The organism is Actinophytocola sp., from assembly GCF_036378875.1.
In the GTDB taxonomy this organism is placed as follows: domain Bacteria; phylum Actinomycetota; class Actinomycetes; order Mycobacteriales; family Pseudonocardiaceae; genus Actinophytocola.
Genome location: NZ_DASUVO010000165.1, coordinates 1 through 56,529, shown reverse-complemented (window position 1 = coordinate 56,529; position 56,529 = coordinate 1). Strand labels below are relative to the sequence as shown.

The following is a 56,529-nucleotide window of genomic DNA, read 5'->3' as shown; positions in this document are numbered from 1 at the left end:
CCAGCAGGTCGACGATCGTCGGCTGGTCCGCCAAGCGCACGGTCCCGGTCGGTACCTCGGCCATGGCGGCGTCGAGGGTCGACGCGTCCAGGTCCCGCAGCTCACCGCGACCGAACAGTGCTCCACTCGCCGCGACCACCTGCTCGGTCGCGTGCGAACCGTGCACAAGGGTGGTGAACTCGGAGGCCAGCCGACGCTGGGCGGCCCGTAGATGCGGGCGTTCCGTCGTGTCCTTCTCGAGCGCGTCGATCTCCTCGCGCGACAGGAACGTGAACATCCGCAGGTACCGCAGGACGTCGGCGTCCCCGACGTTCACGAAGTACTGGTACCAGGCGTACGGCGAGGTCAGCGCGGGGTCGAGCCAGATGTTCCCGCCGCCGGTCGACTTGCCGAACTTGCGTCCCTCGGCGTCGGTGACCAGCGGGGCGGTGAGCGCGTGCGCGGATCCGCCGTCGACCTTCCGGATGAGGTCGACCCCGCCGATGATGTTGCCCCACTGGTCGGAGCCGCCGACCTGCAACAGGCAGCCGTGCTTCCGGAACAGCTGCAGGTAGTCGAATGACTGCAGGAGTAGGTAGCTGAACTCGGTGTAGGACATGCCGTCGCCGTCGAGCCGCCGCTTGACCGTCTCACGCGCGAGCATGACGTTGATCGAGAAGTGCTTGCCGACGTCGCGGAGGAACTCCAGCACCGGCATGCCGGCGGTCCAGTCGAGATTGTTGGCCACGACGGCGCCCGTCGGTGAGTCGTCGAAGTCGACGAACCGCTCAAGCTGGCCGCGGATCCGCTGGGTCCACTCGGCGATGATGTCCAGGGACTGGAGCGTGCGTTCCCCTGTGTCGCGGGGGTCGCCCACCATGCCGGTCGCACCTCCGGCCAGCACGATCGGCCGGTGGCCGGCGCGCTGGAAGCGGCGCAGCAGGAGCAGGGGCACGAGGTTCCCGGCGTGCAGGCTCGGCGCGGTCGGGTCGAACCCGGCGTACAGCGTCAGGGGGCCCGCGTCGAGGTCCTTCCGCAGTGCGTCGAGGTCGGTGGACTGCGCGATCAGCCCGCGCCAGGTCAGCTCGTCGAGGATGTGCTCCGTCACGGTCGTCGATTCTCCCGCATCGGTCGGTGACCAGTCGCGGGAGTATCAGCCGCGGCGCTTGCCGCCCCGCCGGTAGACGCTCACCGCGGGCGAGCCGTCGAGCCAGAACCGCCACGGGACGTCCATCGCGACCGCGACCCCGACTCGTGGCCCGGCCACGACCGACTCCGTGGGCGCCGGTTCGCCCGCCAGCAACCGGACCGGTGACGCGGGATCGGTCAGGTCGACGCCGTTGTGCTCGCGTTCCAGCCCCAGAACGGACGTGAGCCGGGCGGGGCCCTTGGCCAGTTCGGTGTTGCTGCGGGAGGCGGGACGACGCGACCGCGCCTCCTCCAGGCCGCCGATCACCTCGCCCGCACGCAGCAGCACCGCACCCGGCACACCGTCGGTGAGGGAGACCACGTTCGCACAGAAGTGCATGCCGTAGACGAAGTAGACGTACAGGTGCCCGGCCGGCCCGAACATCACCTCGTTGCGGGGTGTCTTGCCGCGGTAGCAGTGCGAGGCGGGGTCGTCGCCGCCGCGGTAGGCCTCCACCTCGACCAGCCGCACCCGCACGTCGCCGGCTTCGATCACACAGCCGAGCAGCAGTTTGGCCGCGTCGACGGGATCGACCGCCAGTTCCTCCCTGGTGAGCTGCCGATCGAGCGGCACGGAGACGGACATGTGTTCGACCCTATACGGGCAGCGATTCTCGCCGCTCGGCACGCACCGCGGGCAGGTACAGGGGCGCGGCCAGCGCGAGCACGACCGCTCCCACCACGATGGCGAAGCTGGTCGAGACGCCGGACGCGAGTGCCGTCAAAGCGATCAAGCCGAGGGAACCGGCCGGCTGCGCCACCATCGAGTTCAGCGACAACACGGTCGTCCGGTGCTCTCCGGTCACCTCCCGGTGCAGGAGCGTGTCGTGTACCGGGTTGGCGGCGCCGTGCACCAGGTAGCAGGCCAGATAGCCGACGAGGGCGCCTACCGGGCCGGCGAGCAACCCCATGCCGACGACGGTGACGCCGTGCAGCACCCGGAGCAGGACCGCCGTGACACCGACGCCCCACCGGGCCGTGAGCAGGGGGACCAGCGCGGCGCCCAGAGCCGACACCAGCCACGCGGCGGAACTGGCCGGACCGGTGAGCTCGGCCGCCTTCTCCGGGCCACCGACAAGTTCCGACAGGCGAACCGGGAGCAGCTTCTCGAACGTGATCATGCCGAATCCCCAGCACAGCTCGACGCCGAGCAGGCAGAGCAGGATCGGGGACCGGCGGACCACCCGCGCGCCACCCGCGATCACCCGTGGCACCTGTCGTATCGACGCCGTCAGCGTTCCCCTGGGGCGTGTCGGTTCGGTGACGAGGACCGCCAGTACCGCGAGGCCGATGAGTTGCACGACGAGACCAAGCAGCACCGGCAGCACGAGCGCGGGAATGCCGGGAATCCGGACCCACGCGACGATGCCGCTCGAGGCAAGCGCGGCCGCACCGATCGAGAGGCTGAGGACCGTGTCGCCCGTGCTGAGCCCACGCTCCAGCTTCGCGGACGGGTCGGCGGCCAGGGTCGCGTCCACGTACCAGGCTTGGAGTGGTCCGCTGTCGAGCGCCCGGTAGACCCCCTGCAGCAGGTAGACGACCGCGAACATCGCGAACGTGTCGGCGAACGCCAACAGTGTCAGTGACACGGCCGACACCGCGGCGGACAGCACGAGCACCGGTCGTCTGCCCCACGAGTCGGACAACCCGCCGGTCGGCAGCTCGAGCAGGAGAACCACGAAGCCCTGCACGGACGCGGCGAGCCCCACCTGCGCCAGGGTCAGCCCGCGGTCGAGCGGCAGGAGCACAAGGACCGGGAATCCGAGACCGACCGGGAACCACCGCAACGCCAGGAGCAGCAGGTAGCGGAACCGCGCCTGCCGGGCGGTCACGGCCGGTCGTCGAGGTCGATGGGCATCGAGTTCAGCTGGACCGACACCCGCCGGGCGCCGGGTCGCGGCTCGTCACCGAATCGCTCCTTGAACCGGAGCATCACCGATTCGAGCTCGGTCATCAGCTCGTCCAGTTCCTCGGCGGTGGCAGTGATGAGGGCGTCGGAGGCGCGTGCGGCGTCCCGCCACGCGAGGGGCCAGTGCGGCCGTTCGTCCTCCCAGCGGGCCACCTTCTCGGCGAAGTAGCTCTGGTAGTGCTGACGCAGCCAGCCGGAGGCCGCCATGGCGTCGGGGTCGTCGACCAGCTCGGTGTCCGACCAGCCGTGCGACTCCTGCGCCGGCGCCCAGAACCGTTGTTTGCCGGTGCCCTCCCCGGTCTCGACGACGAGGTTGACCTCGGCGAGTTTGCGCAGGTGGTAGCTGGTGGCGCCGGTATTCGTGTGGAGTCGCTCAGCGAGCTGGGTGGCGGTGGCGGCGCCGTTCACCCGCAGCTCGCTGAGCAGCCGCGCCCGGAGTGGGTGGGCGAGCACACGGATGGCGCGGCTGTCCAGCTGAATGTGATCCATGCATGCACAATAACTGTGCACACAAGTTATGCACAACTATTGTGCAAACCAGATCCGCAGGTCGGCGAGCACGTGGTCCACCATCGCACGCTGTTCGGCGACCCGTGTCGGGGCCGTGCCGCCGTACGCGTCGCGGGACGCGACCGAGCCTTCGACGGTCAGCACGTCCCGAACCTCCGGCGACAGCGCCGGGTGCACGCCGGCTAGTTCCTCGTCGGTCAGATCCTCCAGACCCACGCCGCGGGACTCGGCGACCCGCACGCACTCCCCCGCCGCCTCGTGCGCGACGCGGAACGGGACGCCCTGGCGCACCAGCCACTCGGCGATGTCCGTGGCGAGGGTGAAGCCTGCCGGCGCCAGCTCCGCCAGGCGGTCGGTGTCGAACGTCAGCGTGCGCAGCATGCCGGCGATCGCGGGAAGCAGCAGCGTCAGCTGCTCGACCGAGTCGAACAGCGGCTCCTTGTCCTCCTGGAGGTCGCGGTTGTAGGCGAGCGGCTGGGCCTTGAGCACCGCGAGCAGCCCGGTCAGGTTACCGATCAGACGGCCGGCCTTGCCGCGGGTCAGCTCCGCGACGTCCGGGTTCTTCTTCTGCGGCATGATCGACGAACCGGTCGCCCACGCGTCGTCGAGCTTCGCGTAGCCGAACTCCGCGGTCGTCCAGATGATCACCTCCTCGGCGATCCTGGACAGGTTCACCCCCAGCATGGCCAGGCAGAACGCCATCTCGGCTGCGAAGTCACGGGACGCGACGCCGTCGATGGAGTTCGCGGAGGCCGCGTCGAAGCCCAGCTCCTTGGCCACCGCCTCCGGGTCGAGGCCCAGCGACGAGCCGGCAAGGGCGCCCGAGCCGTACGGGGACACCGCGGTACGCCGGTCCCAGTCCCGCAGCCGGTCGATGTCTCGCAGCAGCGCCTGGACGTGCGCCAGGAGATGGTGGGCCAGCAGCACGGGCTGGGCGTGCTGGAGGTGGGTGCGGCCCGGCATGACCGCGGTCGGGTGCTGGTCCACCTGGTGGAGCAGTGCCTCGACGACGTGGGTCACGCCGAGCGCGATGCCGCGGGCTGAGTCCCGAAGGAACATCCGGAACAGCGTGGCCACCTGGTCGTTGCGTGACCGGCCGGCCCGGAGCTTGCCGCCGAGCTCCGGGCCGGCACGTTCGATGAGCCCTCGTTCGAGGGCGGTGTGCACGTCCTCGTCCGACGGGGCAGGCGTGAACTCGCCGGAGGCCACTTCGGCGGACAGCTGGTCCAGCGCGGCGAGCATGCCGGCGAGCTCGCCGTCGGTCAGCAGCTTCGCGTTGTGCAGGACGTGGGCGTGCGCTCGCGAGCCCGCGATGTCGTACTGCGCGAGCTTCCAGTCGAAGTGGGTGGACAGGGACAGCGCCGCCATCGCATCGGCGGGCCCTGCCGAGAACCGGCCACCCCACAGTGCCTCAGCCATGCTGGTCCCGCTTCGCGGCGATCTTCGACGGCAGGCCCCACAGCTGGACGAAGCCCTTGGCGAGCGACTGGTCGAACGTGTCGCCCTCGTCGTAGGTGGCCAGGTTGAAGTCGTACAGGGACGCCTCGCTGCGCCGCCCGTTCACGACCGCGCGGCCGCCGTGCAGCACCATCCGGATGTCACCGGAGACGTGCTCCTGCGAGTTCACGATGAACGCGTCCAGTGCGTCCTTGAGCGGCGAGAACCACAGGCCGTCGTACACCAGCTCGCCCCAGCGCTGCTCGACCTGCCGCTTGTACCTGGCCAGGTCGCGCTCAACCGTGACGGCCTCCAGTTCCTGGTGCGCGGTGATCAGCGCGATCGCGCCGGGCGCCTCGTACACCTCGCGGCTCTTGATGCCGACGAGGCGGTCCTCGACCATGTCCAGGCGGCCGACGCCCTGGGCGCCCGCGCGGCGGTTGAGTTGCTGGATGGCCTGCAGGACGGTGACGGTCTCGCCGTCGATGGCCACCGGGACGCCCTTGTCGAAGGTTATGACGACCTCATCCGCGTCGCGTGGCTCGGCCGGGTTGTCGGTGTAGGAATAGACGTCCTCGATCGGCGCGTGCCAGATGTCCTCGAGGAAGCCGGTCTCGACCGCGCGGCCCCACACGTTCTGGTCGACCGAGTACGGCGACGACTTCGACTGGTCGATCGGCAGGTTGCGGTCCTGCGCCCAGGCGATGGCCTTCTCGCGGGTCCATGCGAAGTCGCGGACCGGGGCGATCACCTTGAGGTCGGGCGCGAGCGCGCCGATGCCGACCTCGAAGCGGACCTGGTCGTTGCCCTTGCCGGTGCAGCCGTGCGAGACGGTGGTTGCGCCGTGCGACTTCGCGGCCGTCACGAGGTGCTTGACGATCACCGGCCGGGACAGCGCGGAGACCAGCGGGTAGCGGTCCATGTAGAGCGCGTTGGCCTGCAGCGCGGGCAGGCAGTACTGCTCGGCGAACTCGTCCCGCGCGTCGACGACGAGCGCGTCGACCGCGCCGCACTCGAGAGCCCGTTTGCGAATGGTGTCGAGGTCCTCGCCGCCCTGTCCGACGTCCACGGCGACCGCCACCACCTCGGCGCCCGTCTCCTCGGCGATCCAGCCGATCGCCACGGACGTGTCCAGACCGCCCGAGTAGGCGAGGACGATCCGCTCTGTCATTCGGTTTCTCCTTCTAGGTTCGTTCGCGCCGCGAGGGCGGTGAAGCGTTCGGCGAGGTCCTTGCCGGACAGTGGCTCCCTGGCGATCACCATCACCGTGTCGTCGCCGGCGATGGTGCCGACGACCTCGTGCAGGGCGGCCCGGTCGATCGCGCTGGCCAGGAACTGCGCGGCGCCGGGCGGGGTACGGAGGACGGTCAGGTTCGCGGAGAAGTCGGCCGCCACGAGCAGTTCGGCCAGCAGCCGCGACAGTCGGGACGTGCCGCCCTGCACACCACGCACCGGGGAGCCGTCCTCGGGGATCACGTAGACCGCGGCGCCACCGTCCACGCCCCGCAGCTTGACCGCGCCCAGTTCGTCGAGGTCCCGGGAGAGGGTCGCCTGGGTGACGTCTATACCTTCTCCAGCAAGGAGTTTGGCCAACTCCGTCTGGCTGCGGATGCCCATGGACGCGACCAACTCGACGATCCTCGCCTGGCGGGCAACCCGGGTAGCCGCGGTCATTGTTGGATTACCCAGGCGAGCAGGGCCTTCTGCGCGTGCAGGCGGTTCTCCGCCTCGTCCCACACCGCGCTCATCGGGCCGTCGAGCACCTCGTCGGTGATCTCCCAGCCGCGATGCGCTGGCAGGCAGTGCAGCACGATCGCGTTCTCGTTCGCCCTGGCCAACAGCTCGGCGTTGACCTGGTAGGGCCGGAACGGGGCCACCCGGTCCTTGCCGTCGTTCTCCTGGCCCATGGACGTCCAGGTGTCGGTGACCAGCACGTCGGAACCGTCGACGGCGCCGTTCGGTTCGGTCAGGACGGTCACGCTGCCACCGGTGTCCGCCGCCCGCTTCTTGGCGTCGAGCAGCACGTCCGGGTGTGGGGCGAAGTTCTCCGGGTGTGCGATGCGGACGTGCAGTCCGGCGGTGACACCGCCCAGCAGCAGCGAGTGGGCCATGTTGTTGGCGCCATCACCGAGGTAGGTGAGCGTGAGGCCGGCGAGCCTGCCGTGCCGTTCACGGATGGTCTGCAGGTCGGCGAGCACCTGGCAGGGGTGGAACTCGTCGGTCAGCGCGTTGATCACCGGGCCGCGGGACACCGAGGCCATCGCCACGATGCGGGCCTGCGCGTAGGTCCGCCACACGACCGCGTCGACGTAGCGGGACAGCACGCGCGAGGTGTCCTCGATGGTCTCCTCACGCCCGAGTTGCATTGTGCGACCGTCCACGACGATCGCCTGACCGCCGAGCTGGGCGATGCCGACCTCGAACGACAGCCGGGTGCGGGTGGAGTTCTTCTCGAAGATCGTCGCGAGGGACTTGCCGGTGAGCGGGGTGAAGCCGTGCGGGTCGGCCTTCATCTCGTCGGCCAGGTCGAGGACGGCGAGCTGCTCGTCGGGGGTCAGGTCGTCGTCACGCAGGAAGTGCCTCGGCATGGTCACGCCTCCTGTGCCTGGTCGAGGACGTCGGGTAGGACGTCGAGGAAACCGTGGACCTGGTCGGTGTCGAGGATCAACGGCGGCATGAGCCGGAGCGAGTCCTTCTGCACGTTGTTGACCAGGTAGCCGGCGGCCTGGGCGGCCTGCGCGGCGGCGCCGGAGACGGGCTTGGCGAGCCCGATGCCCAGCAGCAGGCCGCTCCCCCGGACCTCGGTGACCAGCGGGTGGTCGAGTGCCTCGACGCCGGCCGCGATCTCCTTGCCGATCGCGGCGGCGTGCTCGACCAGACCGTCGGCGGCGATGGTGCGGAGGACCGCGAGGCCGGCCGCGCAGCAGACGGGGTTGCCGCCGAACGTCGTGCCGTGGTGGCCGGGTTTCATCAGCTCGCCGACCGGGCCGACGCCGATGCAGGCACCCAGCGGTAGGCCACCGCCGAGGCCCTTCGCGAGGGTGATGACGTCCGGGGTGATGCCGGCCTGCTGGAACGCGAACCACGTGCCGACGCGGCCGAGGCCGGTCTGCACCTCGTCGAGGACCAGCAGCGCGCCGTGCTCGCTCGTGAGCTGTCTGGCTTTCTGCAGGTAGCCGGCGGGTGCCGGGTGCACGCCACCCTCGCCGAGCACCGGCTCGATGATCACGGCGGCGGTGTGCTCGTCGACGGCTGCCTCCAGGGCCGCCGGGTCGCCGAAGGGAACGTGTTCGACGTCCGGCAGCAGCGGCGCGAACGGTTCCCGCTTCGGCGGCTGTCCGGTCAGCGTGAGCGCGCCCATCGTGCGGCCGTGGAAGGCGCCGTCGCAGGCCACGAGCTTGGTGCGGCCGGTGAGACGGGACAGCTTGAGCGCCGCCTCGACGGCCTCGGCACCAGAGTTGCAGAAAAGGACCTTCGCCTGGCCGGTCAGCCCGGCGATGTCGAGCAGCTCGTCGGCCAGGGCGACGGTCGGCTGGTTGACGTACAGGTTGGACGTGTGGGCGAGGGTCTGGATCTGCTCGGTCACCGCCTGGACGACGGCCGGGTGGGCGTGACCGAGCGCGTTGACCGCGATGCCGCCGACCAGGTCGAGGTAGCGGTTGCCGTCGGCGTCCCACACATACGCGCCCTCACCGCGCACGAGCGTGAGCTTGGGGGTGCCGTAGTTGTCCATGAGGGACGACTGCCAGCGCGTCTGGCCGTCGGTGTTGGAGCTGATCATTGTGTCTCCTCGGGGAGGACCATGGTGCCGACGCCGCTGCCGGTGAAGACCTCCAGCAGCACGGAGTGCGCGAGCCTGCCGTCGATCACGTGGGCGCGGGGCACGCCGCCGCGCACGGCCGCGAGACACGCCTCCATCTTCGGGATCATGCCGCTGGCCAGGCCGGGCAACATCTTCTCCAGCTCGTTGGCGTGGACCTGGTTGAGCAGCGAGTCCTTGTTCGGCCAGTCCGCGTACAGGCCCTCGACATCGGTGAGCATCACGAGCTTCTCGGCGTTCAGCGCGACCGCGATGGCGGCGGCCGCGGTGTCCGCGTTCACGTTGTGCGCCAAGCCGTCCACGTCCGGCGCGACGGTCGACACGACCGGGATGCGGCCGGCGTTGATGATGTCGACCACCGCCTCCGGGTTGACCGCGATCACGTCGCCGACCAGGCCGAGGTCGACCTCCTCGCCGTCCACCGTTGCCGTTCTGCGCTGTGCGGTCAGCAGGTGCGCGTCCTCGCCGGAGATCGCGACCGCGTACGGGCCGTGAGCGTTGATCAGCGCGACGAGCTCGCGGCTGACCTGACCGGTGAGCACCATCCGCACCACGTCCATGGTCTCGGGTGTGGTGACCCGCAGGCCCGCCTTGAACTCACCGGGGATGCCGAGCCGGTTGAGCATGGCGGTGATCTGCGGGCCGCCGCCGTGCACGACGACCGGGTGCAGACCGGCGAGCTTGAGGAACACCATGTCCTGCGCGAACGCGGCCTTCAACTCGTCGTCGACCATCGCGTTGCCGCCGTACTTCACGACGACCGTCGCGCCGTGGAACCGTTGCAGCCACGGCAAAGCCTCGATCAGGACGGCGGCCTTCTCCGTCGCCTGGGGGATGGTCATGACGAGTACGCGCTGTTCTCTTCGACGTAGCCGTGCGACAGGTCGGTGGTGAGCACGGTCGCCGTGCCCTGGCCGGCGTGCAGGTCGATCTCGACCGTGATGTCGCGGCCGGACAGGTCGGCCTTGCCGCGGTCCTCGCCGAGGCTGCCGTTCACGCAGACCGGGATGCCGTTGATCGTGATGTCCAGCTTGCCGCCGTCGAACTCGGTCGGCGCGTTGCCGACCGCCATCGCGACACGGCCCCAGTTGGGGTCGGAGCCGAAGAAGGCGGTCTTGCACAGGTTGTCCTGCGCGACGACCTTGGCGGCGGCGTGCGCCTCGGCGTCGGTGGCCGCGCCGGTCACCGTGATGGTGACGTGCTTGGTGACGCCCTCCGCGTCGGCCTGCAGCTGTTTGACGAGGTCGTGGCAGATCTCGGTCAGCTTCTGGGTGAACTCCGCCACCGTGGGGGTCACGCCGGACGCGCCTGAGCACAGGAGCAGGAGGGTGTCGTTGGTCGAGGTGCCGCCGTCGACGTCGAGGGAGTTGAAGGTGGCGTCGACCGCCTGCCGCAGTGCCTTGTCGAGGTCGGGCTGGTCGAGCACGGCGTCGGTGGTGAGGACCGACAGCATCGTGGCCATGTTGGGGGCGCACATGCCGGCGCCCTTGGCGAAGCCGCCGATGGTCCAGCCGTCGCCGCTGACCTGCGCCTGCTTGGGCACCGTGTCGGTGGTCATGACCCCCTCGGCGGCGTCACGTCCCGCCTCCGGGGTCGCGGCGAGCTGCTCGGCGGCTTTCGTGACACCGGCCTTGAGCTTGTCCATCGGCAGCCGGGCGCCGATCAGGCCGGTCGAGCACACGGCGACGTCGATCGCGCCGATGCCCAGGGTCTCGGCGACGTGCTCGGCGGTGGCATGCGTGTCCTGGAAGCCTTCCGGGCCGGTGCAGGCGTTCGCGCCACCGGAGTTGAGTACGACGGCCTTCGCGCGACCGGTGCTCAGCACCTGCTGGGACCACAGGACGGGCGCGGCCTTCACCTTGTTGCGGGTGAACACACCGGCCGCCGCGTCGAGCGGGCCGTCGTTGACCACGAGGGTCAGGTCCTTGGCGCCACTCTCCTTGATCCCGGCGGCCAGGCCCGCGGCCCGGAAACCCTTGGGCGCGTTGATTGTCATGATGCCGCCTCCGCGGGAAAAAGTACGTCGGCGGTCACGGAGCAACCCCCACAGTGGTCAGGCCGGTCGTCTCCGGCAGGCCGAGTGCGATGTTCATGGACTGGACGGCCGCGCCAGCGGTGCCCTTGGTGAGGTTGTCGAGGGCGGCGACCACGACGAGGCGGCCGGCGTCGGCGTCGACCGTGGCGCGGAGCTGGACGGCGTTGGAGCCGAGCGTGGCCGCGGTGGTGGGCCAGGCGTGCTCGAGGACGTGGACGAACGGCTCGTCGGCGTAGGCCTTGCGGTAGACCTCGTCGGCGTCCATGTCGTTCTTGATGGGCGCGGAGGCCGTGGTGAGGATGCCGCGGGACATGGGCGCGAGCACCGGGGTGAACGAGACCGCGACCTTGGCGCCGGCCACCCGCGAGAGGTTCTGCGTGATCTCGGGGGTGTGGCGGTGCTCCCCGCCGACCCCGTACGCGCTGGCCGAACCCATGACCTCGGAGCCGAGGAGGTGCGGCTTGAGCGACTTGCCGGCGCCTGAGGTGCCGCTCACCGAGACGATCACGACGTCGGGCTCGATCATGCCGGCCTGGAGGGCTGGGGCGAGCGCGAGGGAGGCGCCGGTCGGGTAGCAGCCGGGGACCGCGATCCGCTTGGCGTTCACGAGTTTCTCGCGGTTGCCGGGCAGCTCGGGCATGCCGTAGGGCCAGGTGCCCGCGTGTTCGCCGCCGTACCAGCGGGTCCAGTCGTTCTCGTCGGCCAGGCGGTGGTCGGCGCCGCAGTCGATGACGAGCGTGTCGTCGCCCAGCTGGGCCGCGATGTCCGCGGAGTGACCGTGCGGGAGGGCGAGGAAGACGACGTCGTGGCCGGCGAGGTGCTCCGCCGTGGTGTCGGTGAGGACGCGGTCAGCGAGCGGGAGAAGGTGGGGCTGATGGGCGCTCAGGGGCGTGCCCGCGTTGCCACCCGCGGTCAGCACGCCGATTTCGACGTCCGGGTGGCCGAGAAGCAGCCTGAGCAGCTCACCGCCGGCGTACCCACTGGCTCCGGCAACCGCGATACTGATCGTCACGTGGATAATTATGCATGACCCTGCAAACTCACTCAACCGAGTTATAGGTGATGCTGATGACGTGACTCATCAAGACGAGGTCGTGATCGAGCGCTGGACTCCCTCCGCTGACCCGGGGCTTGCCGCGTTGCTGACGGCCTACCACCTGCGGACGGAAGCCGAGAAGGGTGTGACTGTCGCGAGCGTGGACGACCTACCAGCTCGCTACCGGGCGGAAGTCCTGGACCCGCGGTCCGCGTTCGCCGACGATCTCGTGCTGGTGGCGGTGAGCGGGAACGCCGTGGTGGGCTGCCTGGTGGTGACGGGCACTGCCGGTTTGGAGTTCAAGAGGCTCTGGACCGACCCGGCGTTCCGGGGTCGAGGCGTGGCATCCGGCCTGGTCACCGCCGCGCTCGCCCATGGCGCGGAAACCGGCGCGGGCACCGTGCGGCTGTCGGTGTGGGCATGGCGGACGGGGGCCGTCGCTCTGTACGAACGCCTCGGCTTCGCCGTCACCGAGACCTGGGACGAGCGGGAGCACATGGTGTGCATGGAGCGTGCGGTGTGAGACGGGCGCCCCCGTGGCGGGGGCGCCCGTGATCATCAACGTGGGATCGAGACCGCCAGCTCGCCACGCGCGGTGGCGCCGGACGCGGTCGCCGAGCGCTGGTCAGCCGTCGCGCCAGCGGGGACCGGCTGCGGAACCGGGTCGCACTGGACGTCCGAACGGTTGCCCGACTTGCGTGCCGGCAACGCACCCGTCTTCAGGTAGTTGACGATGAGGCTGTCGGTGCACTCCACACCGGACAGGGATCCCGAGTGGGTGGTGCCGTTCACGCCTTCGATCAGGACCGAGTTCGGGAACAGCTTGCGGACCTCGAGCGCCCCCGAGTACGGCGTCGCCGAGTCGAACGTCTCGTTGATCAGCAACGCGCTCGCGACCCTGCGGCCGTTGACCTGCACCGGCCTCTCGGCACTCGCCGGCCAGTACACGCACGGCGCGTTGAACCACACGTTGCCCCACGTCTCGAACGGGGCCTGCGCGAAGGTGCGCCAGTTGTCGACGCGCCACTTGGTCCAGTTCTTCGGCCACTGCGTGTCGGTGCAGGACACCGCGAGGTACACGGCGTGGCCGTTGTCGTTGAAGGGCGGCGTGCCGTACAGCTGCTGCAGCGTCTCCCAGTCACCGTCGTGGACGAAGCCGGCGAACGCGTTCGCGACGTCCTCCCAGCCGTAGACGTAGTAGGCGGCCTGCAGGAAGACGTCGGTCCACTCGTCCGGGCCGATCACGCCGCCGGCGGGGGCACGCAGCAGTTCGGCCTGCTTCTGGTAGAACAGCGCCTCGACCTGCCGGCCGGTGGTGCCGAGGTGGTAGACGCTGTCGTACTTGGCGATCCAGTCGAAGTAGATCTTGATGTTGCGGTCGAACGCGATGTCCTGGTCGATGTTCGCGTCGTACCAGACCCGCTTCGGGTTCACGTTGCCGTCGAAGACGACGCGGCGGAAGCGCTCAGGGAAGAGCGTGCCGTACACCTGGCCGAGGTAGGTGCCGTAGGAGAAGCCGTAGTAGTTGATCTGCTTGACGCCGAGCGCCTTGCGGATGCTCTCCATGTCGTTCGCCGAGTCGACGGTCGTCATGTGCTCGAGGAGCTTGCCACCGTTCGCGCCGCACGCCTGCGCGTAGTTCTTCGAGCGCTGCAGCCAGGTCCGCTCGAGACCGGGCGTGATCGGCACGAAGAACGGGCGGTTGTAGCCGTCGTAGTCCGGGATGCACGACAGCGAAGGCTGGCTGGATCCGACACCCCTCGGGTCGAAACCGATCCAGTCGTAGCTGTCGCCGCCCCCGTCCGGCACGAAGTCACCGAAGATCGCGTAGATCAGACCGGAACCACCCGGGCCGCCGGGGTTGACCAGCATGGGGCCCTGGTACTCGGAGTCAGGGCTCTTGTGCGTCACCCGCGAGACGGCAAGCTTGATCTTCTCGCCGTTCGGGTGCGCGTAGTCGAGCGGCACCTCCAAGAACCCGCACTGCGCGCCGGCCTGCACGAGCCTCGGATTGTCGCATTCACCCCATTGGATAGCTTTTGGAGTGAATTCGGGCGATTTCTGTGGCGCCGCGGAGGCGGTCGTCGACACCGTCAACGCACTGAGCACAACTCCCACGACCGCCGCCACGGCCGCGAATCTGCGTGTTTTGATCACCGGACGAGCCTGCCGCCGAAATAGTGACCACGGAATACCCCGAAAGTCGTTTTATCGGATCGTGACAATACGGAGAGCTACCACTCGGTTGCTGTCTGAGCGTCTAGCTTGAACACCCGCTTTGCGTACGGGTCTAGCGAAGTAGGCCCAAGACCGCAGCCGGGGACACTCGATGAGATCTTGCAACTCGCAAAATTGTCGGTGGCCGCTGGTAGCGTGAAAACCGGGGGCCCCCTGCTGCACGAGTGGGACTTTCGTGCATACGAATGGGACATTCGCTCGGGCTCCTCAGACGAGGCGGCCATTCGCTCGCCAATGACGCGGGAATTGTCGGTCGGTCGGCGTAGCGTGCGGGGCATGAACGAATCCCAGACTCTGGTCAAGGCAGTACGCGCTGGTCTCGCCGCTGGCGGTGACGCGCGCAAGGCACCGGACATGCAGCGGTACATGAAGTCGGAGCTGCCGTTCCGTGGAGTGCCGTCGCCGGAGCGGGCAGCGCTCGGTAGACAGCTGTTCGCCGAGCACGTGCTGACCGATGAGGCGGACTGGCGGGCGAGCGTGCTGACCCTGTGGCGCGAGGCGGCCTACCGGGAAGAGCGGTACATGGCGATCGCGCTCACCGGCGACCGCCGATATGCGCAGTGGCAGACACCGGCACTGCTGCCGCTCTACGAGGAGATGATCATCACCGGTGCCTGGTGGGACTTCGTGGACGAAATAGCGAGCCGCCGGATCGGGCCTCTGTTACGCAGCTTCCCTGACGAGCTAACACCGGCCATGTACGACTGGGCTACCGACCCCGACCTGTGGAAACGCCGCACGTCGATCATCTGCCAACTCACTTTCAAGGAGGCTACCGACACGAAGCTGCTGTCGTCCGCGATCGAGGCGAACCTCGATGACCGGGACTTCTTCATCCGCAAGGGCATCGGGTGGGCGCTGCGCCAGTTCGCCCGCACCGAACCGGAGTGGGTGCGGGCGTTCGTGAACAGTCACCCGGGGCTCTCCCCGCTGTCCGTGCGAGAGGCGGTAAAGCATTTGTAGTGCTCTGACACGATGGCGAATGTGACCGACCTTCCGCCGACGCGTGCCTCGCTTGCCGCTGACCTCACCGCTCTTGGCCTTCGCTCCGGGGACACCGTGATCGTGCACTCGTCCCTGCGCGCGGTCGGGTGGGTGCCGGGTGGGCGGGTAGCGGTGACGCAGGCGCTGCTCGACGTACTCGGTCCGGCCGGCACGCTGGTGGTGCCGACGCAGACGATGGAGAACTCGGACCCGAAGCACTGGCAGCGTCCGCCGGTGCCGGAGTCCTGGTGGCCGGTGATCCGGGAGCACATGCCGGCCTTCGACCCGGCGGTGTGGCCGAGTCGGGGCATCGGGGCTTTGGCGGAGGCAGTGCGCACGTGGCCGGGGGCGGTGCGGAGCAACCACCCACAGGCGTCGTTCGCGGCGGTGGGCGCCCAGGCGTCTTCGCTGATGGCGAGGCACGAGCTGGAAAGCCATCTCGGCGAGGGCTCGCCGCTGGCGGCGCTGGAGCGGGCGGGCGCCCGGGTACTGCTGCTCGGTGTCGGCTACGACGTCTGCACGGCGTTCCACCTGGCGGAGTACCGCGTGCCGTCTCCGAAAACGGAGCACGGCTGCGCGCTGCTCACCGAACGCGGACGAGAGTGGGTCACGTACACGGACGTAGCCACGAACAGCGACGACTTCGACAAACTGGGCGCAGCCTACGAGCAGACAGCCACACTCCGGCGCGGAAGCGTCGGCGCGGCTGACACTCGCCTGTTCCCGGCAGCTGAGGCAATCGCATTCGCAGTGGAATGGCTACGCACGAACCGGCCGGAGGCGTAGGGCTGGCAGCTGACCGGGCGGACGGACGCAGACCGGGCGAGTGGACGCAGACCGGGCGAGTGGACGCAGACCGGGCGGGTGGACGGTTAAGCCCGCAGCAGGTGCCCGGTCCTTCGACCGGACCCCTCGCAGGAGCCTCGGTTGCTGACCATCATCGTCAACCTCAACGACCGGCTGCGCGAGCGACTGAACGCGGCTGGCTCGGTGAAGTCGACGGCCTCAAGGTCAGCCCCGACACTGCCAACAGAAACTCGCGCAGATGCGTGACCTCCGCGCCCAGACCAGGAAGGCTGACCTGTTGGCGCAGCGCGCAGGTTGGCACCAGTCGACGAGCGGGGCCTTGGTGGCCGGGCGGGACGGCGGCGTCTTCCAGGCATGTCGAGCCGGTTGGGTCGGCTTCGTCGAGGGTGCAGTGATTGAGCTTGCCGAAAGCGGGTGGAGATGCGGACCTTGCGCAGCAGGGGTCGGTTCAGAAGGGCGCGCAACCGCGCGAACCGGTGGGCGAAGACCGAGTGTCACAGAGCCCCAGCGAGACATCCTCTGGCGCTCTCAAAACACATCCGCCCAGAAACCTGCCCTTCCGATCCACTCCTCTCAGGTCAGCGTGTGCCGAACCCTCAGGAACGGAGTGCCGCGCCGAAACGGCTTGCCGCCGCGGCTATCGCGGCGTCGCGGGCTGCTGTGGCTTCTTCCACGGTCAGCGTGCGGTCTGGCGCGCGGAAGCGGAGTGAGTAGGCCAGCGAACGCTTGCCCTCGCCCACCTGCTCGCCCGTGAACACGTCGAACAGGTGCAGCTCCTCCAGCATGTCGCCGCCGCCGTTGCGGAGGGCGCCTGCTACGTCCGCCACCGGCACGCTGGCGTCGACCACCAGCGCCACGTCCAGCAGCACCGGCGGGTACGGCGACGGGGACGGTGCGGGCCTGCGGTCCACCAGGGGTAGAGCCTCGAGCTTCAGTTCCATCGCGCAGGTGCGCGCCGGGAGGTTCAGTGCGTCGACGACCTTCGGGTGCAGTTCGCCCGCGTAGCCGACGGACACGTCGCCCACCAGCAGGTGGGCGCACCGGCCGGGGTGCCACGGAGCGCGTTCGGCTGCCTTGACCGTCAGCTCGACACCCGACGCCTCAGCCACGATCTGCGCGGCTCGCACCGCGTCGGCCCAGGTCGCTGGTTCGCCGGGGCCCCACCAGCCGGGGCGTTGCCGGTTGCCTGCCAGGACGACCCCGGCGTGCACGGGCTGCTGCGGCAACGACGCGTACAGGGCAGCGATCTCACCCTCGGTCGGGCGGGCGGCCACGCCAACAGTGGGCACCGGCACCTGCTGCGGCTTCGGCAGCGTCACCTGTCCGATGTGGAACAGGGCGACGTCACGCATGCCGCGGGACACGTTGCGGGTCAGGGCGTCCAGGAGGCCCGGCAACACCGTGGTGGCCAACTCGCTGCGGTCCGCCTCCAACGGGTTGAGCACCGACACCGTGCGTCGCCGGCTGTCGTCCTTTGCCAGGCCGAACGCGTCCCACACCGACTTTGACACGAACGGGAACGGCAGCACCTCGACGTACCCGGCCTCGGCGAGGGCACGGCCCACCGCACGCCGGCGGCGCTGGCTCGCGGTCACGCCCTTGCCGGACGGGGCGGACGGCAGCACCGTCGGGATCGTGTCGTAGCCCTCGAGCCGCAGCACCTCCTCGACCAGGTCCGCCGGCTCGACGAGATCCGGGCGCCACGTCGGCGGCTGGGCGACCACGCGCGGCTTGCCGTCGTCGCCGGTGAACAGGTCAGTCGTACAGCCGATCTGCTGGAGGCGGTGCACGGTCGCGCCGCTCTTGTACCGCACGCCGGCGACCTGGTCCGGCAGGGCGATCGGCATGGTCACGGTCGGCAGCGCGATCACGCCACCGACGTCGGTGCGGCCCGGCTTGATGCTGCCTTCGGCGTGCTCACGCAACAGCCGCGCGGCCCGCTCCAGCGCCATCGGCGCGATCATGGGGTCGACGCGCCGCTCGAACCGTTTCGAGGCCTCCGACGGCAGCTTGTGCCGGCGCACCGTCCGCGCGATGGCCGTCGGCTCCCAGTTCGCCGCCTCCAGCAGGATGTCCGAGCTGTCCGCGCGGACCTCGGTGCTCGCGCCACCCATCACGCCGGCCAGCGAGATGGGACCCGTCTCGTCGGCGATGATGATGTCGTCCGGGTCCAGCGTGCGCTCGGCGTCGTCGAGGGTCTTGAGCTTCTCCCCCGCCCGCGCCCTGCGCACGACCATGCCGCCCTTGATCGACGGCGTGTCGAACGCGTGCATGGGCTGGCCCATCTCGAGCATCACGTAGTTGGTGACGTCGACGGCCAGCGAGATCGAGCGGATGCCGGCGAGCATGAGCCGCCTGCGCACCCAGAACGGGGTCGGCGCGGTCGGGTCGACGCCGGTGATGCGGCGCGCCACGAACCGCGGGCAGTCCTCCTCGTTCTCGACCGTGATCGGGAACGCGTCGCCCTCGGCCTCTGGCACGTCGATGGCCGCCGGGTCGCGGTAGGAGGTGTCGAGCGCGCACGCCAGCTCACGGGCCAGACCGCGAATCGAGAACGCGTAGCCGCGGTCGGGCGTGATGGCCAGCTCGATCACGCTGTCGTCGAGTTCGAGCAGGTCGATCGCGTCGTCACCGGCGCCGGCCTCGCCGCTCGGCAGCACGAGGATGCCGGAGTGCTCGTCGCCGAGCCCCAGCTCCCGCGCGGAGCAGATCATGCCGTCGCTGTAGCGCCCGTACGTCTTGCGCTTGGTGATCGCGAACCCGCCGGGCAGCACCGCACCGGGCAACGCGACCACCACGAGGTCGCCCTCGACGAAGTTCGTCGCGCCGCAGATGATGCCCCGCATGCGAGGCCCCATGGTCTCGTCGTGGTCGTCGGGCTCGGCCACCTCGACCACGCAGTGCCGGATCGGCTTCTTGAAGCCGGGGAGCTCCTCGATCTCGGCGACGCGACCGACCACGACCGGACCGGTGACCTGGCCGAGCGCGGTGACGTCCTCGACCTCGAGACCGACCCGCACGAACGCATCGGCGATCTGCTCCGCGGTGAACTTCTCGTCCGTCTCCAGGTGCTCGGTGAGCCAGCTGACGGGGACCCGCACGGTGTTCCTCTCCTACTGACGGGTGTGGGGCGCGTTCAGGCTTCGATACCGAACGGGGCCGTGAACCGGACGTCTCCCTCGACCATGTCACGCATGTCCGGGATGCCGTTGCGGAACTGCAGCGTCCGCTCGATGCCCATACCGAAGGCGAAGCCGGAATAGACGTCGGGGTCGATGCCGCAGGCACGCAACACGTTGGGGTTGACCATGCCGCAGCCACCCCACTCCACCCAGCCCGCGCCGCCCTTCTTCTCGGGGAACCACACGTCGGGCTCCGCGGACGGCTCGGTGAACGGGAAGTACGACGGGCGCAGCCGGATCCTCGACTTGTCGCCGAACATGGCCTTGGCGAACGCGTCCAGCGTGCCCTTCAGGTGGGCCATGGTGAGGCCCTTGTCCACGGCCAGGCCCTCGACCTGGTGGAAGACGGGCGTGTGGGTGGCGTCGAGCTCGTCGGTGCGGAACGTGCGGCCAGGGCACACCACGTACACCGGCAGGTCACGCTCGAGCAGCGAGCGGATCTGGACCGGCGAGGTGTGCGTGCGCAGGACCAGGCCGGAGTCCTCCGGCTCGAGGTAGAACGTGTCCTGCATCGTGCGGGCCGGGTGGTCCTTCTTGAAGTTCAGCGCGTCGAAGTTGAACCACTCGGTTTCGACCTCGGGGCCTTCGGCGATCTCCCAGCCCATGGCGACGAACACGTCCGCGATCCGGTCGGACAGCGTGGTCAGCGGGTGCCGGGCACCTCTCGGCACGCGGTCCCACGGCAGCGTGACGTCGACCGCCTCCTCGCGGAGCACCCGCTGGTCGCGGTCGGCCTCCAACTCGACGCGGCGCTCGTCGAACGCCTCCCGGACGAGTTTCTGCGCCTCGTTGACCCGCTTGCCGGCGTCGGCCTTGGCGTGCGGCGGCAGGGCGCCGATCTCGCGCCGGGCGATCATGAGCGGCGCCTTGTCCCCCAGGTGGGCGGGCTTGACCGCGGCCAGCGCGGCCAGGTCGGCGACCGCCTCGAACTCCTTGCGCGCCTGCTCCACGGCAGCCTGCAGTGTCTCGGGCGCGAGCGCCGCGACCTGCTTCGGGTCATAGGAGTCGTTGGCTGCGGACATGGTGGGTGCGAGCTCCCAGGGACGGTTAGCCGGATCTGGTGCCCGCGCGCGTACACCGCGAGCACAGTGATCCTAGGTGATCGGCCGACGCCACCCGCACCCAGTTTCCCCTAACGGTCCTTCTGGGGGAACGCGTGGCCGAGGTCGATGCCGGCGAACTGCTCCGGCACGGCCCTGGTCGCCGCGAAGTGGTACAGCGCGGTCTGGTAGATCCCGGACAACGCGCTGGTCACCACGACGACACCAAGGAACCACAGCACGGCGATGCCGAGGAGGACCAGCGCCGTCGCGCCGCCCGCGACGGCACCCAGCACGATGAGCAGGAGGCTCGGCAGCACCAGCAGGACGCTGACCGCCCCGATGCCCGCGTTGCCCAGCACGTTCTCACCCCAGGTGCCGCGGAACAGCTCGGCCGAGCGCTTGATGGCGGGCTTCGTGGTCGTGCCCTCGATCACCATGACCGGCAGCACCAGGTAGGTGACGAGGTTCCAGGCCATCCCCGCGAGCCCGCCCACGATCCGGCCGAGGAAGCCCAGCCGCTCCTTGACCATCCGGATGATCAACGAGACGGTCGCGGTCAGCAGCGCCCATGGCAGCAGACGGCCGGACATCGACCCCGCGGTGCGCAGCCCGCCCGCGACGCTCGGGTCACCGCCCTTCAGCGCGATGTCGGCCTGCGAGATGAGCCCGGCGTTGAAGAAGGTCGTGACACACGCGCTGACCACGTAGAACCCGGCGAGCAGCGCGTAGGTGCCCGGCGTGGCGTCGCCGTCCGGCTGGTAGGTGAACACGGCCGGGGTCAGGAAGATGATCACTACCACGAGTCCGGCGGAGCCGGACAGCACCGGGAAGACCGCCAGCTCCTTGCGGGACCGCAGCACCCGCCAGGACGCTTTGAACATCTGCCAGGAACGTCCGAGCCGCACCATGTCGAACCCCCAAGTTCCATGCGCGAACCGCTGGGACCAGAGTGGTCAGATATCCGCTCGGTTAAACCCTCAGTGATGTTGCCACGCCGTCGCGTACAGGCAGACGGTGGCCGCGGTGGCCAGGTTGAGGCTCTCCGCGCTGCCGTAGATCGGCACACGGAGTGACTCGTCCGCCTCGGCTTTCACCTCTTCGGGTAGTCCGTGGGCTTCACTGCCGAACAGCCAGGCGGTGGGCCCGGTGACGGCGCCCGGGGTGAGCTCGGCCTTGGCGTAGCCGTCGGCGGCGCACAGGCGCAGGCCGGCGGACCGGCACGCCGCGAGGGTCTCGGCAACGGGCGCGCGGGCGATCGGCACGTGGAACACGCTGCCCGTGGACGCGCGCACGCACTTGCCGTTGTGCGGGTCGACGGCGTCGCCGGCCAGGATCACCGCGTCGGCGCCGGCGGCGTCCGCGACCCGGATGACCGTGCCCGCGTTGCCGGGATCGGACACGCCGACGAGCACGGCGACGAGCCGGGGTGTGCCGGCGAGGACGTCGGACAGTGACCGGTCGACCAGGCCGCACACCGCCACGACCCCCTGTGGGGTGACGGTTTCGGCGAGGCCGGCCATCGCGCGGTCGGTGACCGTGGACACCGGCACCCCGCGCGTCGAGGCCGTCGACGCCAGTGAGGTGTCGCGGGCCAGGAAGTCGGTCGTGACGAACAGCTCGTGCACCTCGCCTGGCCACGCGAGGGCTTCCCGGACGGCTTGGGCGCCCTCGACGAGGAACCGGCCCGCGCGTTCCCGGCCGACCCGCCGGGACAGGGCCCGAGCAGCAACGACCCGGGGCGTCCGTTCGGTGAACGGAGCCGCCCCGGGTCGTGGTGGGGTGCTCAGGAAGCCTTGCCCTGCTGGTGCGCGTTCTCACGCGCGACCTCGACGAGCGCGGCGAAGGCGGCCTCGTCGTTCACGGCCAGCTCGGCGAGGATCTTGCGGTCCACCTCGATGCCGGCGTTCTTCAGGCCCTGGATGAACCGGTTGTAGGTCAAGCCGTTCTGGCGAGCCGCGGCGTTGATGCGGGTGATCCACAGCTGGCGGAAGTCACCCTTGCGGGCGCGGCGGTCCCGGTATGCGTAGTTGAGCGAGTGGAGCACCTGCTCCTTCGCCTTGCGGTACAGCCGCGAGCGCTGGCCGCGGTAGCCGCTGGCCAGCTCAAGGGTCGTGCGGCGCTTCTTGTGGGCGTTGACTGCCCGCTTCACGCGTGCCACGGTGCAAATCCTGTCGATCTCGTGGGCGGCTCTGGGAAACGGCGCGCCCGGTGGTCAGGGATGGGTCGGTCAGCGACCGAGCAGCTTCTTCACCCGGCGGACGTCCGCGGCGGCCACCTCGGTGGTGCCGGACAGAGCCCGGGTCTCCTTGCTGGACTTCTTCTCCAGCCTGTGCCGCAAGCCGGTCTGCTGACGACGCAGCTTTCCCTTGCCGGTGATCCGGATGCGCTTGGCGGTACCGGAATGGGTCTTGTTCTTCGGCATTTCTTCTTCCTCGCGCAGTGCTATGACCGGGCTGCCTCAAAGGAAAGAGGCGCTCGGTCTCGGTCAGCCTCTGGTCAGTTCGTGTCGGTGCCCGCACTCGCCTTCGGACGGGTCTTCTGGGACTTGTGCGGCGCCAACACCATGATCATGTTTCGGCCGTCCTGCTTTGGCGCGGCCTCGACGAAGCCGAGGTCGGCTACGTCCTCAGCCAGCCGCTGCAGCAGCCGGAAGCCAAGTTCGGGGCGGGACTGCTCACGACCCCGGAACATGATCGTCACTTTGACCTTGTTCCCGTGCTCGAGGAAGCGCATCACATGGCCGCGCTTGGTCTCGTAGTCGTGTGTGTCGATCTTCGGACGGAGCTTCTGCTCCTTGATCACGGTGAGCTGCTGGTTTCGACGCGACTCGCGAGCCTTCTGCGCACTCTCGTACTTGTACTTGCCGAAGTCCATGAGCTTGCAGACGGGCGGGCGAGCCTGCGGGGCAACCTCCACGAGGTCCAGGTCCGCTTCCTGAGCCAGTCGCAGTGCGTCCTCGATGCGCACGATGCCGACCTGCTCGCCGTTCGGTCCGACCAAGCGGACCTCCGGGACTCGGATGCGGTCGTTGATACGTGTCTCGGAGCTGATGGGGCCTCCTCAGGCCGGTTGTTTCTTATGCCTCCGCGACGTCGCGGGACCCCATCAAGCACGAAGCCCCGGTCGTCATGTGACGAACGGGGCCCGCTTCCGGCCGCCCGTCGCACCCGACGAGCGATACCGCACAAGGCGTCACACAGGACGCTTTGTGCGGCGACCGGAACCCGGCCACTGAATGACTCGGGTGGGAGCGGGGCTCCACTTCAGCCACCTCGCGAACGAGGCGGGTCGCGACGAACAGAATAACACCCGAAGGCCAAGGGCCTATTCCCAGGTCACGTCTTGGCCCACTGGTAGCGCAACTCCGGCCTGCCCACCTGACCATATATCGGCTGCCGCACAGCCAGCCCGTGGTCTGCCAGGTATTCGAGGTAGCGGCGAGCGGTGACCCGGGACATGCCCAGGGCGTCGGCGGTCGCGCTGGCCGACAACCCCGCGTCGGCTCCGCGCAGGGCCGCGGCCACCGCGTCGAGCGTCGGCGCGCTCATCCCCTTCGGCAGCTGGACACCCTCGCTGCCGCGCAGCGTCGCGAACAGGTGGTCGACGTCGGTCTGGTCCACCTGCTCGACACGGTCGACGCCGCGGCGGAACCGCGCGTACCGCTCCAGCTTGTCCCGCAGCGTGGCGAAGGTGAACGGCTTCAGCAGGTACTGCACGACGCCGCTGGACACCGCCGCCCGGACGAGCGTGAGGTCACGTGCCGAGGTCACCATGATCACGTCGACGAGCAGTCCTTCGGCACGGAGCGCCCGGCACAGGTCGAGCCCGCTGCCGTCGGGCAGGTACTGGTCGAGCAGCAGCAGGTCGACGTCGAGGCGGCCGAGCGCGCGGCGCGCCTCACCGGCGGTGTGCGCGACGCCCGCGACGGCGAACCCCTCGACACGTTCGACATACAGCCGGTGTGCGTCAGCCGCGACGAGGTCGTCCTCGACCACCAAGACATTGATCATGACGGCGCCGCCCCCGCTCCGTGGCGCCGGAACGCTCCGCGGGCTCCGCTACACCGGCGCCCTCCGCGGGCTCGGAGCCGTCCTGGATTTCGATGACTCGCTCCGCAAGCTCCGCTCATGATTGCACCAGCGCCGTCGGCAGGCGCACGGTGAAGATCGCGCCCCGTTCTCCCCGACCCACCTCGATGGCGCCGCTGCCGCGTCGCACGGCCTGGCGGACGAGCGCGAGACCGAGGCCGCGGCCGTCTGCCTTGGTCGACCAGCCGCGGTCGAACGCCACCTCGCCGGCCGCCAGTCCCGCGCCGGTGTCCTCGACACGCAGGACCAGCTCCCCGGCTTCCTCGCGGGCGGTCACGAACACCTTGGGCGCGTTGCCGCCCTCCAGTGCCGCGTCGAGCGCGTTGTCGATGAGGTTGCCGAGGATCGTGACCACGTCCCTCGGCGCGAGCGTGCCGCCGAGGACCGCGTCGTCGATCTCGGTCTCGGGGGTGATCACCAGTTCGACGCCGCGTTCGTTGGCCTCGGCGGCCTTGCCGAGCAGCAGCGCGGCGAGTACCGGTTCGGACACCGCGTCCACGACCCGGTCGGTCAGCTGCTGTGCGAGCGCCAACTCGGCGGTCGCGAACTCCACGGCCTCGTCGTATCGACCCAGCTCGACCAGTGACACGACCGTGTGCAGGCGGTTGGCCGCCTCGTGGGCCTGGGAGCGCAGTGACTCGGCGAAGCCGCGGACCGAGATCAGCTCACCGGTCAGCGCCTGGAGATCGGTGTGGTCGCGGAGGGTCACGACCGTGCCGTGCACGCGGTTACCGGAGCGGACCGGGGCGCAGTTGACGACCAGCACCCGCCGCTCGGTCAGGTGGATCTCGTCGCGGGTGGTGCGGTTCGGCGCCATGCTCGCCACCATCTCGGCAGACAGGCCCAGGTCGGTCAGTGCCTTGCCCTCGATGTCACCGTCCAGGTCGAGCAGCTCGCGGGCGCCGTCGTTGCACAGGGTGACGCGGCCGCCCTGGTCGACCAGCACCAGCCCCTCGCGCACGGTGTGCAGGATCGCTTCGTGGTACTCCAGCCGCCGGTTGAGCTCGGCGGGACCGAGACCGTGGGTCTGGCGGGCGAGCCGCCTGCTCACCAGGTAGGTGCCGGACATGCCGACCAGCAGGGCGGCGAGCGCGACGAACACAAGCGGCACGACGCGGTCACGCACCTCGCCGGCGATCGCGTCGACGGTGATGCCGACGCTGACCAGCCCGACGATCTCGCGGCCGTCCCGGATCGGCACCACCGCGCGGACCGACGGGCCGAGCGTCCCGGTGTAGGTCTCGGTGAACACGCGGCCGGCCAGTGCTTCGTCGATGTGGCCGAGGAACCGCTCGCCGATGCGGTCGGGATCCGGGTGGGTGTACCGGAAGCCCTGCGGGTCCATGATCGTGATGAAGTCGACGCCCGTGTCGTGCCGGACCCGCTCGGCGAACGGCTGCAGGATGACGCTCGGCTCCGGTGCCTCCACGGCGTCGATCACCGCGGGGGAGTCCGCGATGGTCAGCGCGACCGACACGACCTCGTCACGGGAGGCCTGCTCGGTCCGGCGGGCGACGTCGAGGTAGGCGAGCACGGCCCCCGCGACCACGACGAAACCGACGATGATCACCTGCAGCACGAGAAGCTGCCGCGCGAGGCTCCAACCCCGGCGTTCACGTGTCATGCCCAGTAGTGTGGCTTGCTTCACAGCACCCTTCGGGTTCGACCCTTGTGTCAAATCGCGGGCCCGCTCATGTACGTAATGAACAGAAACGTGACCCAGGTCATAAAACGTTCTGACAATGGCCCGCATGTCCAGCGCTGAACAGCCGGTCCGGGCCCGTCGCCGTGACCGGACACACCTCCTCTACCTCGCCGTGGTGGCCGCTGTCGCGGTCGGGATCCTGATCGGCCTCGTCTGGCCGGAGTTCGGGAAAGAACTGAAGCCGCTCGGCCAGGGCTTCGTCAACCTGATCAAGATGATGATCAGCCCCATCATCTTCTGCACGATCGTGCTCGGCATCGGTTCGGTGACCAAGGCCGCGAAGGTCGGCAAGGTCGGCACGCTCGCGATCACCTACTTCCTCGTCATGTCGACGGTGGCGCTGATCATCGGCCTCATCGTCGGCAACATCCTGCACCCCGGCGACGGGCTGCAGCTCACCAAGGACGTCGCCGAGGCCGGGCAGGAGCAGGTGAAGGAGGCCGAGGGCACGGTCGACTTCCTACTCGGCATCATCCCGACCACACTGGTGTCCGCGTTCACCGAGGGCTCGGTGCTGCAGACGCTGATGGTCGCGTTGCTGGCCGGGTTCGCGCTGCAGGCCATCGGCGAGAAGGGCGCGCCGATCCTGCGCGGTGTCGAGCACATCCAGCGCCTGGTCTTCCGCATCCTGGCGATGATCATGTGGGCGGCGCCCATCGGCGCGTTCGGCGCGATCGCGGCGGTGGTCGGCGAGACCGGCGTGGACGCGTTGAAGAGCCTCGCCATCATCATGGTCGGCTTCTACCTGACCTGCCTGGTGTTCGTGTTCGGCATTCTGTCCACGCTGCTGTGGGTCGTGGCGCGGATGAACATCCTGACGCTGTTCCGCTACCTGTCGCGGGAGTTCCTGCTGATCCTGTCGACCTCGTCGTCCGAGGTCGCGTTCCCTCGGCTCATCGCGAAGATGGAGCACCTTGGCGTGAGCAAGCCGGTCGCCGGCATCACTGTGCCGACGGGCTACTCGTTCAACCTCGACGGCACGGCGATCTACCTGACGATGGCGACGCTGTTCATCGCGGAGGCCACGAACGCGCCACTGTCCATGGGCGAGCAGATCTCGCTGCTGCTGTTCATGATCATCGCGTCGAAGGGCGCGGCCGGTGTCACGGGAGCGGGCCTGGCCACACTGGCAGGCGGCCTGCAGTCGCACCGACCCGAACTCGTCGACGGCGTCGGGTTGATCGTCGGTATCGACCGGTTCATGTCGGAGGCGCGGGCATTGACCAACTTCGCCGGCAACTCCGTCGCGACCGTGCTCGTCGGCACGTGGACCAAGGAGTTCGACCGCGAACAGGCGAACCGTGTGCTGTCGGGCGAGGAGCCGTTCGACGAGGCCACGCTGTTGGACGAGCACGCTCCGCCGGACTCCACCAAGACCGAGGCGCACTAGTTGTCCACAGGCCGCCTACCGTGACCAGCCGAAATGTCGGCCCCGTGCCGTAGGCTGACAACCGGGGCCGGAGGCCGAGCCCGCTGCCGATTCGCGTCGGCGGCGGGCTTTCTCATTTCCTGGTCGTGCGGCGCCAGCCCACGCCCTCGCGCCACGACTCGATCACCAGATGGTCCGCCGGCTTGCCCACGTAGGTCAGCGCCACCTCGGTGACGTCGATACGGAAGTAGTTCCCGTCCGGCTGCGCGCCCTCGGTGGGTGCCGCGATCTCGACCACACGCCCGGCGAGCTTGGCGTCACCGAGCCACTCGCCTTCCTTGGGCGGGTCGAGCGTCGGGCTGTGGACGGCGATCCGCGGGTCGCGGCGCACGTCACGCAGCTTCAGCGAGTCGGCCATCATGCCGAGGGTCACCTCGCCGTCCTTGATCTCCAGTTCCGAACCGCTGATCCGCGGTGAGCCGTCCGCGCGCAATGTCGCGATCGTCTTGTGGATGCCTGCCGCGAACCGATCGCGGACGCGCTCGGCGAACTCCGGTGCGTCCTTCTCGATCTCCTGCCACGTCGCCATGTCCGGCATGCTACTCCGTTTCCGAACCATGGTTCAATAACAGGGTGGCGCGCCCTCGGAAGGTCTCGGACGACGAGTTGCTGGCCGCGACCGCCCGTGCCATCGCGCGGCACGGTCCGGGGTTCACGCTGGCTCAGGTGGGCGCCGAGGCGGGGATCGCGGTGGGCACGGTGGCCGGGCGGTTCGGCTCGAAGCAGAGCCTGCTGCTGGCGATGATGACCGCGGGCAGCGCGAGCGTCTCGCCGCTCATGCGGGCGGCCGCCCGCGACCTCGACCCGGTCGCCGCGATCACGGCGGCCGCCCTCGTGGTCACCGAAGGCCTCGACGACCCGGCGACGGTCCACAACCACCTGGGCCAGCTCGGCGTCGACCTGGCGGACCCGGTGCTGCGCTCGGGGTTCGCGACGCTGCGGGCGGGCGTGCACGAGGTGCTGACGGACCTGTTCGCGGCCGCCGACCTACCCGGCGCTCCCCCGCCGGCACAGGCGGCCCGGATCATCGCGGCCCTGACACACGGCGCCCTCATGGACTGGGCGCTGAACCCGACGAACCCTCTGGCGGACACCCTGAAATCAGACGTCGACGCGGTGTTGACCGCGTGGCAGTGACGACGACCGCGGCCTCCGGCCCCCGTTTCCCAGCCTACGGCCGGGCACCGACATTTTCGGCCGGCGTGGGCGACGCCTGTGGACAGTCGCGTGTCCAACAATCTGGACCGGTGAGTTCGACAAACCCGATTTGTTGAACTCGCCGGTCTCCTGTGTTGGACACGCGGGGGTCAGAGGTCCAGGAGGTCGTCGCCTCGGCGTTTTTTCGCTGTGCCCGGGGAGACGCCCAGTACGCGTTTGAAGGCGCGGGCGAAGGCCGCTTCCGAGCGGTAGCCCAGCTTGCGGGCCAGTTCCGCCGTGGTCGACTGGCCGTCCTCGAAGGAGCGGAGTGCCACCTGCATCCGCCAGCGCGTCACGTACCGCATCACCGGCTCCCCCACCACCTTCGTGAAGCGCGCCGAGAACGCCGACCGGGACATCGCCAGCTCGTTCGCCAGCTCGGCGACCGTCCACGCGTGGTCCGGCTGGCGGTGGATCAACGCCAGCGCACGGCCCAGCTGCGGGTCGTGCAGCGCGCCAAGCCACCCCGTGCGTGCCGCCGGGTCAGCCTCAAGCCAGGTGCGGATCGCCTGGATGACGATGATGTCCGACAGCCTCGTGATCACTTCCTCGCCGCCGGGTCGCAGCTCCTTCGCCTCGGCGGCCATCAGCCGCAGCAGGCTCGGCATCCAGCTGTCCGGTGAGCCGCCGGTGGCCTCGATGTGCAGGGTTTCCGGCAGCACCTCGATCAGGTGGCGAGCGCTCGGCTGGTCGAACCGGATCGCGCCGCACACCATCTGCGTCGGCGCGCCGCCACCGCCGTGCCGCAGCAGCTCGTACCGGTCGCTGACCAGCTCACGCGGCAGGTCCACCACGCTCGGCGCCGGCACACCCGGCTCGCTGAGCAACGCGTGCCCCTGACCGTGCGGCACGAGCACCAGCTCCCCCGCCCCCATGACCCTCGGCGGCCCGTCGCCCGTGCCGAGCCAGCAGTTGCCCGCCGTCACGACGTGGAACCACAGGTGCCCGGGCATCGCCGGCATCGACATGCCCCACGGCGCGGTCATCTCGACCCGGCAGTAGAACGCGCCGTTCATCCGGAGCAGATGCAGCGCCTCGCCGACCGGATCGGCCGGCGCCCACGGGTCCAAACCCTTCATGTGTCGAATATGACCGGTCCGAACCGGGCATCCAAGCAACCTGGACGATCGAGCATGAACCGGCGTCGTTCGGTCACAGATTCCCCAGACGATGATCGACCCACTGGACGCACTGCACCGAAATCCCGGGAACGGCAGCGCGAATGTGAGATCTGGTCAGCCGGCCAGATACGCACGGAAGCCGCGTTGACCGCGTCGCATCATGAGGTCGTGGTTGGCACGGAACAGAGGACGGGCGACCGGTGCCAGCGCGCGGAGCAGCGGTTTGGTGACGACGACCCGCTGTGAGATCGCGAGGAGCGCGCCGGCGGTCCGGTGCTCGGCGATCATGCCCTGCACGTAGCCCTCGAGGTCGCCGGTCATGTCGACGCGGACCTGCCCGATGTTCACGTCCTCCACTGCCCGGTGGAGGCGGAACGTCAGCACGTACGGCAGCAGGGACCGGCAGGAGACCTCGGCGGTCTCGTCGTCGACCTGCCTGACCGCACGGATATCGGGCCACCACGACGGATAGTTGGCCACGTCGACGAGCGTGTCGAACACGCGGGCGGGGGTGGCGCGGACTGACCATAGGTTCCGGAACCAGTAGTCGTTGAGCGACACATTGCCAAGTATGCCGACGCTAGGGTGCACCCATGGTGAAGTGGACCGCGGCCGCCATGCCCGACCAGAGCGCCAGAACAGTGATCCTGACCGGCGCGAACAGCGGGATCGGACTGACCGCGGCACAGGCGTTCGCAGCGGCGGGCGCACGCGTGATCCTCGCGTGCCGCAACGTCGACAAGGGCAAGGCAGCGGCGGCGACCATGGCCGACTCGGTCGAGGTGCGCGCGCTGGACCTGGCAAGGCTGGCGTCGGTAACCGAGTTCGCGGACTCCATCGACGAGCCGGTCGACGTGCTGGTCAACAATGCCGGCGTCATGGCCGTGCCCTACCGCCGCACCGCGGACGGTTTCGAGATGCAGATCGGCACCAACCACCTTGGCCACTTCGCGCTGACCGGGCTCCTGCTCGACCGCATCCGTGAGCGCGTGGTGACGGTGTCCAGCTCGTTCCACTGGTTCGGCAGCCTTGACCTGGACGACCTGAACTGGGAGCGCCGCCGTTACCGCCGGTGGGCGGCCTACGAGCAGTCCAAGCTCGCGAACCTGCTGTTCACCTACGAACTGGCCAGAAAACTGGACGCGGCCGGCTCACCGATCCGCTCGTACGCCGCGCACCCGGGCTACGCGTCGACGAATCTGATGTCGCACACGGAGACGCTGCAGGACACCGTGATGGCTCTTGGCAACCGCCTGTTCGCCCAGAGCGCGAGGATGGGCGCGCTGCCAACCCTGCACGCCTCGACGGTCGACGTGCCGAACGGCGGCTTCGTCGGACCACGCTTCGTCACACACGGCCATCCGAAGATCGCCCGGTCCAGCCCTGCCTCGTACGACCGTGAGAAGGCAGCGGCTTTGTGGACCCTGTCGGAGAAACTGACCGAGATCACCTACCCGCTGTAGGGCCGCGCGAACCTCCGTCCACACGAGACTTGCTACGTCATGTCGGTGCTGTCGCCGGGCTGCGCGTCGTCGGCTCGGGCCCATGTGGGGAGCGGCTCGCAGGCGGACTGCCAGGATGCCGGGAGCCCGGCCCGACCGACGTGTGAGGCGACGATGCCGCCGACGATGGCGCAGGTGGTGTCGCCGCCGGTGCTGGCCGTGGTCCAGATGGCTGGTTCGTAGTCGGTGAGATTGCGGGCGGCGGCCCAGAGGGCGTAGGGGACGGTGTCCCAGGCGCTGGTGTGACGGCCATTGCCGAGTTGGTGCACGGCGATCTTGGCCGAGGGCACATGGGCGAGACCACGGGTAGCCCACACGCCGTGGCGCACCCGGCCAGGTGGGGTCGCGTGCAGCACGGCGTCGAGAAAGTCACGGGGCGGGGGCGGATCAGGTCTGGCGGCAAGAGCGGCGGCGACGGCCACGGCGACAGCACCGGCGACGGCCTCGGGATGAGCGTGCGTGACCTCGGCAGACAACGCGGCCTGCCGGGCGGCCTCGTGAAGGTCGTCGGCAAACCACGCGCCGACGGGAGCGACCCGCATGGCAGCGCCGTGGCCCCAGGAGCCCTGGCCGTCGAACAGGTCGCGGGACAGCTCACGCCACGCGCCTCCCTGGCGAACCTGCCGCAGCATCCGGTTCATGGCCGGCCCATATCCACGATCGAGGTCGTGGTGGGCAGCGAAGCTACTGGCCAACGCATCCTGGTCGACGTGACCATGCTGCCCCAGGACGACGAAGACCGAACAGGCCATCTCGGCGTCGTCAGTCCACTGCCATGGCGCGGGCGGGAGGCGACGCTGTTCGAGAGCGGTGCGGTTGGCGGGCACGAAGAACTGGGAACCCAGCGCATCCCCGAGCGCGAGGCCGAAGAGCGCGTCCAGCGCAAGATCGCGACGATCGATGGTCATTACGACCACGATCATCGCAGGCGCGCCAACGAAGCGGAACGGCCACAGGCAGGCCCGACCGAGCGAGCACAGCGGCCTTCGACCGCCACGAACCACCGGCACAAGTTGCCTGACCGAAGCCACACATCGCCGCTCAACGGCCGAAACTTACGAGCGCCCTGTGAGACGCCCAGGGCGGCGCCGAACAGGTCGGCCCGCATGCTGGGGACCGCTCAACGAGCAGGGACGGCGGACGTTCAGGACCCCGAGTTGACAACAGACAGGTGCCGGGTCGGCCGTCCGCCGCTGGAGCCGCCGGCACCCGAACCACCCGGGCTGCCACCCGGATTCGGCGCGCACGAGCAGGCCGCCCTCGACGATCCCGCCGAGTAGCTCCTCGACGAGGAAGGGGTTGCCCTCAATGTCCCTTGACAACCCAGCCCCGAGCCTGGCCCCCGCCCACACCCCTCCCCCGGCACCCCCGGACCCCGAGAGACGAGAGACGAGAAGCTCAGAGAACCTGCTTCAAGAACTCCCCCGTGTACGACTCCTTCATCGCCGCGATGTCTTCCGGGCTGCCGGCGCCCACGACCGTGCCGCCTCCTGAGCCGCCTTCCGGGCCCATGTCCACGATCCAGTCCGAGGTCTTGATCACGTCCAGGTTGTGCTCGATCACGATGACCGTGTTGCCCTTGTCCACCAGGCCGTTGATGACGCCGATCAGCTTCCTGATGTCCTCGAAGTGCAGGCCGGTCGTCGGCTCGTCCAGGACGTACACCGTCTTGCCCGTCGAGCGCTTCTGCAGTTCCGATGCCAGCTTCACGCGTTGTGCCTCACCGCCGGACAGGGTGGTGGCCGGCTGGCCGAGGCGGACGTAGCCGAGGCCCACGTCGACCAGGGTCTTCAGGTGGCGGTGGATCGCCTTGATCGGCTCGAAGAACTTCTCCGCCTCCTCGATCGGCATGTCGAGGACCTCGGAGATGGTCTTGCCCTTGTAGTGGACCTCGAGCGTCTCGCGGTTGTACCGGGCGCCCTTGCAGACCTCGCACGGGACATAGACATCCGGCAGGAAGTTCATCTCGATCTTGATGGTGCCGTCGCCCGCGCACGCCTCGCAGCGGCCGCCCTTGACGTTGAAGGAGAAGCGGCCCGGCTGGTAGCCACGCACCTTCGCCTCGGTGGTCGCCGCGAACAGCTTGCGCACGTGGTCGAACACGCCCGTGTAGGTGGCCGGGTTGGACCTGGGGGTGCGACCGATCGGGGACTGGTCGACGCGCACCAGCTTGTCGACCATGTTCAGGCCGTTGACCCGCGTGTGGCGGCCCGGCACCTGCCTGGCGCCGTTCAGCCGGTTGGCCAGCACCGTCGCCAGGATGTCGTTGACCAACGTCGACTTGCCCGAGCCGGACACGCCCGTCACGGCCACCAGACAGCCCAGCGGGAACGACACGTCGATGTTGCGCAGGTTGTGTTCCCGCGCGCCCACCACGGTCAGCTGACGCTTCTTGTCCACCGGCCGGCGAATCGCCGGCACCTCGATCTGTTCCCGGCCGGACAGGTAGGCACCGGTCAGGGACTTCCTGTTCTTCAGCAGCTTCTCGTACGGTCCACTGTGGACGATGTAGCCGCCGTGCTCACCCGCGCCCGGGCCGATGTCGACCACCCAGTCGGACGTGCGGATCGTGTCCTCGTCGTGCTCGACGACGATCAGCGTGTTGCCGAGGTCCCGCAGCCTGGTCAGCGTCTCGATCAGCCGGTGGTTGTCCCGCTGGTGCAGACCGATCGACGGCTCGTCCAGCACGTACAGCACGCCGACCAGACCCGAGCCGATCTGCGTGGCCAGGCGGATCCGCTGCGCCTCACCGCCGGACAGCGTGCCGGCGCCGCGGTCGAGCGACAGGTAGTCGAGACCGACGTCGAGCAGGAACCGCAGCCGTGCCTGGATCTCCTTGAGCACCGCACCCGCGATCACCTGCTCGCGGCGGCCGAGCTTCAGCCCGGCCAGGAAGTCGGCGCACTCGCTGATCGACAGCCGCGACACCTCGGCGATCGACCGCTCGCCCTGATCCTGATGCATGAGCGTGACCGCGAGGATCTCGGGCTTGAGGCGGGTGCCGTCACACGCCGGGCACGGCACCTCCCGCATGTAGCCCTCGTACTTCTCCCGCATGTAGTCGGACTCGGTCTGCTCCTGCCGCCGCTCCAGGAACGGGATCACACCCTCGTAGTTGGCGTAGTACGAACGTTCGCGGCCGTACCGGTTGCGGTAGCGCACATGCACCTGCTCCGACGAGCCGTGCAGCACCGCCTTCTGCGCCTTGGCCGGCAGCTTGCGCCACGGCGTGTCCGTGCGGAAACCGATGGCCTCGGCGAGCGCGGTCAGCAGCCGCTCGAAGTACTCCGCGGTCTGCCCGCCGGCCCACGGCGCGATGGCCCCGTCGGCGAGGCTCAGCTCGGGGTCCGGCACGACCAGCTCGGGGTCGACCTCCTGCCGGACGCCGATGCCGGTGCAGACCGGGCACGCGCCGTACGGCGAGTTGAACGAGAACGACCTCGGCTCGAGGTCCTCGATCGCGAGCGGGTGACCGTTGGGGCAGGCCAGGTTCTCGGAGAAACCCCTGATGCGGTGCGGGTCGTGCTCCGGGAGGTCGACGAACTCCAGCTCCACCAGCCCGTCGGCGAGACGCAGCGCGGTCTCGACCGAGTCGGTGAGCCGGCGCTTGGCGCTCGCCTTGACCTGCAACCGGTCGATCACGACCGCGATGTCGTGCTTCTCCTGCTTCTTCAGCGTCGGCGGCTCGGTGAGCTGGTACACCGCGCCGTCCACCCGCGCGCGCGAGTAGCCCTGGGACTGCAGCGACGAGAACAGGTCGACGTACTCGCCCTTGCGGCCGCGGACGACGGGCGCGAGCACCTGGAACCGCAGCCCTTCCTCCATGGCCATGACCTGGTCGACGATCTGCTGCGGCGTCTGCTTGCTGATCGCCTCGCCGCACTGCGGGCAGTGCGGTTTGCCCGCGCGCGCGAACAGCAGGCGCAGGTAGTCGTACACCTCGGTGATCGTGCCGACGGTCGACCTCGGGTTGCGGTTGGTCGACTTCTGGTCGATCGACACCGCGGGCGAGAGGCCCTCGATGAAGTCGACGTCGGGTTTGTCCATCTGGCCGAGGAACTGTCTGGCGTACGCGGACAACGACTCCACGTACCGGCGCTGGCCCTCCGCGAAGATCGTGTCGAACGCCAGGCTCGACTTGCCGGACCCGGACAGCCCGGTGAACACGATCATGCTGTTCCTGGGCAGGTCGATGTCAACGCTGCGCAGGTTGTGCTCCCTGGCGCCGCGAACGACGAGGCGGTCAGCCACTGAAGTCCCTTCGAAGTCGCTCTTGTGACTGGTCACGGGCCGGTTCCGAGCCGGGCGGCGTGGCCGGCGCCCACTCTAGGACGAGGCACCGACAATTCCGGGGCGCGGGTTGCAGCCCGTGGCTACCGATTACCTGCCGTGCTCACTACGCTGGAGTAACCAGGTCTGGTTTTTCGAGTCATGTCTTGCTGCCGAACACGCGGGGAACGGGCGGTATGAGCATCTCACCTGAGGCATCGGTCCAGCAGAACGGTGTGCCGGCACAGCGAGGGGCCGGTGAACGACCCGCGGCGGACCGCGCCGTGCGCCTGCTTCCACTGGTGCGCGAGGCGACCGAGAGGCTCGATCTCATTGTCGCAGGCCTCGACGACTACACCGCACACCAACCGAGCCGGCTGCCCGGGTGGTCGAGAGCGCATGTCGTGACCCACCTCGCCCGCAACGCCGACGCGCTGGTCAACTTGCTGACCTGGGCACGCACCGGCGTCGAGCATCCAATGTACGCGAGCAGGGCGGACCGTGACGCGGACATCGAGGAAGGCGCCGCACGCCTCGCCCAGGTGCTGCACGAGGACCTGCTCGCGGCGAGCGACCGGTTCATGGTCGCGGCCACCGAGCTGCCGGCCCGCGCGTGGGCCGCGCCGGTCGCCGGCCGCATGCAGGGCCCCATGCCCGCGGCGAACGTCCCGGGCATGCGACTGCACGAGGTGTGGGTGCACCTCGTGGACCTCGACGCCGGGTTCACCTTCGCCGACATCCCGGTGGCCCATCTCGAACCGCTGGTCGCCGAGGCGCTGGCCCCGCACATGGACAAACCGGAGTGGCCGAAGGTGCGGCTGACCGTCGAGCTGCCCGACGACCGGACTCGCACGTGGGACCTGACCGGCGGCCGCGACGACCGGACGCACGAGGTCACCGGCCCGGCCGCGGACGCCCTCGCATGGCTCACCGGCCGAGGAGACGGCGCGACGCTGCGTGGTGACGTACCCCTGCTCCCCGCCTGGGGTTAGATCGTGATGTCCTCGAACCGTGTGGCGAACCCCTTTCCCGTCGGCGACGCGCACATCACACCAGCAAGCACCGACAATTCCGGCGGGAAGTAGGCGAGGCGCAGCATCGTCGCAGGTGGGGCACCGTTCAGCCCGTAGGAGATGGTGACCGCGTCGCCCTCTCGCACGGCCTTGAGCGTGACCTTCTCGGCGGCCTCGGCAAGCGGGACCACCGACCAGTCGGACATCTCACGGGTGACCACGGCGGAGAGCAGCTGACGCCCGTCGACCAGCTCGATGCCGGTCTTGATCCAGTTCCGGTCGTCGATCCACAGCCCGATGCCGGCCTGGTCGTACTCCGCGGTGTAGTCGCCGGAGAAGGTGACGGTGAGCTCGAAGTCACCGGTCTTGTCGATCCCCAGTACATGGGCGGAGTCCCGGACGAACCCGTAGTGGGTCTTGCGCCAGAAGTCGGTGTCCGGATCGGCGGTGATCGTGTCGCCTGACCACTGTTTCGGCTCGTTGAGCCACCGCCAGCCGCTCTTGATGAGATCGTCCACCGGGCCATGCTGTCAGCCGGTCGGGGCGAGCCGCTAGGGTCGGCGATCGTGGACGTTGTCGAGGAGTACACCGGTCATGTCGAACCGGGCGGCCCGGCCGCGAGGCGCGTGCTGGACGCACTGACGATCACCAAGATCTCGGTCGGTCCGATGGACAACAACGCGTACCTGCTGGTGTGCAGGAACACGCGGGAGGCGCTGCTCGTCGACGCCGCCAACGACCCGGAACGCCTGTCGGACCTCATCGGCCACGACGACGACCGCCCGACCCTGCGCACGATCGTCACCACCCACCAGCACCAGGACCACTGGGCCGCACTGGGTGCCATCGCGGGCGCGTACGGCGCGAACACGATCGCCCACGAGGAGGACGCGGGTGCCCTCCCCGTCCCACCCGACAGATTCGTCACACAGGGTGACACCGTGCCGGTCGGCGACTGCGTGCTCGAGGTCATCCACCTGCGCGGCCACACGCCGGGGTCCGTGGCTCTCCTGTACCGCGACCCCGCGGGCCACGGCCACCTGTTCACCGGGGACTCCCTGTTCCCCGGCGGCGTGGGGCGGACCACCTCGCCGGAGCACTTCACGTCGCTGATCAACGACGTGAAGTCGCGGATCTTCGACAAGCTCCCGGACGACACGTGGTTCTACCCCGGCCACGGCGACGACTCCACCCTCGGCGCGGAACGACCCAAGCTCGACGAGTGGCGTACTCGGGGCTGGTAGTCAGATCGCGATGATCGTGACCATGTCGTCGAGTCCGGCGAAATCGTCGACGTTGCGAGTGAACAGTGGCAGAGCACGCGCCGAGGCGATGGCCGCGATCATCAAGTCGAGACGACGTGGTCTGGGATCTCGTTTGGCTTCAATGGTCAGAGCTACCAGCGTGCCGTAGCGGGCGGCCGCCTCGCCGTCGAAAGGCAGTGGATCGAAGTCGACGATGGCCGCGCCGAGCAACTCGGTGCGAGCCGCCCTCGTGATCGCGTTCTTCGCCATGGCGACACCCTGCTGCAACTCCGCCATCGTGATCGCGGTGATCTCCGGGACTTCCGGCAGGAGCGCGGGGTCGAGTTGACCGAGGTCGATGTACGTGCGGGTGTCCAGAACGCCGGACTCGTAGCGGTCAACCACGGGCGCGTGTCCATGGATCGTCATCGCCAACGCGATCTTCCCCGAACAGTTCGTCGGCCTCCTGCCGCATGAGCGCGTGGTCGACCCGAGGAAGCTTCCGGTGCCGCTCGACCAACTCCTCCGCGCTCAACCGTCGCCGGCGAGACAGCGGGCGCAACTCAGCGACGGCAACGCCGTTACGGGTGACGTGGTAGACCTCCCCCGCCTCCACCGCATCCATGACCGCGGCGGAGTTGTTGCGGAACTCGCGTTGGGTGATGACCTTCACGCCACGAGCGTAGCTCCATGTAGCTCGCGGTGCTACCCCGGTCATCCAGCGAGGTCGGCCATGAGGTCGGGCAGCACCAGTTCTTCCTGGATGTGGGTGTCGTGCTGTTCGAAGGCGGGACGCAGGCCGGGATCCCAGGAGGCATCCACGGGGCGGCCTGTGAGTGCGCCGCCGGTCACGACGGCGAGCGCGCTTCGGTAGGCCAGGGCGTCGAAGCGCCAGGGTTGCCAGGCGAAACGCTCACGCAGTGCGTTGGCGATGCGGATCCCGCCCCAGTCGAAGTCGCCGTGGTACGCCAGGTCGGCGCCGTCCGCGGTCAGCAGCTCGAGTACACGGAGCGCCGCCGCGGACGGGTGGCCGCCCAGGCACACCAGCGGCGGACACTCGGCACCCAGTTCGTCGGCGGCGCAGGCCAGCACGATCGGGTTCTCGCACACGCGCACCAGACCGGTGCCGACCCCAAGGTCCGGCCGGTCGCGGCCGAGCTGGCGCAGGGTCAGCACGCACGGCTCCCCAGCCTCACGCGCCAGCGCCACCGTTCGGCCGACCGTGGTCGCGCCGCCTCCCGGCAACCCGACACAGAGCACCGTGGAGGACAGCTCGTCCCGATGCACGCCGACGGCCGCCCACGCCGCTCGGCGTTCGAAGGCCGACCCGTCGCCGGCCGGTGGCGCGCCGGCCATCGCCCGAACGGCGCCGAGGGACAGGGTGGACAGTGGTCTGCCGTCGTCCAGCGCGTGTGCGTCGCCGGTGGTCTCCGCGGCCAGACGACCCAGCGCGAAGCCCTTCGCCGGCAACATGTCCAGCACCCGCACCAGCGACTCGACGAGCACCGTCGCGTTCGCCGGGGTCCCCGCCAGCCTGCGGAGCAGGCCGGTGACGTCCAGCCAGGCACGCCACGGGGCCAACTCAGGCCGTCGCTCGACCAGGGCATCCAGGGGCGCGCATGCCGCCGACCACGCCGCGGCTTCGGCGGCGGCTTCGGCGACACGGTCAGGAACCGCGCCGAGTAGAACCTGGGCCGCTGCCGTGAGCCCGCCTGCCGCGGCGCCGCTGGCCCGCAGAACGGTGTCGACCTCGTCCAGCGACACCGTCAACGACGTGCCGGTCCCGGCGCGGCGGCCGAGCAAGCGCTCCATCGCGCGACGCTGGTCGAGATCGGCCGTCGCGAGGGTGACGGTTCCGGTCAGTGGTTTGCCCAGAGTCAGCCGACGGCGCATCCGGTCCAGCAGCCATGCGGTGTGCTCTCCACCGAGCAACCGGCGTAACCGGGCCTCGTCGACGCCACCCTCCATCACACGTCGACCAGGTCCTCTGGCGCGGACAGGTAGGAGGCCGGCCGGTCGACCCGGATCCGCTCGCGGCCGTCCCACCGCCACGGGGTGACCAGCACCGCGTCGATCCCGTCCCGGCGGGTGAGCTGTGCGATGGCCAGGCCGGGCACCTGCGGGTAGCAACCCCATTCACGCTCGCTGGTCATCACCACGTCGAGGTCGAAGGCGGCCAGCAGGCCGAGGCACTTGGCCCGGGAATCGTCGTCCACCCCGGCGAACGCCTCGTCCAGGGCGACCAGACGCGGCGCGTGGGGGTTGCCGGCCGAGGTGTAGAACGACGACGCGGCGGCGAACAGCGGCACCGACGCCGCCAGCACCCGCTCCCCGCCCGAGGCCGGTCCCGTCGCCGGACGCCACTGGCCGTCCTGGTAGCGCTGGATGGTGAACTCGTGCCAACCGCGGTAGTCCAGCGCTCTGGTCAGCTGCTCCACCCAGCCGCCCGACGCGTCCTCGGCGTGCTCCCTGTTGATTTGTTCCTGGAGAAACGCGCCGACGGCGGCCCGGTCGTCGACGCTCCATGCGTCCGCGGTCTGGCGTAGCAACCGGTCACGAACCCTGCTGAGACCATCGGGCGCGGTGCGGGCCGTCCGCCACTGCAGCCGGAGCCGCATGCCGGTCGATGTCGGCCGGTCCGCCAGGTCGGCGTTGATCGCCGTCACCTGGCTCTCCGCTCCGGTGATCAGCTCCTGGAGGGTGCCGGCCACCTCGTTCACCAGGTGGTTCTCCAGTATCTCCCGTTCCTTGGCGGACAGGAGGGTGGCCCGGTGCTCGGTCTCGACCTCAAGTCCTTCGACCAGTGTGGGGATGTCCTGCTTGCGGCCCTGGAACAGGACGTCGACCACGATGATGCCGTCTCGGACCGTCATGCCGACCGAGTGCCCGTGCCGGGACAGCGCGTCGGTGAGCAGCTTGTGCTCGGCCGACACCCGCTGCTGCACCAGCTCCCACGGCCGGTCGGCGTCGTCGACGGTCTCCAGCCCCGCGTTGATCGCCCGGGCGGCGGCAACGGCCGGGGTCGGCGCCCAGTCGGACTCCAGGTCCGGCACCGCCATGTCCGGTAGCACCGTGTGCAGCAACCCGGTGGCGGCGAAGGCACGCAGCGCCGCGATGGCGTGTTCACGTTCGGCGGCGGCCGCGTCGATCGACTCCCGGAGCGTCTCCCGCCGGCCCTCGGCCTTGCCACGTTCATCGCGAGCCAAGCCCTCGGCCTGGCGGGCGCCGCGCTCACGTTCGTCGCGCAGGTCGAGCTCGGTCGCAACAGCGGCCAGCTTGCGGTACAGCTCGTCGACTCCGGCACCGGCCGTCTCCACCAGCACGCGGTGCCGTTCGGCGGCGGCGTCCGCCTCGGCGCGGGCTTGCTCGGCGGCGGCGACACTCCCCTCCAACGCCTCCAGTGCCGTGGTCCGCTCCTGTTCAGCCTCCGCCACGTTCCTGCGTGCCCGGTCGGCGGCCCGTGCCGCCGGCCACAACCCGGCCAGTGCCACGCGGTAGTCCCCGAGCGCGACGCGTACCGCCGCCAGTTCGTGATGGTCCGGCGGCAGCCCGACATCGCCGGCGAACTCGGTCATCTCCGCCCGCGCCGCCCGCTCGGTTTCCTGCCGGCCCACCACGGAGGTGACCGCGTCCACCAACTGTGCGTCGACCCGGCGTTTGGCCTCGTGCTCGGCCGCGAGCCGCATGTGCGCCTGCTGCAGGTCGGCGTCCGACGGCCGCTCACGCTGCTCGGTGACGAGGGCCTCTGCCCGCCCGGCCAGGCCGGCGGCGATCTCGGCCAGCTCGTCGAGCCGGTTCCGAATGCCGGCCAGGTCCTCCTCGAGTCGGGCCAGCCTGATGCGGCGCGCGGCTTCCCGCGCTCCCTCGCCGATGTAGCCGGCCGCCGGCTTGTGCCAGGAACCGGTGAGCGGGCCGTTGACGAACCGGCCGTCGACGCCGACCCACGTCTGTGCGACCGGACCGAGGCCGATCGAGGCCAGCACCGAGGTGACCACATCGTCGGTGAGCGCGGCGGCGAGGGGGTCGTCCCGGTCGATGGCCGGCACGAGCACCGCGGTCAGACCACCTCCCGGGACCGGTGTGCCTGGACGGGCGATGACGTCGTCGTGCACCTCGCGCAGCTCACCGTCCGGTGTCACCCAGGCATCGAGGATGCCGGCCGCCTCCAGCGCCGCCTCGATGCCGGCCCGGTGGTCGTCCGGCACGCCGGCACTGAAATCCACGACCTTCCACAGCGGCGCGCCGACCCGCCCGTGCCTGCTCCGTTCGTCGCGGGTGTGGGGCGGCGGTGGAGCGTCGTGGCCGCCCTCCCGCAGCCGGCTGATCTCCTCCTCGGTCGCGGCCTGCTCGCGCGTCGCCTCCTCCCGGCGTGCGTCCACGTCGGCCTGCTGACGGCTGAGGTCGGCGGTGGCCGCCCGTACCGCGTCGTCCACCGCGGAAGCGGCGGGGTTGGGGCCGGTCGGCGCTTCGGCCCACGCGTCCAGTGCGGCGAGCACGTCTTCCGGCTGGTCCACCCGCACGTGGCTGGCCTCGGCGAAGTAGCGGGTGTGGGCCGCGAGGAGGGCAGCGGCACGGTCGGTCACCATCTCGCCGGCGGAGGTGATCCGTTCCTCGGCGGCCTGCTGCTCGCCGGTGATCCGGTCGACCTCCGCTCGGGCCGCCCGCAGTGCGTCCTCGGCCGTGCGTACGTTGCCGAGCAGAACCTCCAGCCGGGACAGCGCGGACGCGTGTCGGTCGATCAGCGCGCCGCCCATCCGCGCGGCACCGGCGAACGGCGGTGTCTCCGCGTTCAGCTCGGCCAGTACCTCGCCGTGTCCCGCGGACAACAGTGCCGCCTCTGCGGCGTCCTGAGCGGCCTCGGTGACGCTTCGGAAGGCCGCCTCTTCGGTTTCTGCGTCCTCCCGGGCCCGATCCAGCTGGGTTGTCCTGCGGTGCGCCGTCTCCTCCGCGGCGCGACGGTCACCTTGCCGGTCCGTGGCGAACCGGCCGAGCCGTTCGGCCTCCTGGCCGGCCGTTTTCAGCGCCTCGGCGTCGCGCATCTCGGGGCTCTGCTGCAGCGCGGTCCGCCGCGCCTCCAACGAGTTCTTGGCCGCGGCCAGTTCCTCGAGCTGTTCCGCGGCGGCGGCGAGCGCCTCGTGCGCTGCCGCGTACGCGGCCTCGGCGTCGCCCAGCTCGCGACCGAGTTGCTCATAGCGACTGTGGGTCTGCCGTACCGGCGCGGCGGACCGCTTGGCCGCGATACCGGCGTAGCGGCGGTAATGGGTGAGGAACGCCTCCGCCGCCGACCTCGCCTCGGCCAGCCCGCGCAGGGCCTCCCGCTCCTCGTCGAGGCCGCGGAACGCCTCGGCGACCGTGGTGACCAGCGCGGGATCGAGTGGTGGCAGCGCCTCGGTCAACGCGCGGGACAGCAGTTTCTCGTCCGGCTTCTTGGACAGCTGCGGCTGCCGTAGCTGGATCAGCAGGTTGACCAGCGCCTCGTACCGCTGCGCGCCCAACCCGAACAACGCCTCGTCCACCGCGCGCCGGTAGTCCGACGCCGTGTCGTGGACCGCGCCGTACCCCTCCACCGCATCGCGCAGCTTCTCCCTGGTCAGTGCGACTCGCGTCGGGCTCAGCAGGGAGAGGTCCGCACCGATTCGCTGGCCGGTGACGAAGAACCAGTGCCGGGCGATGCCCCGTCCGGCCACGGCCTTGAGGCCGGCGCCGATCGTGCGGTACTCGGCCGACCCGTCGGCGAGCAACCGGCCGAACTCCAGCCAGGCGTAGCCCAGCCGCTCCGGATGCGGATGTTTCCCACCCAGCAGCAGGTTCCACTCCATCCGCTTGTTGCGGTCGCCGTCGGGCTCGACCCGGTGCGCGGCGAGCTCGCCGTCCAGCAGGAACGGCAGAGTCAGCGCGAGCACCTTCGACTTGCCGGTGCCGTTGTTCCCGCGCAGCAGCAGCCGCCCGTCGTGGAAGTGGAACTCCTCGACGTCGTAGTAGAACAGGTCGACCAGCCCCGCACGCAAAGGCTGCCAGCGCTCTCGGTGCGGAGTCGGGGTGGTCATGTGCGGTTCGCCTTCCTGGACCGGTTCGCCGGTCCCGTACGGATGGTCGGTGCCTGGACGGCGTACCGGGCGATCGCCGGGCGTGCGATCACCGCCTGTTCGCCCGGAACGTCGGACACCAAGCGCAGAGCCCGCAGCTTGTCCAGGGCGATGGCGAGCAGCTCGGTGTCGGCGCCCGGCTCGGTGACCCCGCGCCGCCAGTAGGTCTCGTGTTCCCTGGCCATCGCCCGGACGTGGGCGCGCAACCGGTCCAGCGCGACCGGCCCAGCACCGTGGCGTGCCAGGAACTCGGCGACCAGCAGGGTCACGTGACCGTCCGTGCGCTGCTCGGGCATGCGCACATCCGTCAGCTCGTCGTCCGGGTCGACCATCGCGATGCCCTCGGCCCGCATCTCCGCGACCAGGCCGGTGGCCTGCTCGATCCGCCGGGTGATCGCGTGCCGCTGACCGACCAGGTAGCCGCGCTCGTCGTCGGTCAGCTCGTCGTAGTAGACGACCGGGTCGTCCAGCAGGCGGCGGGTCACCCGGTGCCGGAGCGCCCGGTTGCGCAGGTCGTCGGTGTCCGGCACGGGTTCACTGGTCAGCTCGGCCAACCTCGCGCCGTGTCCGGGCTCCTCGATCGTCGACGGGCCGCGCGCACCGGTCAGCAACGCGGCCAGCACCCTGCGGCGCACGTCGTAGAGCACGTCGCCGGTGGCGGTCAGGTAGGCGTCCTCGTCGCCGGCGACCCGCTCCAGGACACCGAGACGCAGGAGCAGTCGGACGACGGCCACCAGGTCCGAACGCTGGTCGCGGCGGCTGAGGGTGAACACGACACCGGCGTCGGCCAGCTCCGGCTCACCCGCCGCGACCAGCACGCCTTCGGCGAGCCTGCCGAGAGTGATCTGCGCGTCGGCGCGCTCCAGTACCGACAGCGCCAGGCAGAGAAGCACATAGCGCCGGCGGCCGAAAGCAGGCCTTCCCTTGCCCTCCCGCGCCGGATGGGTGCCGTCGTCGCTGTTCGCCACCGTCTTGAACAGCCGCGCGGAGTCCGCGTCCACCACGAGGCGCCACCCGGTCTCGGCGGCCAGCCACTCGCGCAGGTCGGCCACGTGCCGGCGGACGAGCCGCAACGTCTCGTCGTCCGCGCCCGCGGTCAGCAAGGGCTTGGCCAGCAGCGCGCGCAATGCCGTGCGGCGTTGCGCCGTGCTCTCGTCGGTTACCGCTGACGTCACGCCACCGCTCCCCGGCCCCGGCGGGCGGCCGTCAGGTCGACGATCTCGACGAGGTGCTGCGGACCGCGCAACTCCCCGTCCTCGGTCGGGATCACCACTGTCTCCCCGCCGGGAACCAGCGAGAGCCGGATCTCCATGGTGCCGTCGCTCGTCGTCGTGCGGACCTCCGTGTCGCCGGGCGACCTGGCCGACAGCGCGTCGCCGAGCAGGCCGAGGAACAACCGGAACGCACGGGTGTCCAGCGTGCCCAGCTCGGACAGCAGGACCGGCCCGTCGGTGCGGAGCCGTGCGCGTGCCGCGCCGGTCTCGGCGGCCTCCCGGGCAGCCTGGGCGGCCAGCAACTGGCGCTGGTCCGCGCGGTCGGCGACGCGGTTCGGACGGCCACGCCGTTCGTAGGAGCCGGTCTTGCGCAGCTGCGGGCTGATCCGCACGGGCGGCGCCTCGCGCCACGGCGTGTTCGGCGCCGGCTGCTCCTGCTCCCATTCGGCGACGGTGTCCGAGGTGACGGTGAGGTGCCGGGCGGGCGTGAGGCCGAACGCCGCCCGCCACAGTGCGTGGGCCGCCCCGTCGTCGGGGGCCTCGGCGAACCACCTGGCCAGCGTGCGGAAGTCGGCGGAGCGGTCCGAGCGGCCGGACCGGCGCTCGTTGAACGCGGCCACCGTGTCGATGAGCTGCGTGATGGCGGTGACCGCCGCGCCACGCAGCAACCTGGCCTGCGACGGGTGGCGTGAGTCGGCCGAGACGAACCAGTCCCGTAGACCGCGCCACCGGTTGCGCCAGTCGTTCAGCGAGCCGGTGACGGCCGCATCGTAGGCATCCGCGGTCTCCCCCTCTTCTGGCAGGTCAGGCACCGCGTCGGCGGCCTCCCGGCGCGCCGCGACGAGCAGCAGCCGCTCGACACCCGCGGACTCGATCTGCCCGAGGACGGTCGCGATCTCGGCGCCCCGGTTGGCGAGATCGGCGATGAACCGGTTGATGTAGTCGATGAGCCGTTGCTTGTAGGCCACGAAGGCGTCGACGTCACCGTCGGCGAAGTCGATCACCCGGCGCAGCGAGGCCATGAACGCCTGGGCGTTGTCCGCGAGCCCGGCGAACCGTTCGGCCAGCGCGAGCAGCAGCAGGTGCACCTTGGCGGGATCGAGGTCGGGCACCTGGGCCATGTCCGCCAGCGAGCGCAGTTGCGCCGCGATGTCCGCCAGCGCGACCGACTGCAGCGACCCGCGCCGGCCGATGGCCTCCTCGTAGACCGCGATGGCCTGCTCGGCCGCCTGTCCTGCCGCGGTGAGCTGGTACAGATAGCGGGCCCGGTGGAAGTCCTCGACGGTCGTCACCCTGCTGGTGTCCGGGTCGGCTCGGAGGTTTCCCCACTCCACGAGCTTGTCCAGGGCCGCGACCACCTCGGCGGTGTCGCCGGGCCGCCCGAGGTCGACTACGACGTCCTCGGGGCGCATGTGCACGATGAACCGATCCCGCGCCCGAGCGAACGTCATCAACACCTCGCGGTACAAGGCGGCGTTCGGCGCGCTCAGGTGCGCGAACGGCTGCCTGGGCTCTGTTTCGGCGGTGACGTCCTCGGTGTGGTGGTCCGTGGTCACCGGGCCATTCTGGCGAACCGCACCGACAGTGCCCGCACCGCCACCGGTCCCGGTAGCCACGACTCCGCCTCGCGGACCGTCCACAAGAGCCGTATTCTGTTGTGAGCTGCGTCACTCCCTGCCCTGGAGGTGAGGGCGATGGTCGGCAGCAGTGTCAAGTTCACCGCGGGTCTCGCGCCTTGCGGGAAGCGGGTGGACGGTGAGCGTTATCAGGAAGACGACGACGAGGGCCTGTCCTTCGACGACCTGACCTACGCGTGTGGTTGTCGGCGGATCCGGCACGTCTACCACGACGGCAGTATTCGCATCAGGACCGTCCGCCACGACGGCAAGGTTCTGCTGGAAGAGCACAACGCCGAGCACGAGGCCTGACCGGACGATGGCCACGGCTCACGACATCGTGATCGTCGGCGGCGGTGGTGCCGGCCTCCGGGCCGCCATCGCCATCGCGGAGGAGAACCCGCGTCTGAGCGTGGCGGTCGTCGGCAAGGTCTATCCGATGCGCAGTCACACGGTCTCCGCCGAGGGCGGGGCCGCCGCGGTGGCGAGTGCGACCGACAGCTTCGACGAGCACGCCAACGACACCGTGTCCGGTGGGGACTGGCTCTGCGACCAGGACGCCGTCGAGGTGTTCGTCCGGGAGGCCCGTCGTGAGCTGCTCCAGCTCGAACACTGGGGCTGCCCGTGGAGCCGCCAGCCCGACGGGCACATCGCGGTGCGGGCGTTCGGCGGGATGCGGAAGAAACGGACCTGGTTCGCCGCCGACAAGACCGGTTTCCACCTGCTGCACACATTGTTCCAAACTTCACTGTCCTATCCGGACATCGTGCGGTACGACGAGTGGTTCGTCAGCACGCTGCTGGTCGACGACGGGCGGGTCCGCGGTCTGGTGGCCGTCGAGCTCGCGACCGGCCGGATCGAGACCATCACCGCCGGGGCCGTCATCGTGTGCACGGGCGGGTGCGGCCGCGTCTACCCGTTCACCACCAACGCGAACATCAAGACCGGGGACGGGATGGCGCTGGCCTACCGGGCCGGCGCTCCGCTCAAGGACATGGAGTTCGTCCAGTACCACCCGACCGGGCTGCCCTTCACCGGCATCCTGATCACCGAGGCGGCCAGGGCGGAAGGCGGCTGGCTGCTCAACCGGGACGGCTACCGCTACCTGCAGGACTACGACCTCGGCAAGCCCGAGCCCGAGCCGGTGCTCCGCAGCATGGAGCTCGGGCCGCGCGACCGGCTGTCGCAGGCGTTCGTGCACGAGCTGGACAAGGGCCGGACCATCGACACGCCGTACGGGCCGATCGTGCACCTGGACCTGCGCCACCTTGGCGCGGAGGTGATCGACACCAAGCTGCCCTTCGTGCGTGAGCTGTGTGCCAGGTACCAGAACATCGACCCGGTCACCGAGCTGGTCCCGGTGCGCCCCGTGGTCCACTACATGATGGGCGGCATCCACACCGACATCGTGGGTGCGACTCCGGTGGCGGGTCTGTACGCGGCAGGCGAGGTCGCCTGCGTCAGCATCAACGGCGCCAACCGGCTGGGCTCCAACTCGCTGCCCGAACTGCTGGTGTTCGGCGCACGGGCCGGCCGGGCCGCGGCCGAGTTCGTCACCTCGGGAGGCGCCGGTGGCGACCCCGTGGTCCTGGCGCTGGGCCGCGACGAGGAACGCCGCCTCGAACAACGGTTGGCGCGGCACACCGAGCCTGGTCGCGAACGCATCGCGGACATCCGCTCGGAGATGCAGGACACCATGGAGAACGGCGCCGGGATCTACCGGGACGGGGCGTCCCTGGCGAAGGCCGCCGACCGGCTGCGGGAGCTGCGTGCACGGTTCGACCGGGCGGTGGTCGACGACCACAGCAGGACGTTCAACACCGAGCTGGTCGCCACGCTCGAACTGGACTTCATGCTGGACGTCGCCGAGTGCGTCGTCGCGTGCGCGACGCGGCGGACGGAGTCGCGTGGCGCGCACCAGCGCACCGACTTCCCGGCACGCGACGACCAGCGGTTCCTCGCCCACTCCCTGATCCACCGTGAGCCCGACGGTGTGGGCCGCGTCGACTACCTCCCGGTGAAGATCACCCGTTGGCCACCCGGAGAGCGCGTGTACGGGAGGTAGGTGCCATGGCCGAGGACATGATCACGATGGAGGTGGCGCGCTACCGGCCGGAGCTGGAGTCCGAGCCGGTGACGCAGTCCTACGAGGTGCCGCTGCGCAAGGAATGGGCCGTTCTCGACGGGCTCAACTACATCAAGGACCACCTGGACGGCACGCTGTCCTTCCGCTGGTCGTGCCGAATGGGCATCTGCGGCAGCTGCGGCATGACCGTGAACGGCGACCCCCAGCTGACCTGCGCCACCTTCCTGTCCGAGTACGCGCCGGGGCCGGTGCGTGTCGAACCGATGCGCAACTTCCCGGTGGTTCGCGACCTCATCGTTGACATCGGCGACTTCATGAACAAGCTGCCGACGGTGCGGCCATGGCTCGTCCGCACCGAGGACGAGCCGGTCGAGGACGGCGAGTACCTGCAGACACCGCTCGAGATGGAGGAGTACCAGCAGTACAGCATGTGCATCAACTGCATGCTCTGTTACTCGGCCTGCCCGGTGTACGCGCTTGACCCCGACTTCGTCGGCCCGGCGGCGATCGCGTTGGCGCAGCGCTACAACCTCGATTCACGGGACGAGGGCGCCCGCGACCGGCGCGACGTCCTCACCTCCGCCGAGGGGGTCTGGGCCTGCACGTTCGTCGGCGAGTGCAGCACGGCCTGCCCGAAGGACGTCGACCCGGCCGGCGCGATCCAGCGCTACAAGCTCACCGCGGCCACCAACGCGATCTGGGACTTCCTGTTGCCCCGGGGTGCGCGATGACCGCCACCCCACGGCCGTACCAGCGGCCGGTTTCCCTGCTCTGGTGGGTCCGGCGCCGCTCGTACCTGATCTTCGCACTGCGTGAGCTCAGCAGCGTGTTCGTCGCCTGGTTCGTCGTGTACCTGCTGCTGCTCGTCGCCGCGATCGACTCGGGCGACGCGGCGTACCAACGGTTCCTCGACTGGAGCGGACACGCCTGGGTGGTGTTGCTGAACGCGGTGTCCCTGCTCTTCCTGCTACTGCACGCGGTGACGTGGTTCGGCCTAGCGCCAAAGGCGATCGTCGTGCGGTCGCGCGGCCGGCGCGTCCCGCCGCGCACGATCTCGGCGGCGCACTACCTGCTGTGGGTGCTGCTGTCAGCCTTCGTCGTGTGGGTGGTGCTGCGATGAGCCATCGCATGAGACGACGTTCGCCGGAACCCGTGCTGTGGCTGCTGTTCAGCGCGGGCGGCACGGTCACCGCGTTGCTCGTGCCCGCGCTCCTGTTCCTGTTCGGCATCGCGTTTCCGTTGGGGTGGCTGGCCAGTCCCGACCACGCGTACCTGCTCTCGCTCGTGGGTCACCCCCTCACCAAGTTGGTCCTGTTCGGACTGTCCGTACTGGCGTTGTTCCACTGGGCGCACCGCTTCCGCTACACCCTCTACGACGGACTGCGGCTCAAAAGGCTCAGCCGCGTGATCATCCTGGCGTGCTACGGCGGAGCGGCACTGGGATCGGGTGCGGCCGCGTTCGTGTTGTTCCGCGTCTGAAGGGAAGAGTTATGAACCTGTTCACCATCGAAATGAAGGACGAGCCAGGCGAACTGGCCCACCTGTGCGAGACGGTGGCGCCACACCACGTCAACCTGATGATGGCGGGCGTGACGACCGCCAACCACGGAACGATGTGTGTGTGCACGGACGACGACGCCACCGTCCGTACCGCCCTGGAGGGCGCGGGCATCGACTTCACCGAACGGCCCGCACTGCGGTTACGCTGCCCCGACCAGCCCGGTGAGGCCGCGAGAATCGCCAGGAAACTCGCGAACGCCGACGTCAACATCCAGGCACTGCTGCCCATCATGATCTGTCAGGGCGAGGTCGAACTCGCACTGTCCGTCGACAAGACCGACGAGGCGATGACCGCTTTGGGCAACCAGGTCATGAGGTGAGACCGGCCCTGGCCCGCCATACCCGCCGGGGCCGGGCGGGCCACCACCTGTCGAGAACGTGTTCCTGCCACTGAGTTGTCCGATACGTTCAAGACGGTGTCGGCGGAACGGCGGCAGGATTGGCTCATGGCTGTCGATATCAACTCCGCCGCGTCGTTCCTGGCCACACACGGTCGGTTGCTCGACCGGCGGCGTTTCGAGTTCCTGTTCGGTCGTGGCGATTCGGGTGCGGTGCTCGCCGCCGTGGATGGTTATCGCAATGCCGACGGTGGGTACGGGTGGGGGCTGGAGCCCGACCTGCGTGCGCCCGAGAGCCAGCCCGGCGGGGCCCTGCACGCCCTGGAGGTGTTCGCGGAGGTCGGGCCAACGCCGCGGGCCGTCGAGGTGTGTGACTGGCTCGGCGGGGTGTCCCTTCCGGACGGTGGGGTGCCGTTCGCCGTTCCGGTCGCGGACACCGCCGGGTGTGCGCCGTTCTGGGTGGGGGCCGATCCACGGGTGTCGTCCTTGCAGAGCACGGCGTTCGTCGCCGGGGTGGCGCACCGGGTCGCCGCGCGGGATCCGCTGGTCGCCGCGCATCCCTGGTTGGCCGCCGCCACCCGGTACTGCCTTGCCGCCATCGCCGCACTGGAGAGCGCGCCCTTCGCCATCGAGTTCGGGTTCGCCGTCGGGTTCCTGGACGCCGTGCACGAGACGCATGACGAGGCCCCCGCCCTGCTCGACAAGCTCGGCTCGTACATCCCCGCCGACGGGGTCGTCCCCGTGACCGGCGGCTCCGAAGGAGAGGCCATGCGGCCGCTCGACTTCGCGCCGCTCCCCGACCGGCCCGCCCGGCGGCTGTTCGCCCCCGACGTGATCGACGCCGACCTGGAGCGGCTGGCCGCCGGGCAGCAGGACGACGGCGGGTGGACGGTGGACTTCGCCAGCTTCTCCCCCGCCGCCGCACTGGAGTGGCGCGGATACGCGACCGTGGGTGCCGTGTCGGTGTTGCGCGCCAACGGGGTCGTCTAGCGGACGTAGTAGTCGCCCATGACCCCGTCGTACCGGCCGGTCTGCCGGCAGCAACGGCGGAAACCGCCGCCCGGAGCCACATGGGCAGGGGTCGTTGCCGCCGAGCTTCTCGACCAACTCCTTGCCCTCGCCGACGACCCGGTCGCCGCGCTTGACCCTCGTCTCGCTAGAGGGAACCCCCTGCGGCGCTTGCTGGTGCGCTCAAAAGGACGCCTCGGCGTCGAAGTCGCGGTGCATGACTGCCTCCTCCGGTCGGTCACCGACGACGTTATCGCCTGTGTCATCCGAAATACCTTTGGTGATCATTCTCCGTTGTGGCAGACTGGCCACGATCTGACAGACCCGAGCAAGGGGAACGCCTCATGCCTGACGCCCACGGTGGGCGTCGCCTGTAGTGCCGGTGGCGCCGTTTCCGCTGTCGATTCCCCATGCTCTTGAAGGGTCTTCTCATCTTGTCTGCTTTGCAGTCACACATGCGCCGGGCCGCCGCGGCCGGGCGTGCAACCGAACAGATCGGTCCATTCCTCGCCACCTACTCACCCGACTCGACCAGCCCGTTCCTCAACTACGCGATCCCGGACGACGGCGCACGGCCCTCGGCGTCCGATGTGGACGGCTTGGTCGCGGCCTACCAGCGGCGGGAACTGCTGCCGCGCGTGGAGTTCCTCGTGGACACCGCGCCGGAGGCCGAGGTCGCACTGCTCGCCGCCGGCTGGTCCGTCGAGCGGCGGATCCCCGTGATGCTGTGCCCGCCGGGCTCGGCTGTCATGCCACCGGCACCGGCCGGCATCGAACTCGTCGTGCCGAAAAGTGACGAGGAAGTGCTCGGCATGGTCAACGCGCAGCACGAGGCGTTCAACGCCCCCGCGGCCTCCGAGGCGGACGCCGCCAAGTCACGGGAGCGGATCCTCGCCGGCGGGTTCGCCGTGCTGGCACGGGACACCGTGACCGGTGCGGCCGCCGGCGGCGGAGTCGCGGAGGCGGTCGTCGACGGAACGTCCGAAGTGGCTGGTATCGGCGTCCGGGTGGCGTTCCGCCGGCGCGGGATCGGCGCCGCCATCACCGCGTTCCTCACCGCCGCCGTGCATGAGGCCGGTGGCCGGACCGTGTTCCTGACTCCCGCGGGGGTGCCGGAACAACGGATCTACGCGCGGGTCGGTTACGTGCCGGCGGGTGACATGGTCCACCTCAGCCGCTGATCTCACGTAGCCACGACACGACGACGTCGGCCTGGGCCTGCTGGAACTCACGCAGTGACGGCAGGCCCACCGGCGGCGGGTGCCGCGCGGCGTCGGCGAAGAAGCCGCCGAGGCCGGCCAGCACGCCAACGAGGTCGCCGCGGTCCGCCTCGACCGTGACAAGGTCGGGGCGGCCACCGTGCAGGCGGACGTTGAACAGCAGCATGAGGGTGTCGAGCCAGGCTGGGCCTCGGCACGCATGCGGCCAGTCGACCACGGTGACCGTGCCGTGCGGGTCGATGAGGAGGTTGTCCGCGCGGATGTCGGCGTGTACCAACGTGTCACCGGCGAGCGCGACGATGCCGCGCTCGGCCAGCCGGCAGAGGTCGTCGAGATTCGCGGCGGTCCACCCGTCCAGAGTGGAAGGTGGGTCGGCACGGATGCGGTGCCAGCCGGTGAAATCCGATTCGAGGTAGTCCCTGGCGGTCGGTGTGCCTGCCGGGGGCGGGATTCGGGTCAGCTCGTCCAGCGCCGCCAGGACACTGGCGAGCTGATCCGGCCGCCAGGGCGTGTCCGGATGGCGGCCTTCGACATCGGTGAGCACGAGGGCGACCCAGTCGCCGTCGTCGTAGGTGCCGAGCACCGCGGGCGTCGGCGCCTCCGGCGGGAGGGCGGCCGTGACCTGCGACTCGCGGCGCAGCATGTTCGGGCTGTGCTCGTTCTGCGCCGGGCTGACGGCCTTGACGAACGCGCGACGGCCCCGGGCGGTGCGGACCCGGTCGGCGGTACCGGGCGAGAACCCGCCCGACTGGGATACGGCGTCGACGACCTCCCCGCCGAGAGTGTCCGTGACGGCATGCCGGACTCGCGCAGGCAGGTCACCCCACCCGATCCGCACCCCGGACGCCGTCACCATGCGGGTCATGGTGCCCGCGCCGACGGGCCCGGCGCAGCCGGTTTTCCGGTGCGGCTGTCCGGTGAATCCCCCTGGCGGGGGATTCGTGGCGGGTTTTCGCGGCACTAGAAATGGAGCTTCTTGGGTCTACAGGGGGTGGAATGAATCGTCGAATTGGCGGGGCGGGCGGCGGGTCGGACAAGGGCAGCGGCGGCGGCACTCAGGTGATTGTCGGGACGGTGGCCGCCATTGCCATTGCTTCCGCCGGCAGCGGGGTCGGCGCCGGCATCGGCGCGTCGGCCGGTTCGTCCGGAACGGTCGCCGAATCCGCAGCCGGGCGGAACTTCGCTGCCCGCAAGACACAAGGGAAGCAGTCGGCCCGACGGGGCAACGCCGATGAAGCCCTGCGGCGAATGGGGTTGCGGAACGTACGGCGAGCGGTTGAGCGGAATCTGGGATGTGTGGTGAATTCCTTCGGCCAGGTGCGGGAGTTCTTTCTTCGCACGCCGTGCGCGTCGCTCGACCGCGTTTTGTTGGCCGCCGTGGACGAGCAGGGCAATCCCATCGTGGTGATGGTGGCGTGGGTAGGTTTTCGCACCCGCGGCGACGCGCGGCGGTTCAAGGACCTCGACGACACCCACGGCACGGGAAACGTCACGCCGCCGGGTGGTGCGCTTCTCGGCATCGCGGACGTGCGGTTCACGGGGCAGCACTACCGGTCGCGGCGGGCGGGGTCGGTGACCGTGATCGCGGAGGCCGAACCGGTCGGCGGTCCGGTCACGGACGAGGTGCTCGACGGCCTCGCCGAGGTCGCGGTGTTGCTCCCGCGGCCCTAACGCCAGATGGCGGCTGACACACCGTCGCTGAAGGTCTCCGGGTGGCTCGGGAGTGGGATGGCCTCGCCTTGGTGGACACGGCGGGCCGTCCACGCGGCGACTGCCGCGTCCAGGACGTCATCCACCCCGGCCTTGCCCGCTTCGCCGAGTGGACCCGCCAAGGTGAGGCCCGCCTCGGACAGGAGCTCGCGGCGACGCTCGGCGCCTGCCCAGGTCTTCTTCGGGGGCGGTGGCGTGCCGGCCAGCTCGGTGAAACTCACCTCGGGATGGATCTCGACCACCCGGCAGGGAGCCCTGGATCGCCAGTCGTCCACCTCCTTGATCTTGGGGAGGAGGCTGAACGCCTGGATCGACATGCCCTGACCCGTGCGTTCGCGGTTGATGGCGTTCGCGCGCTGGTGCTGGCGGACGTCCAATGTGGCGCGGACCGGGGTCATGAACACCGACGACTGGCGGGGGCGGATGAACTCGCGGGCCGCGAGGTCGGCTTGGCGGCACGTGTGGTCCGGCAGGCCGATGGGGATGTCGATCGCGATCACCGCCAGTGGGCCGGCCCGGTCGGCCAGCTCGGCGATGGTCGTGGCGAAGTGGGTGGTCACCGAGGCGCCGGACCAGGCGACACCCACCCAGCCGCCCCTACACGCGTCGACGCCGAGGACAGTGTCCATGCCCGATACCCTGCCATCCGTGTCCAAGACCGTGGAGATCTACACCGACGGCGCGTGCAGTGGGAACCCCGGGCCCGGGGGCTGGGGTGCCGTGCTCAAGTACGGGCAGCACGCCAAGGAGCTGTACGGAGCCGAGCCGACGGTCACGACCAACAACCGCATGGAGCTCATGGCGCCCATCCGGGCGTTGGAGAGTCTCACGCGACCGTCCGTCGTGGACATGTACACCGACTCCACGTACGTGCGGAACGGGATCATGCAGTGGCTGCCCCGGTGGAAGAGCAACGGGTGGCAGACCAGTGCGAAGCAGCCGGTGAAGAACGCGGATCTGTGGCGGCGGCTCGACGAGGCGGTCCGGCCGCACGAGGTGCGGTGGTTCTGGGTGAAGGGGCACGCCGGGCATCCCGAGAACGAGCGTGCCGACCAGCTGGCCGTCAAGGGCGCGCAGGAAGCCGCCGGCAGCCGAAAATAGGCGGCTGCCACGAACAAGGCCGTGTCACCATACGGCCCGTGAACCACACGGAGTACGGCGATCGGGATGTCGCGCTGCGAGGCGAGATCCTGCGCACCGTCGTGGGTTCCGGAGTGCACGGGATCGCGATCGCGGGTACCGACGACCACGACGAGATGGGTGTCTACATCGAACCGGCCGGCCACGTCGCCGGTGTGTTGGGCAGCGAACAGCACTACGTGTTCCGCACGCAGCCGGAGGGCGCGCGGTCCGGGCCGGGAGACACCGACCTGGTCAGCTACTCGCTGCACAAGTACCTGCGGCTTGCCATCAAGGGCAACCCCACCGCGTTGCTGCCCCTGTACGCGCCGGCGGATTCCGTCATCACGGTGACGCCGCTGGGTGAGGAGCTGCGGGCGTTGGCGCCGAAGGTGCTGTCCCGGCGTGCCGTGCACCGGTTCCTCGGCTACCTGGAGGCACAGCGGCAGCGGTTGCTGGGCAAGAGCCAGGGCAAGATGCCCAGCCGGCCCGAGCTCGTCGCGCGGTACGGGTACGACGTCAAGTACGCCTCGCACGCCCTGCGGCTCGCCTTCCAGGGGCTCGAGGTGGCGCGGCACGCTCGGCTGACGCTGCCCATGCCCGCCACCGAGCGGGAGCGGGTGCTCGCCGTCAAGCGTGGGGACGTGGCGCGACTGGACGACGTGCTCGCCGAGATCGCCGACGTCCAGGCCCAGGTGGAGGACGTGGTGACCACGGGGAGGACGCCGCTGCCGGAGACGCCGGACCTCGCCGCGATCTCCGAGTGGGCCGTCAGCGCACACCGGCGGCACTGGGGCTGGCAATAGGAAAGGTCGTGGCCATTCCGACGGGAATGG

General features: G+C 69.8%; 56 protein-coding genes and 1 pseudogene (1 of these 57 only partly in view). 20 read left to right on the top strand and 37 right to left on the bottom strand.

Annotated elements, in window-relative coordinates:
• The 12 genes in view from tyrS to argC are tightly spaced (at most 45 nt apart) and all read right to left on the bottom strand, a layout consistent with a single transcriptional unit that may run on beyond the window.
• Window positions 1-1,087, bottom strand: partial view of a tyrosine--tRNA ligase gene (gene tyrS, locus VF106_RS45840; RefSeq protein WP_330846367.1) — the 5' portion only. It extends 188 nt beyond the left edge of the window; only the first 1,087 of its 1,275 coding nucleotides appear in the window; it begins with the start codon at window positions 1,085-1,087; its stop codon lies beyond the left edge, outside the window.
• Window positions 1,088-1,132: 45 nt separating this feature from the next.
• On the bottom strand, window positions 1,133-1,753 hold the full coding sequence (locus VF106_RS45835; RefSeq protein ID WP_330846366.1) for a DNA-3-methyladenine glycosylase: 621 nt from the start codon (window positions 1,751-1,753) through the stop codon (window positions 1,133-1,135).
• 10 nt (window positions 1,754-1,763) lie between these two features.
• Window positions 1,764-2,999 (bottom strand): MFS transporter, encoded by a 1,236-nt coding sequence (locus VF106_RS45830; protein ID WP_330846365.1) that lies wholly within the window; start codon window positions 2,997-2,999, stop codon window positions 1,764-1,766.
• Window positions 2,996-3,565, bottom strand: coding sequence for a helix-turn-helix domain-containing protein (locus tag VF106_RS45825; protein ID WP_330846363.1), 570 nt, complete (start codon window positions 3,563-3,565; stop codon window positions 2,996-2,998). The genes VF106_RS45830 and VF106_RS45825 overlap by 4 nt, the downstream gene beginning before the upstream one ends.
• A gap of 36 nt (window positions 3,566-3,601) precedes the next feature.
• Entirely contained in the window at window positions 3,602-5,005 is a 1,404-nt protein-coding gene (gene argH, locus VF106_RS45820) for an argininosuccinate lyase (RefSeq protein ID WP_330846362.1), read from the bottom strand.
• On the bottom strand, window positions 4,998-6,194 hold the full coding sequence (locus tag VF106_RS45815) for an argininosuccinate synthase (protein WP_330846361.1): 1,197 nt from the start codon (window positions 6,192-6,194) through the stop codon (window positions 4,998-5,000). Before VF106_RS45815 ends, argH begins: the two co-directional genes overlap by 8 nt.
• Window positions 6,191-6,697, bottom strand: coding sequence for an arginine repressor (locus VF106_RS45810; protein ID WP_330846360.1), 507 nt, complete (start codon window positions 6,695-6,697; stop codon window positions 6,191-6,193). The genes VF106_RS45815 and VF106_RS45810 overlap by 4 nt, the downstream gene beginning before the upstream one ends.
• Complete coding sequence (gene argF / locus VF106_RS45805; RefSeq protein WP_330846359.1) at window positions 6,694-7,611, bottom strand: ornithine carbamoyltransferase; 918 nt, start codon at window positions 7,609-7,611, stop codon at window positions 6,694-6,696. The genes VF106_RS45810 and argF overlap by 4 nt, the downstream gene beginning before the upstream one ends.
• 2 nt (window positions 7,612-7,613) lie before the next feature.
• Window positions 7,614-8,804, bottom strand: coding sequence for an acetylornithine transaminase (locus VF106_RS45800; protein ID WP_330846358.1), 1,191 nt, complete (start codon window positions 8,802-8,804; stop codon window positions 7,614-7,616).
• On the bottom strand, window positions 8,801-9,685 hold the full coding sequence (gene argB, locus VF106_RS45795) for an acetylglutamate kinase (protein WP_330846357.1): 885 nt from the start codon (window positions 9,683-9,685) through the stop codon (window positions 8,801-8,803). Before argB ends, VF106_RS45800 begins: the two co-directional genes overlap by 4 nt.
• Entirely contained in the window at window positions 9,682-10,839 is a 1,158-nt protein-coding gene (gene argJ, locus VF106_RS45790; RefSeq protein ID WP_330846356.1) for a bifunctional glutamate N-acetyltransferase/amino-acid acetyltransferase ArgJ, read from the bottom strand. The genes argB and argJ overlap by 4 nt, the downstream gene beginning before the upstream one ends.
• Before the next feature lie 34 nt (window positions 10,840-10,873).
• Window positions 10,874-11,890, bottom strand: coding sequence for an N-acetyl-gamma-glutamyl-phosphate reductase (argC, locus tag VF106_RS45785; RefSeq protein ID WP_330846355.1), 1,017 nt, complete (start codon window positions 11,888-11,890; stop codon window positions 10,874-10,876).
• Between the two features lie 61 nt (window positions 11,891-11,951).
• On the opposite strand from argC, the gene VF106_RS45780 reads away from it, so the two are divergent.
• Window positions 11,952-12,437: a GNAT family N-acetyltransferase gene (locus tag VF106_RS45780; RefSeq protein ID WP_330846354.1), complete on the top strand. Its 486-nt coding sequence runs from the start codon at window positions 11,952-11,954 to the stop codon at window positions 12,435-12,437.
• Window positions 12,438-12,472: 35 nt separating this feature from the next.
• Here the strand turns inward: VF106_RS45780 and VF106_RS45775 are convergent, their stop codons facing one another.
• Window positions 12,473-14,071 carry an alpha/beta hydrolase gene (locus VF106_RS45775; protein ID WP_414639223.1) on the bottom strand — a complete coding sequence of 533 codons (1,599 nt, stop codon included), beginning with the start codon at window positions 14,069-14,071 and terminating at the stop codon, window positions 12,473-12,475.
• Window positions 14,072-14,428: 357 nt separating this feature from the next.
• Between VF106_RS45775 and VF106_RS45770 the strand changes: the two genes are divergently transcribed.
• Both VF106_RS45770 and VF106_RS45765 read left to right on the top strand, forming a co-directional pair.
• Window positions 14,429-15,115, top strand: a complete 687-nt coding sequence (locus VF106_RS45770) for a DNA alkylation repair protein (protein ID WP_330846353.1) — start codon at window positions 14,429-14,431, stop codon at window positions 15,113-15,115.
• A gap of 21 nt (window positions 15,116-15,136) precedes the next feature.
• Window positions 15,137-15,922: an AAC(3) family N-acetyltransferase gene (locus tag VF106_RS45765; RefSeq protein ID WP_330846352.1), complete on the top strand. Its 786-nt coding sequence runs from the start codon at window positions 15,137-15,139 to the stop codon at window positions 15,920-15,922.
• Between the two features lie 617 nt (window positions 15,923-16,539).
• Here the strand turns inward: VF106_RS45765 and pheT are convergent.
• The 9 genes from pheT to VF106_RS45720 form a co-directional block, all read right to left on the bottom strand.
• Window positions 16,540-19,044, bottom strand: a complete 2,505-nt coding sequence (gene pheT / locus VF106_RS45760; RefSeq protein ID WP_330846351.1) for a phenylalanine--tRNA ligase subunit beta — start codon at window positions 19,042-19,044, stop codon at window positions 16,540-16,542.
• Between the two features lie 35 nt (window positions 19,045-19,079).
• A complete protein-coding gene (gene pheS / locus VF106_RS45755; protein ID WP_330846350.1) occupies window positions 19,080-20,147 on the bottom strand; it encodes a phenylalanine--tRNA ligase subunit alpha in 1,068 nt (355 codons plus the stop codon).
• Between the two features lie 110 nt (window positions 20,148-20,257).
• Window positions 20,258-21,049, bottom strand: a complete 792-nt coding sequence (locus tag VF106_RS45750) for a DUF6159 family protein (RefSeq protein ID WP_330846349.1) — start codon at window positions 21,047-21,049, stop codon at window positions 20,258-20,260.
• A gap of 96 nt (window positions 21,050-21,145) precedes the next feature.
• Entirely contained in the window at window positions 21,146-21,955 is an 810-nt protein-coding gene (locus tag VF106_RS45745; protein WP_330846370.1) for a TrmH family RNA methyltransferase, read from the bottom strand.
• Window positions 21,952-22,326, bottom strand: coding sequence for a 50S ribosomal protein L20 (gene rplT / locus VF106_RS45740; protein ID WP_330846348.1), 375 nt, complete (start codon window positions 22,324-22,326; stop codon window positions 21,952-21,954). Before rplT ends, VF106_RS45745 begins: the two co-directional genes overlap by 4 nt.
• A gap of 69 nt (window positions 22,327-22,395) precedes the next feature.
• The gene (gene rpmI / locus VF106_RS45735) at window positions 22,396-22,590 is read right to left on the bottom strand and encodes a 50S ribosomal protein L35 (protein WP_330846347.1); all 195 of its coding nucleotides are present in this window, start codon (window positions 22,588-22,590) and stop codon (window positions 22,396-22,398) included.
• Between the two features lie 74 nt (window positions 22,591-22,664).
• On the bottom strand, window positions 22,665-23,168 hold the full coding sequence (infC, locus tag VF106_RS45730; RefSeq protein ID WP_414639222.1) for a translation initiation factor IF-3: 504 nt from the start codon (window positions 23,166-23,168) through the stop codon (window positions 22,665-22,667).
• Between the two features lie 335 nt (window positions 23,169-23,503).
• A complete protein-coding gene (locus tag VF106_RS45725) occupies window positions 23,504-24,178 on the bottom strand; it encodes a response regulator (protein WP_330846346.1) in 675 nt (224 codons plus the stop codon).
• A 115-nt stretch (window positions 24,179-24,293) separates the two neighbouring features.
• Complete coding sequence (locus tag VF106_RS45720) at window positions 24,294-25,880, bottom strand: ATP-binding protein (RefSeq protein ID WP_330846345.1); 1,587 nt, start codon at window positions 25,878-25,880, stop codon at window positions 24,294-24,296.
• A 127-nt stretch (window positions 25,881-26,007) separates the two neighbouring features.
• On the opposite strand from VF106_RS45720, the gene VF106_RS45715 reads away from it, so the two are divergent.
• On the top strand, window positions 26,008-27,351 hold the full coding sequence (locus tag VF106_RS45715; protein WP_330846344.1) for a cation:dicarboxylate symporter family transporter: 1,344 nt from the start codon (window positions 26,008-26,010) through the stop codon (window positions 27,349-27,351).
• 112 nt (window positions 27,352-27,463) lie between these two features.
• Here VF106_RS45715 and VF106_RS45710 read toward each other — a convergent pair whose 3' ends face one another.
• Window positions 27,464-27,919, bottom strand: a complete 456-nt coding sequence (locus tag VF106_RS45710) for a pyridoxamine 5'-phosphate oxidase family protein (RefSeq protein WP_330846343.1) — start codon at window positions 27,917-27,919, stop codon at window positions 27,464-27,466.
• Window positions 27,920-27,963: 44 nt separating this feature from the next.
• Here VF106_RS45710 and VF106_RS45705 point away from each other — a divergent pair, with 44 nt between their 5' ends.
• Window positions 27,964-28,527, top strand: a complete 564-nt coding sequence (locus VF106_RS45705; protein WP_330846342.1) for a TetR/AcrR family transcriptional regulator — start codon at window positions 27,964-27,966, stop codon at window positions 28,525-28,527.
• 170 nt (window positions 28,528-28,697) lie between these two features.
• On the opposite strand, the gene VF106_RS45700 is transcribed toward VF106_RS45705, so the two are convergent.
• Together VF106_RS45700 and VF106_RS45695 are read right to left on the bottom strand one after the other, a co-directional pair.
• Window positions 28,698-29,666, bottom strand: coding sequence for an AraC family transcriptional regulator (locus VF106_RS45700; RefSeq protein WP_330846341.1), 969 nt, complete (start codon window positions 29,664-29,666; stop codon window positions 28,698-28,700).
• Window positions 29,667-29,822: 156 nt separating this feature from the next.
• The gene (locus tag VF106_RS45695; protein ID WP_330846340.1) at window positions 29,823-30,269 is read right to left on the bottom strand and encodes an SRPBCC family protein; all 447 of its coding nucleotides are present in this window, start codon (window positions 30,267-30,269) and stop codon (window positions 29,823-29,825) included.
• Between the two features lie 32 nt (window positions 30,270-30,301).
• On the opposite strand from VF106_RS45695, the gene VF106_RS45690 reads away from it, so the two are divergent.
• The gene (locus tag VF106_RS45690) at window positions 30,302-31,171 is read left to right on the top strand and encodes an oxidoreductase (RefSeq protein ID WP_330846339.1); all 870 of its coding nucleotides are present in this window, start codon (window positions 30,302-30,304) and stop codon (window positions 31,169-31,171) included.
• Between the two features lie 32 nt (window positions 31,172-31,203).
• On the opposite strand, the gene VF106_RS45685 is transcribed toward VF106_RS45690, so the two are convergent.
• The gene (locus tag VF106_RS45685; RefSeq protein WP_330846338.1) at window positions 31,204-32,118 is read right to left on the bottom strand and encodes an ADP-ribosylglycohydrolase family protein; all 915 of its coding nucleotides are present in this window, start codon (window positions 32,116-32,118) and stop codon (window positions 31,204-31,206) included.
• Window positions 32,119-32,367: 249 nt separating this feature from the next.
• Here VF106_RS45685 and VF106_RS45680 point away from each other — a divergent pair, with 249 nt between their 5' ends.
• Entirely contained in the window at window positions 32,368-32,490 is a 123-nt protein-coding gene (locus VF106_RS45680; RefSeq protein WP_330846337.1) for a hypothetical protein, read from the top strand.
• Window positions 32,491-32,608: 118 nt separating this feature from the next.
• Here VF106_RS45680 and uvrA read toward each other — a convergent pair whose 3' ends face one another.
• Complete coding sequence (gene uvrA, locus VF106_RS45675; protein ID WP_330846336.1) at window positions 32,609-35,461, bottom strand: excinuclease ABC subunit UvrA; 2,853 nt, start codon at window positions 35,459-35,461, stop codon at window positions 32,609-32,611.
• Between the two features lie 215 nt (window positions 35,462-35,676).
• Between uvrA and VF106_RS45670 the strand changes: the two genes are divergently transcribed.
• A complete protein-coding gene (locus tag VF106_RS45670; protein ID WP_330846335.1) occupies window positions 35,677-36,471 on the top strand; it encodes a maleylpyruvate isomerase N-terminal domain-containing protein in 795 nt (264 codons plus the stop codon).
• Here VF106_RS45670 and VF106_RS45665 read toward each other — a convergent pair.
• Window positions 36,468-37,010 carry a DUF1349 domain-containing protein gene (locus VF106_RS45665; protein WP_330846334.1) on the bottom strand — a complete coding sequence of 181 codons (543 nt, stop codon included), beginning with the start codon at window positions 37,008-37,010 and terminating at the stop codon, window positions 36,468-36,470. The two genes, VF106_RS45670 and VF106_RS45665, sit on opposite strands and share 4 nt — an antisense overlap.
• A gap of 48 nt (window positions 37,011-37,058) precedes the next feature.
• Between VF106_RS45665 and VF106_RS45660 the strand changes: the two genes are divergently transcribed.
• Window positions 37,059-37,736 carry an MBL fold metallo-hydrolase gene (locus VF106_RS45660; protein WP_330846333.1) on the top strand — a complete coding sequence of 226 codons (678 nt, stop codon included), beginning with the start codon at window positions 37,059-37,061 and terminating at the stop codon, window positions 37,734-37,736.
• On the opposite strand, the gene VF106_RS45655 is transcribed toward VF106_RS45660, so the two are convergent.
• From VF106_RS45655 to VF106_RS45630, 6 genes are read right to left on the bottom strand one after another with little or no spacing between them, the layout of a single operon-like run.
• Window positions 37,737-38,141 (bottom strand): type II toxin-antitoxin system VapC family toxin, encoded by a 405-nt coding sequence (locus VF106_RS45655; protein ID WP_330846332.1) that lies wholly within the window; start codon window positions 38,139-38,141, stop codon window positions 37,737-37,739.
• Complete coding sequence (locus VF106_RS45650; RefSeq protein WP_330846331.1) at window positions 38,134-38,409, bottom strand: type II toxin-antitoxin system Phd/YefM family antitoxin; 276 nt, start codon at window positions 38,407-38,409, stop codon at window positions 38,134-38,136. Before VF106_RS45650 ends, VF106_RS45655 begins: the two co-directional genes overlap by 8 nt.
• A 41-nt stretch (window positions 38,410-38,450) precedes the next feature.
• Window positions 38,451-39,704, bottom strand: a complete 1,254-nt coding sequence (locus VF106_RS45645; protein ID WP_330846368.1) for a TIGR02679 family protein — start codon at window positions 39,702-39,704, stop codon at window positions 38,451-38,453.
• The gene (locus tag VF106_RS45640; RefSeq protein WP_330846330.1) at window positions 39,704-43,783 is read right to left on the bottom strand and encodes a TIGR02680 family protein; all 4,080 of its coding nucleotides are present in this window, start codon (window positions 43,781-43,783) and stop codon (window positions 39,704-39,706) included. The genes VF106_RS45645 and VF106_RS45640 overlap by 1 nt, the downstream gene beginning before the upstream one ends.
• Window positions 43,780-44,997, bottom strand: a complete 1,218-nt coding sequence (locus VF106_RS45635; protein ID WP_330846329.1) for a TIGR02678 family protein — start codon at window positions 44,995-44,997, stop codon at window positions 43,780-43,782. Before VF106_RS45635 ends, VF106_RS45640 begins: the two co-directional genes overlap by 4 nt.
• The gene (locus tag VF106_RS45630; protein ID WP_330846328.1) at window positions 44,994-46,592 is read right to left on the bottom strand and encodes a TIGR02677 family protein; all 1,599 of its coding nucleotides are present in this window, start codon (window positions 46,590-46,592) and stop codon (window positions 44,994-44,996) included. The genes VF106_RS45635 and VF106_RS45630 overlap by 4 nt, the downstream gene beginning before the upstream one ends.
• Before the next feature lie 138 nt (window positions 46,593-46,730).
• On the opposite strand from VF106_RS45630, the gene VF106_RS45625 reads away from it, so the two are divergent.
• From VF106_RS45625 to VF106_RS45595, 7 genes are all read left to right on the top strand, one after another.
• Window positions 46,731-46,964, top strand: coding sequence for a hypothetical protein (locus tag VF106_RS45625; RefSeq protein WP_330846327.1), 234 nt, complete (start codon window positions 46,731-46,733; stop codon window positions 46,962-46,964).
• 7 nt (window positions 46,965-46,971) lie between these two features.
• Window positions 46,972-48,717, top strand: a complete 1,746-nt coding sequence (gene frdA / locus VF106_RS45620; RefSeq protein WP_330846326.1) for a fumarate reductase (quinol) flavoprotein subunit — start codon at window positions 46,972-46,974, stop codon at window positions 48,715-48,717.
• 5 nt (window positions 48,718-48,722) lie between these two features.
• On the top strand, window positions 48,723-49,469 hold the full coding sequence (locus VF106_RS45615) for a succinate dehydrogenase/fumarate reductase iron-sulfur subunit (RefSeq protein ID WP_330846324.1): 747 nt from the start codon (window positions 48,723-48,725) through the stop codon (window positions 49,467-49,469).
• Window positions 49,466-49,858 carry a fumarate reductase subunit C gene (locus VF106_RS45610; RefSeq protein ID WP_330846323.1) on the top strand — a complete coding sequence of 131 codons (393 nt, stop codon included), beginning with the start codon at window positions 49,466-49,468 and terminating at the stop codon, window positions 49,856-49,858. The genes VF106_RS45615 and VF106_RS45610 overlap by 4 nt, the downstream gene beginning before the upstream one ends.
• 8 nt (window positions 49,859-49,866) lie before the next feature.
• Window positions 49,867-50,217, top strand: a complete 351-nt coding sequence (gene frdD / locus VF106_RS45605) for a fumarate reductase subunit FrdD (protein WP_330846322.1) — start codon at window positions 49,867-49,869, stop codon at window positions 50,215-50,217.
• Between the two features lie 11 nt (window positions 50,218-50,228).
• On the top strand, window positions 50,229-50,618 hold the full coding sequence (locus VF106_RS45600) for a hypothetical protein (protein WP_330846321.1): 390 nt from the start codon (window positions 50,229-50,231) through the stop codon (window positions 50,616-50,618).
• Between the two features lie 126 nt (window positions 50,619-50,744).
• Complete coding sequence (locus VF106_RS45595) at window positions 50,745-51,626, top strand: hypothetical protein (RefSeq protein ID WP_330846320.1); 882 nt, start codon at window positions 50,745-50,747, stop codon at window positions 51,624-51,626.
• 60 nt (window positions 51,627-51,686) lie between these two features.
• On the opposite strand, the pseudogene VF106_RS51090 reads toward VF106_RS45595, so the two are convergent.
• Window positions 51,687-51,743, bottom strand: a pseudogene (locus VF106_RS51090) (SEC-C metal-binding domain-containing protein); the annotation flags it as partial.
• Between the two features lie 344 nt (window positions 51,744-52,087).
• On the opposite strand from VF106_RS51090, the gene VF106_RS45590 reads away from it, so the two are divergent.
• Window positions 52,088-52,825: a GNAT family N-acetyltransferase gene (locus VF106_RS45590; protein WP_330846319.1), complete on the top strand. Its 738-nt coding sequence runs from the start codon at window positions 52,088-52,090 to the stop codon at window positions 52,823-52,825.
• Here the strand turns inward: VF106_RS45590 and VF106_RS45585 are convergent.
• Window positions 52,815-53,720 (bottom strand): phosphotransferase, encoded by a 906-nt coding sequence (locus VF106_RS45585; protein WP_330846318.1) that lies wholly within the window; start codon window positions 53,718-53,720, stop codon window positions 52,815-52,817. The two genes, VF106_RS45590 and VF106_RS45585, sit on opposite strands and share 11 nt — an antisense overlap.
• A gap of 440 nt (window positions 53,721-54,160) precedes the next feature.
• On the opposite strand from VF106_RS45585, the gene VF106_RS45580 reads away from it, so the two are divergent.
• A complete protein-coding gene (locus tag VF106_RS45580) occupies window positions 54,161-54,535 on the top strand; it encodes a hypothetical protein (protein WP_330846317.1) in 375 nt (124 codons plus the stop codon).
• Here the strand turns inward: VF106_RS45580 and VF106_RS45575 are convergent.
• Window positions 54,532-55,203: a DUF429 domain-containing protein gene (locus tag VF106_RS45575; RefSeq protein ID WP_330846315.1), complete on the bottom strand. Its 672-nt coding sequence runs from the start codon at window positions 55,201-55,203 to the stop codon at window positions 54,532-54,534. The two genes, VF106_RS45580 and VF106_RS45575, sit on opposite strands and share 4 nt — an antisense overlap.
• Here VF106_RS45575 and rnhA point away from each other — a divergent pair.
• Together rnhA and VF106_RS45565 are read left to right on the top strand one after the other, a co-directional pair.
• Complete coding sequence (rnhA, locus tag VF106_RS45570; protein WP_414639219.1) at window positions 55,202-55,675, top strand: ribonuclease HI; 474 nt, start codon at window positions 55,202-55,204, stop codon at window positions 55,673-55,675. The genes VF106_RS45575 and rnhA overlap by 2 nt on opposite strands.
• A gap of 38 nt (window positions 55,676-55,713) precedes the next feature.
• Window positions 55,714-56,499 (top strand): nucleotidyltransferase domain-containing protein, encoded by a 786-nt coding sequence (locus VF106_RS45565; RefSeq protein ID WP_330846313.1) that lies wholly within the window; start codon window positions 55,714-55,716, stop codon window positions 56,497-56,499.
• The last annotated feature ends 30 nt before the right edge of the window (window positions 56,500-56,529 follow it).

Coding starts and splice junctions, on each gene's coding strand:
- VF106_RS45750 (WP_330846349.1), bottom strand. CDS start 21,049: ATGTTCAAAGCGTCCTGGCGGGTGCTGCGGTCCCGCAAGGAGCTGGCG.
- pheS (WP_330846350.1), bottom strand. CDS start 20,147: ATGTCCGCAGCCAACGACTCCTATGACCCGAAGCAGGTCGCGGCGCTC.
- argJ (WP_330846356.1), bottom strand. CDS start 10,839: ATGACAATCAACGCGCCCAAGGGTTTCCGGGCCGCGGGCCTGGCCGCC.
- VF106_RS45800 (WP_330846358.1), bottom strand. CDS start 8,804: ATGATCAGCTCCAACACCGACGGCCAGACGCGCTGGCAGTCGTCCCTC.
- VF106_RS45685 (WP_330846338.1), bottom strand. CDS start 32,118: ATGACCATCGATCGTCGCGATCTTGCGCTGGACGCGCTCTTCGGCCTC.
- VF106_RS45770 (WP_330846353.1), top strand. CDS start 14,429: ATGAACGAATCCCAGACTCTGGTCAAGGCAGTACGCGCTGGTCTCGCC.
- VF106_RS45575 (WP_330846315.1), bottom strand. CDS start 55,203: ATGGACACTGTCCTCGGCGTCGACGCGTGTAGGGGCGGCTGGGTGGGT.
- VF106_RS45670 (WP_330846335.1), top strand. CDS start 35,677: ATGAGCATCTCACCTGAGGCATCGGTCCAGCAGAACGGTGTGCCGGCA.
- VF106_RS45610 (WP_330846323.1), top strand. CDS start 49,466: ATGACCGCCACCCCACGGCCGTACCAGCGGCCGGTTTCCCTGCTCTGG.
- frdA (WP_330846326.1), top strand. CDS start 46,972: ATGGCCACGGCTCACGACATCGTGATCGTCGGCGGCGGTGGTGCCGGC.
- VF106_RS45720 (WP_330846345.1), bottom strand. CDS start 25,880: ATGACACGTGAACGCCGGGGTTGGAGCCTCGCGCGGCAGCTTCTCGTG.
- VF106_RS45835 (WP_330846366.1), bottom strand. CDS start 1,753: ATGTCCGTCTCCGTGCCGCTCGATCGGCAGCTCACCAGGGAGGAACTG.
- VF106_RS45810 (WP_330846360.1), bottom strand. CDS start 6,697: ATGACCGCGGCTACCCGGGTTGCCCGCCAGGCGAGGATCGTCGAGTTG.
- rpmI (WP_330846347.1), bottom strand. CDS start 22,590: ATGCCGAAGAACAAGACCCATTCCGGTACCGCCAAGCGCATCCGGATC.
- argH (WP_330846362.1), bottom strand. CDS start 5,005: ATGGCTGAGGCACTGTGGGGTGGCCGGTTCTCGGCAGGGCCCGCCGAT.
- argF (WP_330846359.1), bottom strand. CDS start 7,611: ATGCCGAGGCACTTCCTGCGTGACGACGACCTGACCCCCGACGAGCAG.
- VF106_RS45725 (WP_330846346.1), bottom strand. CDS start 24,178: ATGATCAATGTCTTGGTGGTCGAGGACGACCTCGTCGCGGCTGACGCA.
- frdD (WP_330846322.1), top strand. CDS start 49,867: ATGAGACGACGTTCGCCGGAACCCGTGCTGTGGCTGCTGTTCAGCGCG.
- VF106_RS45700 (WP_330846341.1), bottom strand. CDS start 29,666: ATGAAGGGTTTGGACCCGTGGGCGCCGGCCGATCCGGTCGGCGAGGCG.
- VF106_RS45595 (WP_330846320.1), top strand. CDS start 50,745: ATGGCTGTCGATATCAACTCCGCCGCGTCGTTCCTGGCCACACACGGT.
- VF106_RS45585 (WP_330846318.1), bottom strand. CDS start 53,720: ATGGTGACGGCGTCCGGGGTGCGGATCGGGTGGGGTGACCTGCCTGCG.
- rnhA (WP_414639219.1), top strand. CDS start 55,202: ATGCCCGATACCCTGCCATCCGTGTCCAAGACCGTGGAGATCTACACC.
- VF106_RS45645 (WP_330846368.1), bottom strand. CDS start 39,704: ATGGAGGGTGGCGTCGACGAGGCCCGGTTACGCCGGTTGCTCGGTGGA.
- VF106_RS45815 (WP_330846361.1), bottom strand. CDS start 6,194: ATGACAGAGCGGATCGTCCTCGCCTACTCGGGCGGTCTGGACACGTCC.
- VF106_RS45640 (WP_330846330.1), bottom strand. CDS start 43,783: ATGACCACCCCGACTCCGCACCGAGAGCGCTGGCAGCCTTTGCGTGCG.
- argB (WP_330846357.1), bottom strand. CDS start 9,685: ATGACCATCCCCCAGGCGACGGAGAAGGCCGCCGTCCTGATCGAGGCT.
- VF106_RS45625 (WP_330846327.1), top strand. CDS start 46,731: ATGGTCGGCAGCAGTGTCAAGTTCACCGCGGGTCTCGCGCCTTGCGGG.
- VF106_RS45710 (WP_330846343.1), bottom strand. CDS start 27,919: ATGGCGACGTGGCAGGAGATCGAGAAGGACGCACCGGAGTTCGCCGAG.
- VF106_RS45825 (WP_330846363.1), bottom strand. CDS start 3,565: ATGGATCACATTCAGCTGGACAGCCGCGCCATCCGTGTGCTCGCCCAC.
- VF106_RS45690 (WP_330846339.1), top strand. CDS start 30,302: ATGGTGAAGTGGACCGCGGCCGCCATGCCCGACCAGAGCGCCAGAACA.
- VF106_RS45600 (WP_330846321.1), top strand. CDS start 50,229: ATGAACCTGTTCACCATCGAAATGAAGGACGAGCCAGGCGAACTGGCC.
- VF106_RS45715 (WP_330846344.1), top strand. CDS start 26,008: ATGTCCAGCGCTGAACAGCCGGTCCGGGCCCGTCGCCGTGACCGGACA.
- VF106_RS45615 (WP_330846324.1), top strand. CDS start 48,723: ATGGCCGAGGACATGATCACGATGGAGGTGGCGCGCTACCGGCCGGAG.